54 protein-coding genes and 1 pseudogene (2 of these 55 only partly in view) are annotated in these 55,944 nt (G+C 71.2%); 28 read left to right on the forward strand and 27 right to left on the reverse strand.

Annotated elements, in window-relative coordinates; genetic code table 11:
• From ACFXC1_RS11835 to ACFXC1_RS11845, 3 genes are all read right to left on the reverse strand, one after another.
• On the reverse strand, nt 1-1,916 hold the 5' portion of the coding sequence (locus ACFXC1_RS11835; protein WP_381241927.1) for an ATP-binding protein. It extends 82 nt beyond the left edge of the window; the window shows 1,916 of its 1,998 coding nt (coding positions 1-1,916); it begins with the start codon at nt 1,914-1,916; its stop codon lies beyond the left edge, outside the window.
• An 11-nt stretch (nt 1,917-1,927) separates the two neighbouring features.
• Nucleotides 1,928-2,611 carry a Pvc16 family protein gene (locus tag ACFXC1_RS11840; protein ID WP_381241729.1) on the reverse strand — a complete coding sequence of 228 codons (684 nt, stop codon included), beginning with the start codon at nt 2,609-2,611 and terminating at the stop codon, nt 1,928-1,930.
• 177 nt (nt 2,612-2,788) lie between these two features.
• Nucleotides 2,789-3,457 (reverse strand): helix-turn-helix transcriptional regulator, encoded by a 669-nt coding sequence (locus ACFXC1_RS11845; protein WP_381241730.1) that lies wholly within the window; start codon nt 3,455-3,457, stop codon nt 2,789-2,791.
• A 164-nt stretch (nt 3,458-3,621) separates the two neighbouring features.
• Between ACFXC1_RS11845 and ACFXC1_RS11850 the strand changes: the two genes are divergently transcribed.
• The gene (locus ACFXC1_RS11850; protein WP_381241731.1) at nt 3,622-6,435 is read left to right on the forward strand and encodes an AAA family ATPase; all 2,814 of its coding nucleotides are present in this window, start codon (nt 3,622-3,624) and stop codon (nt 6,433-6,435) included.
• An 8-nt stretch (nt 6,436-6,443) separates the two neighbouring features.
• Here ACFXC1_RS11850 and ACFXC1_RS11855 read toward each other — a convergent pair whose 3' ends face one another.
• Nucleotides 6,444-7,703, reverse strand: a complete 1,260-nt coding sequence (locus ACFXC1_RS11855; RefSeq protein WP_381241733.1) for an alpha/beta hydrolase — start codon at nt 7,701-7,703, stop codon at nt 6,444-6,446.
• A gap of 233 nt (nt 7,704-7,936) precedes the next feature.
• On the opposite strand from ACFXC1_RS11855, the gene ACFXC1_RS11860 reads away from it, so the two are divergent.
• Complete coding sequence (locus tag ACFXC1_RS11860) at nt 7,937-10,015, forward strand: ATP-binding protein (protein ID WP_381241734.1); 2,079 nt, start codon at nt 7,937-7,939, stop codon at nt 10,013-10,015.
• Between the two features lie 15 nt (nt 10,016-10,030).
• On the opposite strand, the gene ACFXC1_RS11865 is transcribed toward ACFXC1_RS11860, so the two are convergent.
• Both ACFXC1_RS11865 and ACFXC1_RS11870 read right to left on the reverse strand, forming a co-directional pair.
• Nucleotides 10,031-11,569, reverse strand: coding sequence for a serine/threonine-protein kinase (locus tag ACFXC1_RS11865; RefSeq protein ID WP_381241736.1), 1,539 nt, complete (start codon nt 11,567-11,569; stop codon nt 10,031-10,033).
• A 94-nt stretch (nt 11,570-11,663) separates the two neighbouring features.
• Nucleotides 11,664-12,218 carry a DUF3455 domain-containing protein gene (locus ACFXC1_RS11870; protein ID WP_381241738.1) on the reverse strand — a complete coding sequence of 185 codons (555 nt, stop codon included), beginning with the start codon at nt 12,216-12,218 and terminating at the stop codon, nt 11,664-11,666.
• 314 nt (nt 12,219-12,532) lie between these two features.
• On the opposite strand from ACFXC1_RS11870, the gene ACFXC1_RS11875 reads away from it, so the two are divergent.
• On the forward strand, nt 12,533-13,537 hold the full coding sequence (locus ACFXC1_RS11875; RefSeq protein WP_381241739.1) for a thaumatin family protein: 1,005 nt from the start codon (nt 12,533-12,535) through the stop codon (nt 13,535-13,537).
• Between the two features lie 21 nt (nt 13,538-13,558).
• On the opposite strand, the gene ACFXC1_RS11880 is transcribed toward ACFXC1_RS11875, so the two are convergent.
• Nucleotides 13,559-15,421, reverse strand: coding sequence for a sigma-70 family RNA polymerase sigma factor (locus ACFXC1_RS11880; RefSeq protein ID WP_381241741.1), 1,863 nt, complete (start codon nt 15,419-15,421; stop codon nt 13,559-13,561).
• A 210-nt stretch (nt 15,422-15,631) separates the two neighbouring features.
• Here ACFXC1_RS11880 and ACFXC1_RS11885 point away from each other — a divergent pair, with 210 nt between their 5' ends.
• A complete protein-coding gene (locus ACFXC1_RS11885; RefSeq protein ID WP_381241742.1) occupies nt 15,632-16,654 on the forward strand; it encodes a thaumatin family protein in 1,023 nt (340 codons plus the stop codon).
• 28 nt (nt 16,655-16,682) lie between these two features.
• On the opposite strand, the gene ACFXC1_RS11890 is transcribed toward ACFXC1_RS11885, so the two are convergent.
• Nucleotides 16,683-16,898, reverse strand: coding sequence for a COG4315 family predicted lipoprotein (locus tag ACFXC1_RS11890; protein WP_381241744.1), 216 nt, complete (start codon nt 16,896-16,898; stop codon nt 16,683-16,685).
• 85 nt (nt 16,899-16,983) lie between these two features.
• Nucleotides 16,984-17,472, reverse strand: a pseudogene (locus ACFXC1_RS11895) (AfsR/SARP family transcriptional regulator); the annotation flags it as partial.
• Between the two features lie 280 nt (nt 17,473-17,752).
• Here ACFXC1_RS11895 and ACFXC1_RS11900 point away from each other — a divergent pair.
• The 5 genes from ACFXC1_RS11900 to ACFXC1_RS11920 all read left to right on the forward strand — a co-directional run bounded on the left by ACFXC1_RS11900 (nt 17,753) and on the right by ACFXC1_RS11920 (nt 20,781).
• Nucleotides 17,753-19,003: an APC family permease gene (locus ACFXC1_RS11900; protein ID WP_381241746.1), complete on the forward strand. Its 1,251-nt coding sequence runs from the start codon at nt 17,753-17,755 to the stop codon at nt 19,001-19,003.
• Nucleotides 19,003-19,293 (forward strand): hypothetical protein, encoded by a 291-nt coding sequence (locus ACFXC1_RS11905; protein WP_381241747.1) that lies wholly within the window; start codon nt 19,003-19,005, stop codon nt 19,291-19,293. Before ACFXC1_RS11900 ends, ACFXC1_RS11905 begins: the two co-directional genes overlap by 1 nt.
• Nucleotides 19,294-19,442: 149 nt before the next feature.
• A complete protein-coding gene (locus ACFXC1_RS11910; protein WP_381241749.1) occupies nt 19,443-19,655 on the forward strand; it encodes an SAM-dependent methyltransferase in 213 nt (70 codons plus the stop codon).
• Nucleotides 19,619-20,254: an SAM-dependent methyltransferase gene (locus ACFXC1_RS11915; RefSeq protein ID WP_381241750.1), complete on the forward strand. Its 636-nt coding sequence runs from the start codon at nt 19,619-19,621 to the stop codon at nt 20,252-20,254. The genes ACFXC1_RS11910 and ACFXC1_RS11915 overlap by 37 nt, the downstream gene beginning before the upstream one ends.
• 62 nt (nt 20,255-20,316) lie before the next feature.
• The gene (locus tag ACFXC1_RS11920) at nt 20,317-20,781 is read left to right on the forward strand and encodes an MEKHLA domain-containing protein (RefSeq protein ID WP_381241752.1); all 465 of its coding nucleotides are present in this window, start codon (nt 20,317-20,319) and stop codon (nt 20,779-20,781) included.
• Nucleotides 20,782-21,119: 338 nt separating this feature from the next.
• Here ACFXC1_RS11920 and msrB read toward each other — a convergent pair whose 3' ends face one another.
• From msrB to ACFXC1_RS11940, 4 genes are all read right to left on the reverse strand, one after another.
• A complete protein-coding gene (gene msrB, locus ACFXC1_RS11925; protein WP_381241754.1) occupies nt 21,120-21,527 on the reverse strand; it encodes a peptide-methionine (R)-S-oxide reductase MsrB in 408 nt (135 codons plus the stop codon).
• 13 nt (nt 21,528-21,540) lie between these two features.
• Complete coding sequence (gene murC, locus ACFXC1_RS11930; RefSeq protein WP_381241756.1) at nt 21,541-22,938, reverse strand: UDP-N-acetylmuramate--L-alanine ligase; 1,398 nt, start codon at nt 22,936-22,938, stop codon at nt 21,541-21,543.
• A 109-nt stretch (nt 22,939-23,047) separates the two neighbouring features.
• Nucleotides 23,048-23,521, reverse strand: a complete 474-nt coding sequence (locus ACFXC1_RS11935) for an indole-3-glycerol phosphate synthase (RefSeq protein ID WP_381241757.1) — start codon at nt 23,519-23,521, stop codon at nt 23,048-23,050.
• 154 nt (nt 23,522-23,675) lie between these two features.
• Nucleotides 23,676-24,470: a pyrimidine reductase family protein gene (locus tag ACFXC1_RS11940; protein WP_381241759.1), complete on the reverse strand. Its 795-nt coding sequence runs from the start codon at nt 24,468-24,470 to the stop codon at nt 23,676-23,678.
• A gap of 37 nt (nt 24,471-24,507) precedes the next feature.
• Here ACFXC1_RS11940 and zapE point away from each other — a divergent pair, with 37 nt between their 5' ends.
• From zapE to ACFXC1_RS11980, 8 genes are all read left to right on the forward strand, one after another.
• Nucleotides 24,508-25,611, forward strand: a complete 1,104-nt coding sequence (zapE, locus tag ACFXC1_RS11945) for a cell division protein ZapE (RefSeq protein ID WP_381241761.1) — start codon at nt 24,508-24,510, stop codon at nt 25,609-25,611.
• A 154-nt stretch (nt 25,612-25,765) separates the two neighbouring features.
• Nucleotides 25,766-26,164, forward strand: a complete 399-nt coding sequence (locus ACFXC1_RS11950; protein WP_381241763.1) for a hypothetical protein — start codon at nt 25,766-25,768, stop codon at nt 26,162-26,164.
• Nucleotides 26,165-26,251: 87 nt separating this feature from the next.
• On the forward strand, nt 26,252-26,830 hold the full coding sequence (locus ACFXC1_RS11955; RefSeq protein ID WP_381241765.1) for a carbonic anhydrase: 579 nt from the start codon (nt 26,252-26,254) through the stop codon (nt 26,828-26,830).
• Nucleotides 26,831-26,838: 8 nt separating this feature from the next.
• Nucleotides 26,839-28,314 (forward strand): SulP family inorganic anion transporter, encoded by a 1,476-nt coding sequence (locus ACFXC1_RS11960; protein WP_381241767.1) that lies wholly within the window; start codon nt 26,839-26,841, stop codon nt 28,312-28,314.
• 99 nt (nt 28,315-28,413) lie between these two features.
• Nucleotides 28,414-29,214 carry a slipin family protein gene (locus ACFXC1_RS11965; protein WP_381241769.1) on the forward strand — a complete coding sequence of 267 codons (801 nt, stop codon included), beginning with the start codon at nt 28,414-28,416 and terminating at the stop codon, nt 29,212-29,214.
• A 9-nt stretch (nt 29,215-29,223) separates the two neighbouring features.
• Entirely contained in the window at nt 29,224-29,778 is a 555-nt protein-coding gene (locus ACFXC1_RS11970; protein ID WP_381241771.1) for a YbhB/YbcL family Raf kinase inhibitor-like protein, read from the forward strand.
• Nucleotides 29,779-29,837: 59 nt separating this feature from the next.
• Nucleotides 29,838-30,713, forward strand: a complete 876-nt coding sequence (locus tag ACFXC1_RS11975; RefSeq protein WP_381241773.1) for a PPK2 family polyphosphate kinase — start codon at nt 29,838-29,840, stop codon at nt 30,711-30,713.
• 56 nt (nt 30,714-30,769) lie between these two features.
• Nucleotides 30,770-31,615 (forward strand): polysaccharide deacetylase family protein, encoded by an 846-nt coding sequence (locus ACFXC1_RS11980; RefSeq protein WP_381241775.1) that lies wholly within the window; start codon nt 30,770-30,772, stop codon nt 31,613-31,615.
• A gap of 165 nt (nt 31,616-31,780) precedes the next feature.
• Here the strand turns inward: ACFXC1_RS11980 and ACFXC1_RS11985 are convergent, their stop codons facing one another.
• A complete protein-coding gene (locus ACFXC1_RS11985; RefSeq protein WP_381241777.1) occupies nt 31,781-32,452 on the reverse strand; it encodes an ABC transporter in 672 nt (223 codons plus the stop codon).
• A 5-nt stretch (nt 32,453-32,457) separates the two neighbouring features.
• The gene (locus ACFXC1_RS11990; RefSeq protein ID WP_381241779.1) at nt 32,458-33,339 is read right to left on the reverse strand and encodes an ABC transporter ATP-binding protein; all 882 of its coding nucleotides are present in this window, start codon (nt 33,337-33,339) and stop codon (nt 32,458-32,460) included.
• A 151-nt stretch (nt 33,340-33,490) separates the two neighbouring features.
• On the opposite strand from ACFXC1_RS11990, the gene ACFXC1_RS11995 reads away from it, so the two are divergent.
• Nucleotides 33,491-34,246, forward strand: coding sequence for a peptidyl-tRNA hydrolase (locus tag ACFXC1_RS11995; RefSeq protein ID WP_381241781.1), 756 nt, complete (start codon nt 33,491-33,493; stop codon nt 34,244-34,246).
• Between the two features lie 49 nt (nt 34,247-34,295).
• Here ACFXC1_RS11995 and ACFXC1_RS12000 read toward each other — a convergent pair whose 3' ends face one another.
• Nucleotides 34,296-34,940: a methyltransferase family protein gene (locus ACFXC1_RS12000; RefSeq protein WP_381241783.1), complete on the reverse strand. Its 645-nt coding sequence runs from the start codon at nt 34,938-34,940 to the stop codon at nt 34,296-34,298.
• A gap of 194 nt (nt 34,941-35,134) precedes the next feature.
• On the opposite strand from ACFXC1_RS12000, the gene ACFXC1_RS12005 reads away from it, so the two are divergent.
• Nucleotides 35,135-36,028, forward strand: coding sequence for a DUF2236 domain-containing protein (locus tag ACFXC1_RS12005; RefSeq protein ID WP_381241785.1), 894 nt, complete (start codon nt 35,135-35,137; stop codon nt 36,026-36,028).
• Here the strand turns inward: ACFXC1_RS12005 and ACFXC1_RS12010 are convergent.
• The 9 genes from ACFXC1_RS12010 to ACFXC1_RS12050 all read right to left on the reverse strand — a co-directional run bounded on the left by ACFXC1_RS12010 (nt 36,009) and on the right by ACFXC1_RS12050 (nt 44,625).
• Nucleotides 36,009-36,575, reverse strand: a complete 567-nt coding sequence (locus ACFXC1_RS12010) for a flavin reductase family protein (RefSeq protein ID WP_381241787.1) — start codon at nt 36,573-36,575, stop codon at nt 36,009-36,011. The two genes, ACFXC1_RS12005 and ACFXC1_RS12010, sit on opposite strands and share 20 nt — an antisense overlap.
• Nucleotides 36,575-37,978, reverse strand: coding sequence for an MFS transporter (locus ACFXC1_RS12015; RefSeq protein ID WP_381241789.1), 1,404 nt, complete (start codon nt 37,976-37,978; stop codon nt 36,575-36,577). Before ACFXC1_RS12015 ends, ACFXC1_RS12010 begins: the two co-directional genes overlap by 1 nt.
• Before the next feature lies 1 nt (nt 37,979).
• Complete coding sequence (locus ACFXC1_RS12020) at nt 37,980-39,314, reverse strand: NtaA/DmoA family FMN-dependent monooxygenase (protein WP_381241791.1); 1,335 nt, start codon at nt 39,312-39,314, stop codon at nt 37,980-37,982.
• On the reverse strand, nt 39,311-39,970 hold the full coding sequence (locus tag ACFXC1_RS12025) for a cysteine hydrolase family protein (protein ID WP_381241793.1): 660 nt from the start codon (nt 39,968-39,970) through the stop codon (nt 39,311-39,313). Before ACFXC1_RS12025 ends, ACFXC1_RS12020 begins: the two co-directional genes overlap by 4 nt.
• Complete coding sequence (locus tag ACFXC1_RS12030; RefSeq protein ID WP_381241795.1) at nt 39,970-41,031, reverse strand: LLM class flavin-dependent oxidoreductase; 1,062 nt, start codon at nt 41,029-41,031, stop codon at nt 39,970-39,972. The genes ACFXC1_RS12025 and ACFXC1_RS12030 overlap by 1 nt, the downstream gene beginning before the upstream one ends.
• A gap of 40 nt (nt 41,032-41,071) precedes the next feature.
• Nucleotides 41,072-42,181 carry an ABC transporter substrate-binding protein gene (locus ACFXC1_RS12035; RefSeq protein WP_381241797.1) on the reverse strand — a complete coding sequence of 370 codons (1,110 nt, stop codon included), beginning with the start codon at nt 42,179-42,181 and terminating at the stop codon, nt 41,072-41,074.
• Nucleotides 42,182-42,331: 150 nt separating this feature from the next.
• A complete protein-coding gene (locus ACFXC1_RS12040; protein ID WP_381241929.1) occupies nt 42,332-43,189 on the reverse strand; it encodes an ABC transporter permease in 858 nt (285 codons plus the stop codon).
• A 17-nt stretch (nt 43,190-43,206) separates the two neighbouring features.
• Nucleotides 43,207-44,028 carry an ABC transporter ATP-binding protein gene (locus tag ACFXC1_RS12045; protein ID WP_381241798.1) on the reverse strand — a complete coding sequence of 274 codons (822 nt, stop codon included), beginning with the start codon at nt 44,026-44,028 and terminating at the stop codon, nt 43,207-43,209.
• A 150-nt stretch (nt 44,029-44,178) separates the two neighbouring features.
• Nucleotides 44,179-44,625 (reverse strand): hypothetical protein, encoded by a 447-nt coding sequence (locus ACFXC1_RS12050; protein ID WP_381241799.1) that lies wholly within the window; start codon nt 44,623-44,625, stop codon nt 44,179-44,181.
• Between the two features lie 86 nt (nt 44,626-44,711).
• Between ACFXC1_RS12050 and ACFXC1_RS12055 the strand changes: the two genes are divergently transcribed.
• The 7 genes from ACFXC1_RS12055 (at nt 44,712) to ACFXC1_RS12085 (ending at nt 51,966) form a co-directional block, all read left to right on the forward strand.
• The gene (locus ACFXC1_RS12055) at nt 44,712-45,350 is read left to right on the forward strand and encodes a TetR/AcrR family transcriptional regulator (protein ID WP_381241801.1); all 639 of its coding nucleotides are present in this window, start codon (nt 44,712-44,714) and stop codon (nt 45,348-45,350) included.
• A gap of 82 nt (nt 45,351-45,432) precedes the next feature.
• Nucleotides 45,433-46,044, forward strand: a complete 612-nt coding sequence (locus ACFXC1_RS12060) for a TIGR03086 family metal-binding protein (protein ID WP_381241802.1) — start codon at nt 45,433-45,435, stop codon at nt 46,042-46,044.
• Nucleotides 46,045-46,177: 133 nt separating this feature from the next.
• Nucleotides 46,178-46,966 carry a DUF4142 domain-containing protein gene (locus ACFXC1_RS12065; protein ID WP_381241804.1) on the forward strand — a complete coding sequence of 263 codons (789 nt, stop codon included), beginning with the start codon at nt 46,178-46,180 and terminating at the stop codon, nt 46,964-46,966.
• A 154-nt stretch (nt 46,967-47,120) separates the two neighbouring features.
• Complete coding sequence (locus ACFXC1_RS12070) at nt 47,121-48,428, forward strand: MbnB/TglH/ChrH family RiPP precursor modification enzyme (RefSeq protein WP_381241806.1); 1,308 nt, start codon at nt 47,121-47,123, stop codon at nt 48,426-48,428.
• A gap of 113 nt (nt 48,429-48,541) precedes the next feature.
• Entirely contained in the window at nt 48,542-49,327 is a 786-nt protein-coding gene (locus ACFXC1_RS12075) for a DUF4142 domain-containing protein (RefSeq protein ID WP_381241807.1), read from the forward strand.
• Between the two features lie 129 nt (nt 49,328-49,456).
• Nucleotides 49,457-50,251 carry a TIGR04222 domain-containing membrane protein gene (locus tag ACFXC1_RS12080; protein ID WP_381241809.1) on the forward strand — a complete coding sequence of 265 codons (795 nt, stop codon included), beginning with the start codon at nt 49,457-49,459 and terminating at the stop codon, nt 50,249-50,251.
• A gap of 134 nt (nt 50,252-50,385) precedes the next feature.
• The gene (locus ACFXC1_RS12085) at nt 50,386-51,966 is read left to right on the forward strand and encodes an alpha/beta hydrolase (RefSeq protein WP_381241810.1); all 1,581 of its coding nucleotides are present in this window, start codon (nt 50,386-50,388) and stop codon (nt 51,964-51,966) included.
• Nucleotides 51,967-52,047: 81 nt separating this feature from the next.
• Here ACFXC1_RS12085 and hemQ read toward each other — a convergent pair whose 3' ends face one another.
• Together hemQ and hemG are read right to left on the reverse strand one after the other, a co-directional pair.
• Nucleotides 52,048-52,779: a hydrogen peroxide-dependent heme synthase gene (gene hemQ / locus ACFXC1_RS12090; protein WP_381241812.1), complete on the reverse strand. Its 732-nt coding sequence runs from the start codon at nt 52,777-52,779 to the stop codon at nt 52,048-52,050.
• A gap of 4 nt (nt 52,780-52,783) precedes the next feature.
• Nucleotides 52,784-54,214, reverse strand: a complete 1,431-nt coding sequence (gene hemG, locus ACFXC1_RS12095) for a protoporphyrinogen oxidase (protein WP_381241814.1) — start codon at nt 54,212-54,214, stop codon at nt 52,784-52,786.
• A 160-nt stretch (nt 54,215-54,374) separates the two neighbouring features.
• Here hemG and ACFXC1_RS12100 point away from each other — a divergent pair, with 160 nt between their 5' ends.
• Complete coding sequence (locus ACFXC1_RS12100; protein ID WP_381241815.1) at nt 54,375-55,337, forward strand: DUF4349 domain-containing protein; 963 nt, start codon at nt 54,375-54,377, stop codon at nt 55,335-55,337.
• 27 nt (nt 55,338-55,364) lie between these two features.
• Nucleotides 55,365-55,944, forward strand: partial view of an FAD-dependent oxidoreductase gene (locus ACFXC1_RS12105; protein ID WP_381241817.1) — the start only. 821 nt of this gene lie beyond the right edge of the window; only the first 580 of its 1,401 coding nucleotides appear in the window; it begins with the start codon at nt 55,365-55,367; the stop codon falls past the right edge of the window.

Consider the following 55,944-nt stretch of genomic DNA (forward strand, 5'->3'; position numbering starts at 1 on the left):
ACCGTGTCACCGCGGCCTGCGGCCAGGTAGGCGGCGGTGACGACCGCACTGCGGATGGAACCGCCCGCCAGCTCGAACTCCTTCGCCAGCGGCACGAGTTCGAGGTCCGGTGCGCTCGGCACATGGGTCAGGCCGTGCCGCCACAGCGCGAGCCGCTGCACCGGGTCGGGGAACGGGAAGTCGACGACCAGATCGAGCCGCCGGGTGAACGCCTCGTCGATGTTGGCGCGCAGGTTGGTGGTGAGCAGCGCGATCCCGTCGAAGGACTCCAGGCGTTGGAGCAGATAGGCGCTCTCCATGTTGGCGTAGCGGTCGTGCGAGTCCTTCACCTCGGACCGCTTGCCGAAGACCGCGTCGGCCTCGTCGAAGAGGAGCACGGCGTCGGTGCGGTCGGCCTCCGTGAAGATCCGTTCGAGGTTCTTCTCGGTCTCGCCGATGTACTTGTCGACGACCGACGACAGCTGAACCACATAGAGATCCAGGCCGAGTTCGGCCGCGACGACCTCCGCCGACAGCGTCTTGCCGGTACCGGACTCACCGGCGAACAGCCCGAGCACGCCCCGCCCCCGGCCGCCGCCCGCGCTGAGCCGCCAGTCGCCGAGGACCCGGTCGCGGTGGCGCGCGCGCAGGGCGAGTTCGTGGAGCTGGGTGAGCGACCGGTCGGGCAGGACCAGGTCCCGCCAGTCGACCGCCGGTTGGATGCGGCGGGCGTGCTGTTCGAGCCCCGACGCCGACTGCTGGCGGGCGGCGAGCCGCAGATGGGCGGCGGACAGCGGGGTGCCGTCGAACGCGGCGAGTCCCCGGGCCGCCCGGGCGGCGCGCGCGATGCGGTCGGCGCCGAGGTGGTACGGCGCGACGGTGGCCCGTACGTCGAAGCCACTGTCCTCGCCGACGGCCTCCGTCCAGGCCCGCACCGCCGCCGCGCGCTGCCGGGGCGCCTCCAGGATCAACGGGTCGCTGTCGCACCACTCCGGGTCGTACGGGCGGGCCCCGGCGAACACCACGGAGACATCGGTGGCAGCCGTCAACGCCCTTACCAACGCGCCGGGTTGGTCGGTCAGACCGCTCACCACGACCGTACGACCGCCCAGCCGCGCCTCGCGCAGCAGCTCCGGCACCCGCTCAGCCGGACCGGAGAAACGGACTGCGGGCACCCCCGCCGCGTCCAGCGCGGCCGACACGCACACCAACCCGTCGCCCTCGTGACGCTCCCTCACATACACGGCGAGCGGCGGCCCACCGGCGAGCAGCACGGCCAGCCGCTCCACGAAGTGGGTGAACTCGTCGTCCCCGCCCGGCTCTTGGCCGTCGTACGGCACTCTCGGCGTCGCCAGTGGGTGGAGGTGGCCGGCGAGGGCCGCGTCCGGGGTGTCGTCGCCGAGCAGATGGGCCACGATGCGGTCCGGTACCCGCAACGAGCGGCTGAGGAGAGGGCGTTCGGGTTCCTCCACGGCGAGGAGGCCGAGGGCGGAGAGCGGGGCCGCGGGATGGAACCGGGCCCGTCCCTCCGCGTCGTGGGCGGGGATGCCGCACAGGTCGAGGGCGAGTCCCACGGTGGCCCGGCGGCGGCCGACGTCGTCGTTGAGGTAGCCGTAGAGGGGCTCGAAGGAACGGTCCAAGTCGGGGGCGAGAGCGATGAGGAGGAGGGCGGTGTCGAGGTCGGTGAGGCGCAGGGCGGCGAGGCGGTCGGGTGCCGACTCCCATACGGGCGGCGCCGGTTCGGGTGATCGCAGGAGCAGGTACTCGACCGCCTCCCCGGAGAGGTAGAGGCCGCGCAGCGGGTCGGCGGCCGTGGGGTCGGTCGCGGAGCGCTGGGCGACGAGCAGGGCGACACGCTCGCGGAGGCGGCCGAGCCGGGCGAGGAGAGCGTCGGCCTCCGACTCGGTGGCAGGAGTCACGCCGAGGGACACGCCCATTTCTTCGACCGTCACGTTCCCGTCCCCGACGTCCTCCTGCGGCGCGCCACCTCTCGGGCCTCCCGCGCCGCCGCCACCTGGCGCGGGCGGTGGGCGCGTTCCTCCGGGCCCGGTGCGGTGCCGTCGAGGCCGTGGACGCGCACGGCGGCGCCCTCGGTGACCGGCGGGCCCGCGTCGTATTCGGGGTAGGCCGGGAAGGGCGCCGTGACGACGAGGTCGAGGGAGGGCTTGAGTTCGCCGCCGAGGGCGGACCAGATCTCCGCGAGTGAGCGTGACTCGGTCTGGATGCCGGCCACCGAGATCGGCACCGACAGGCCCAACTCGGCGAGGGACCCTGGGAGTTCGGCGGGGGCGAGCAGCTCGCGCGGGATCAGGGTGGCCAACACGGCGGACAGCAGGCGGTGTTCGTCCTGCGGCCGTTTCGTCCACGCGGTCACCAGGTACGACAGCCGGAACCAGCGCGGCGGCTGGCGGCGCTTGACGACCACGTCCCGCTCGTCGCGCACGGCGACATGCCCGCGCTGGCGCCGGTGCACGTCCTCCCTGATGTCGTACAAGTAGGTGTTGATCGTGGGGGTGTTGCGGCGGGCCGCCCAGTCGCGGGTCGGTGCGTCGAAGGAGACCTCGATGCCCGAACCGGCCAGTGCGCCGCCGCCGATCAGGTCCTTCAGGACCTCGTCCACCTCGTGGATCACCGCCGTGCTCCCGCCCTGCCGTGCTGTCGTGCCCCGCCGTGCGCGTCGGCGCCCGCTACGCCCCTGTCGGCCGTACTCCGATCGTGCCGTTCCAACCGGCCATGCCCGCAAGCACGTTGGGGACGTATGGAGGGCACGGCAGTTTGCCCGCGTGTCCGGCTTCGAGTGCCCGTTCGGTCAGATGTAGCCTTCCCGGAGGGCATGGGCCACGGCGTGTGCCCGATTGCGCAGATGGAGGCGGGTGGTGAGCCCGTGCATCACGTTTTTGACGGTGCGTTCGGAATAGGAGAGCTTGCTGGCGATCTCTCCGGTGTCGAGTCCCTCGGCGACCAGCCGCAGGACGTCCACCTCACGCGGCACGAGCCCCGCCGTCTGGACTCCGGAGCGGCCCGCCGCGCTGCGGTGCAGCGTCCCGACCTGTTCGACGAGTCGTCCGATCAGATCGGCGGGCAGGTCGCCGTCGCCGCGGGCCGCCGCGATCACGGCCTGCACCAGGCGCTGCGCGGTCGCCTCCTGGCGCCAGACGATGGCGCCGACCCCGCACTCGATCACATCGAGCAACTCCGCCTCGCGCAGGGCCCCTACGACGAGTACGGCCCGCCCGCCCTCGCTCCGCACGAGCCGGCGCAGTTTGGTGAGCGCGGCTTCGTCGAGGGTGTCGGCGATGAGCAGCGCCACCCGGCCGGGGCCAGTGTCGTTCTCCTCGCGGAGGTCGATCTCCGGGTATCTGCGCAGCTGGCTGAGTGCTCCCTCGCGCGAGATCGGGTCCGGGGCGTGGACCGCCACGGGTATCCGGTCGCCGGGGTCGGCCGTACCGGGATGCGCGGTCCGCGATGAGCTGAGCAACGTTCTCCCTCGATCCACATACGTGCCACCCCAGTTGCGCTGGTGGCGGCCGTGTACTCCTCACCCTCGTGGGGCGGGAGGGACGCGCGCAATCGTGGAGCACCACGAGCAGCACCACGAGATCGGACGAACGACGGACCACGACGGAGACGAGGAGGACCGCGATGACGGGGACCGCACCTGACGCCGGAACGTCCGTGATGCCCTGCGAACACCGGGACGCTGCACGGCTGTTGGCGGTGGAGGCCGCGCATGCCCGCGCCGGTTCGGGCCGTCTCGTGCTGCTGCGCGGGGCGACGGGGACGGGCCGTACCACCGTGCTGGAGGCCGCCGCCGAGGACGCGGCGGCGCACGGCATGCGGGTGCTGCGGGCCCGCTGTTCGCCCCGCGACCAGGCGATTCCGTACGCCGCCGTCCTGCAACTGCTGGGCCCGGTACCGGAGTTCGCGGACCTCGCCGTCGACGGGGACGAGCGGGCCAGCGCCGCCCGGCTGTGGCGGGTGCTGCGCTCGTACGCCGACCGGGCACCGCTGCTGATCGCCGTGGACGACGTCCATCTGGCCGACGCCGCCTCGCACCGGTGGCTGGTGGAGTCGGCGCGGCACGTGGACCGATTAAGGATCCTGCTGGTGGCCACCGAGCGCAGCCAGTACGACATCGAGCCGGCCGAGCCGGGCCTGACCCACACCCTGTCGCCCGCGCTGGTCCGCACCCACACCCTGGCCCCGCTGACCGCCAAGTCGGCGGCCGGGCTGGTCCGTTCGGTACGCGCCGACGCGCCCGGGCCCTGGGTGGACGACTGTGTCCGGGCCGGCGCCGGCAACCCCCTGCTGCTGCGCGCCCTGCTCGACGACCTCGGCGCCGACCGGCATCCGAAGGTGCCGGAGACGTCCGCCGCGCTGTATCCGGGGGCGTATCCGGCGGCCGTGTCCTGGTGGCTGGAATGCGCGGGCCCGGCCACCGGTGAGGTCGCGCGGATCCTGGCCGCGCTGGACGAGGGCTGGGCCGGGGACGCTCCCGCGGCGCTACCCGCCGATCGCACCGACCCGGCTCCCGTCGACGAACTGGCCGCCCTGGTGGCCGAGTTGGCGGGTGCCGACCCGGCGCGGGTGGCCGGCTGGCTGACCGCGATGACCGGGCTCGGCGTGTTGCGCCCGGACCCCGACGGGCGCCCGCGCTACGCGCATCCACTCCTGCGCGACGCCGTGCTGACCGGCGTGCCCGCGGCCAGGCGGCGGGCCGCGCACGCGGCGGCGGCCGGGGCGATGCAGCGCCACGGCGGCTCCCCCGACACGGTCGCCCGGCAGCTGCTGCTCGCCGACCCGGTGGGCGCGCCCTGGACGTCGGCCGTGCTCCAGGAGGCGGCCTCGCTCGCGCTGCGGGACGGGCGCGCGGACGACGCCGTCGTCTTTCTGCGCCGGGTCCTGAAGGAGCCGCTGCCGGACGGCCGCAGGCAGCGGCTGCTGACCGAGCTGGGTTCTCTGGAGTACACGCGGACCTCCTCGGCCGGCATCCCCCGGCTGAGCGAGGCGCTACGGCTGTCCGGGGCGCCGCAGGACACGATGCGCGCGGCCGTCGCCCTCGGCACGGCTCTGGCCGGCCGGGGCAGGACCGTGGCCGCCGTGGACGTACTGCGCACGGCGGAGGACGAGTTGACGGACCGTCCGCAACTGGTGCGCACCCTCCAGACCGCTTCGGTGCTGCTGGCCGAGCAGGACCAGTCGGTGCGGCAGGACGTGTACCGGTGGCTCCGCGATGCCGCCGAGGACTCGCCGGAGCTGGTCGGCACGGCCGGTCAGGCACTGGTCGTGCGCCATGCGGCCACGGCCGGTCTGATCTCGGCGGCGGAGGCGATGCGGCGGCTGCGCGCGCTGCTGGCCCAGCCCGCCGACCCGCTGACCGAGCCGTTCCTGCTCGGCACGGCCGCCGCCGTGGCCCAGTGGGCCGACGAACTCCCCGAGGCGGAACGGCTGGTGGAGCGCGGCCTGGTCGGGCAGCGTCCCGACCTGCTGCATCCGATGCACGACGCGCTGACCAACGTACGGGCCGACATCCTGTCCGCCCGGGGCGAGCACGGACGGCTGCTGACGGAGGCGTGGGCGCGGGACTGGGCGCGGAGCACGCCGTCGAACGCGCACGCCACCATCCTGCTGGCGCTGCTGGCGACCGGGCAGGAGGCGCGGGCGCTGCGGCTCGCGGACGGTTTCGACCTGGGGTCGGCGCCCGACTCCTGGGAGTTGAACCGTTTCCTCTACGCGCGGGGTGTGCTGCGCGCGGCCTGCGGCGATCCGGCGGGCGCGCTGCACGACTTCCTGGAGTGCGGGCGCCGGCAGTCTGCCCGTGAGGTGGTGAGCCCGGTCGTCACTCCGTGGCGTTCGGCCGCCGCCGAGTGCCGGCTCGCCCTCGGCCGTCCCCGGGAGGCGATCGCGCTGGCGGAGGAGGAGCTGCGGCTGGCCCGGGTGTGGAACACGCCCCGCACGGTGGGCCGTTCGCTGCGGGTGCTGGCCGCGGCGACCGGTGGACGGCGAGGTCTGGAGCTCGCCCAGGAGGCCGTGGGGCTGTTGCGGGAGGCGCCGGAGGGGACGGAGACCGAGCTGGTGCCGGCGCTGATCGCGCAGGGCCGGGCGCTGACCGCGGCCGGGGACCGGCGGCGGGCCCGCGGTTGCCTGCGCGAGGCCGCGGAGCGTGGCGAGCGGCTGGGCGCGACCCGGCTACAGGCCCTGGCGGAGGGGGCGTTGGGCGAGAGCGGCGCCCGGCGCACGGCCCCGGCCCGCACCGGTTCGGGGTCTCTCACCAACAGTGAGCGCCGGATCGCCGAGCTGGCCGCCGACGGCCGTACGAACACCGAGATCGCCGATCTGCTGCATCTGGCCCGGCGCACGGTGGAGACCCATCTCACCAGTTCCTACCGGAAGTTGGGCATCCAGCGCCGGGGCCAGCTGCCCCGGACGCTGGGACGGGGCGGCCAACGCCCCTGAGGCGGACGCTACTTGTGGGTGCGGGCGGTCGGGGTGGGCTCGGTGCCCTCCGCGCGCACGGTGCTGTGGGTCTTCTTCTTGGGGAGGTGCCGGGGCACGACGTCCTGGGGGAAGGTGAGTTGCTGGTTCATCCACTTCAGGGCGGCGGGCATCTCCCGTACCCAGGTGGGGAAGTTGTGGCTGCCGGACTCGGGCAGGATGGACACGACGCGCATGGGCGCCTTGACGGCCTTGATGAAGGCGAGGGTCTGCGGGTAGCCGCGCTCGCCGTGCTTGCTCTCGGCGACCAGGACGGAGACCTGGGGTGCGGGCAGGTGCTTCAGCCGCCACATCAGGTCGTGTCCGTTGACCCGGTTGACGCGGCCGAGTCCGCTGCCGAAGAGGTTGCCGGTGGTGGGGTCGTCCTTGACCCTGTAGTCGGGCGAGAGCGCTGCGGCCGTGGTGTAGACGTGCGGGTTGCGCATCGTCAGCTGCAAAGCGCAACTGCCGCCGGAGGAGTAGCCCATGACGCCCCAGGCGCTGGCGTCGTGGCCGACCCGGTAGACGGACTTCAGGGCCTGCGGGAGGTCCTTGGCGAGGAAGGTCTCGGTCTGCGGTCCGCCGGGGACGTTGACGCACTCGGTGTCGCGGGGCGGCGCGATGGTGGGCCGGATCATCACCATGACGGTCGGCTGCATCTGGCCGCTCTTCTGCAGCTGGCCTGCGGTCTGCGAGACCCGCAGGTACTGGGCGAGGTTGAAGATGCTGCCGGGGTAGCCGCTGAGCGCGACGACGACCGGGAAGCGCTGCCTGGCGTACGCCTTCTGGAAGTACTGCGGGGGCAGATAGACGAAGGCCGGGTCGACGACGCCGGTGCGGCGGCCGATGACCTTCACTGACTCCACCTTGCCGTTGACCGCGGGATTGCCGGTGGGCAGTCCGCTGACCCGGTTCAGCTGCTCGTCGGAGGCGGGTTGCACCAGCGCGCCCTTGACGGAGATACCGGTCGCGCCGCCGTTGTGGTCGGCCGCCTGGGTCACGCCGACGGGCGCGGTGTCGGTGTTGCCGAAGAGCTCGTCCCACGATCCGAAGAACTGGTACGAGGAGTTCAGCCAGCACGCGAACGCGGCGATGATCGTGACCTGTGTCACTCCGATGGCCGTCAGCCGCCCGAGCACCTGCCGCACCCCGGGCCTGGCGAGCCGCGGCCACAGCCAGACAAGCAGCGCCACGCAGACGACGGCGACGGCCGCCATCACATAAACGGTAGTCTCGCTGGTCAAACCCATGCCACTCAGTCCCCGGTTCCTTGCCTGTGCTCGTTCCTTCACACAGAAGGAGGGCTACGGACCCCTTCGCGTTCCTCAACGAGTGCGAATAGGACAAAGAAGCGGGTCTCTTACCGTTTCCACGCCGAGTCGTCTGTAAGGCCCACATAAGGTCCGGCCGCGTCCCGTCGTCCGGCCCGACCCGGTAGGTTTCGCAGCGGCCCGAAGAGGTCGGCTCCGGGGAAAGGAACGCCATGGCGAAGGAGGACTCCGCCGTGCTGGCCGACAGACTGGCGTCCGCCCGGTTGCAGTACTTCGTCGGCAGACAGCGGGAACTGGCCCTGTTCCGCCGCGCGGCGGCCGGCGAACCGGGTGCCCCGACGGTCGTCGTGCTGCACGGACCGGGCGGCATCGGCAAGACCGCCCTGCTCCAGCGGTTCGCCGCGGAGGCGCGCGCCATGGGCCGGCCGGTCGTGAGCGTCGACGCCCGTACGATCGACCGCTCCCCTTCGGCCTTCGAGGCGGCCACCGCCGAGGTCTTCGTCCAGGACAACGCTGTCCTGCTGGTCGACGACTTCGAGCGCTACCGGGACATGGAGGAGTGGATACGGGAGCGCTTCCTCCCCCGGTTACCGGCCGGTGCCCTGGTCGTCGTCGCCGGCCGGCTCGCCCCCGACCCGCTGTGGAAGGCGGACCTCGGGTGGAGCGAGCTGCTCCAGGTCGTACCACTGCGGGAGTTGGGGCCCGCGGACTCGGCGGCCCTGCTCACCTCGCAGGGCGTCGACCCGGCCTCGCACGCGGCTCTGCTGCGGTTCGCCGCGGGCCATCCCCTCGCCCTGCGACTGGCCGCCGAGGCGGCGACGCACGACAACACGTCGACGGACGAGGTGTTCTGGGCGCCGCTGCGCACGGTCGTCGACCGGCTGCTGACGCACCTGGTCGGCAAGCCGCCGTCGTCCGCGCACCGGCGGGCGCTGGAGGTGTGCGGCCATGTCGCGGACACCACCGAGGAGTTGCTGCGGGTGGCGCTCCCCGACGAGGACGCCACCGAACTCTTCGCCTGGCTGCGGCAGTTGTCCTTCATGAAGTCGGGCCCCTTCGGGGTCCGCCCGTACGACGTGGTCCGGGACGCCCTCGACAGCGACTTCCGCTGGCGCGATCCGGAGCGCTACAAGGCCATGCACCGCACGGTCCGCCGTCACCTGATCGAGCGCGTCCGCGAGGCGCCGGAGAAGGAAGCCCTGCGCGCCGCCCGCGAGTTCAACCACATCGTCTCCAGGGCCCAGTGGCTGCGCGAGTTCCAGGGCGACCGCGCGGAGGGGGCCGTCGACGAGCAGCCGATGCGGCCGGAGGACGCCCCGGCGCTGATCGAGCTGACCCGCAGGGTCGAGGGCGAGCACAACGCCCGTGTCGTCGCCCACTGGTTGACGCGCCAGCCCGAGGCGTTCCACGTCCACCGTCGCTGCGACACCGGCCAACTGCTGGGCTTCATGGCCTGGTTGAGGATCGACGAGCTGGACGACGAGACCCGGGCGGCCGACCCCGTGACGGCCGAGGCCTGGGACCTGGTGTCCGCGATGACACCCCCGCGCCAGGGCGAACACCTCGCTGTGGCCCGGTTCATGGTGCACGAGGAGAACCATCACCGGCCCTCGCGGTCGTGGGACCTGGTGCGCATGCGGATCGTCTTCGAGCTGCTGCGCGCCAAGCACTGCGCCTGGTCCTGTTTCGTCAGCGCCGAACCGAAGTTCTGGGGACCGCTGATGACCTACATGGGCATGTTCCAGCCGCCGCGCCAGGCGGTCCACGCCGATCGCGGGTACGGCCTGTTCTGCCACGACTGGCGGGCGGCGCGGGTGGAGGAGTGGGCCGAGGGCATCGACGCCCGGCTGCTCGGCGGGGCACCGGCGGTGGCCGCCGGAAAGCCCAAGTCCCGTCTGACATCGCTGAGTCGGGAGGAGTCGGACGCCGCGGTCCGCGAGGCGCTGCGCGGCTGGCTCGACCCGGGCGGCCTCGCCGACAACCCGCTGCTGCGCAGCCGGCTGGTGGAGGACCTCAGCGAGGGCGACCCGGTGACCGCGCTGCGCGACCTGATCCACAAGGCCGTACAGCGGCTGAACGCCCATCCCCGCACCCGGCATCTGTACGAGGTGCTGACCGCGACGTACCACTCGACGTCGACGCAGGAGGCCGTGGCGCGGAAGCTGAACCTGGCGTTCAGCACCTACCGCAGACACCTGGCCCGCGCGCTGGACGAGGTGCGCGAGACGGTGTGGGACTGGGAGGTGCACGGCCGGATCAGGGCCGAACAGGAGCCCCCGCAAGGGAGTTGAGCGCCGGCGAGGGGATCAGTGCGTGACACTCACCCGCACCGTCATCGTGCCCTTGTTGTCCGAGGAGCAGGACCCGGCGAGGTCGTTCATGCCCAGTTGGAGGGTGCCGTTCCCGGTCGCGCGGAAGGTGAGTTTCCGGCCCACCGGGTGGACGGGGAAGGTCTGCTTGCCCTTGAGCCGGGCGAGCAGGGTGGCGAAGGGGGCCTTGGCGTCGACCTTGCAGTTGATCGCCCCGTCCAGCAGGTGGTCGGTGGCGGTGTCGTAACCGGCCGGGCCGGCCATGGGCATGTTCCGGTAGTCGGCGGTCCACTGCCCCGAGACGAACCGCACGGTGACCTGGTCGCCGCGCCGGACGGTCACTCCGGTCACCGGCTGCCAGCCGGTCGCCGACTGGACGACCTGACGGGTGGTCGTCGTCCTCGGGCCCGAGGTGAGGGGCAGTGTCCCGGTGAGGAAGAGCCCGCCCACAATTCCCGCCGCCAGTACGGCCGTTCCGGCCAGCGCCCACAGCAGCCGCCGTCCACGGGACGAACGGGCCGGACGAGGGCGGGAGTTGAGTGATGTCGTGTGCCGCTCGGTCGGGGTGAACAGCTCACGGCCGCTCGTCATCGTGTCCGCTTCGTGCGCAGCGGCCGGCGGGGCGGACACCCGCAGGGTCGCCGACGGCAGGTGACCGGCGTCCGGCTCGCCCGCCGCCACGCGCCGTAGCGCGGTCCGCGCGCTCGCCGGTGTGAGGCGCTCGTCCGGGGACTTGCGCAGCAGCGCCTCGACGACCGGGCGCAGCGGGCCGAGCCGCTCGGTCAGGAGGGGTGCCTCGTACGCCACCGCGTGCAGGGTCGCGGGCCGCGCGGGTCTGCGGAACGGGGACTGTCCGCCGCAGACGGTGGCCAGGGTCGCGCCCAGGGACCACAGGTCGGAGGGCGGGCCGACCTCCCAGCCCATCACCCGCTCGGGCGCCATGAACTCCAGCGAGCCGACGAGTTCGCCGGTGGTCGTCAGGAACTCGCCGTCGTCCAGGGCCGCGATGCCGAAGTCGGTGAGGACGGCGCTGCCGTCGGGGCGCAGCAGGACGTTGGCGGGTTTGACGTCCCGGTGCAGGGTGCCGGCCGCGTGCACGGCCTCCAGGGCGTCGAGGAGTTGCAGGCCGAGCGCGGCGGTGTGCTGCGGCGTGAGCAGCCCGGTCCCGGCGATGCTCTGGGCCAGCGAGGGGCCCTGGACGAGTTCCATGACGATCCACAGCCGGTCCTCGTACTCGACCAGGTCGTGCACGCCGACCACATGGGGGTGCGGCACCCGGGCGACCGCGCGGGCCTCACGGATCGCACGGCGTACGCGGATGCGGTGCTCCTCGTCGCCGTGGGTGAGGATGTGGAGTTCCTTGGCGGCGACCGGCCGGTCCAGCAGCTGGTCGTGGGCGCGCCAGACCGTGCCCATGCCGCCTCGGCCGAGGACGTCGTGAAGCTGGTACCGGCCGGCGATCAGCCGCCCCGGTCCGCTTGGTGTCCGGGGCGCCGCCCGGTGATCGCCGTCTTCGGACAACACGGTCTCTCTCACGTTTCCTTCGGGTCGCGGGTGCTGCCGCCTGGGACGCGCACGGCAGCGGCCCCCTTCTTCCGGGAGGCCACTGCCTGCGCGCTGCCTGTCGTTGTTACGCGGCGGGCTTGTAGAACGCGTAGGTGGCGGTGTACTGGACGCTGACCTGGTCCGTGCCCGTGCAGGCACCGGCAGGGGCGACGCCGCCGTGGGTGCCGAGGCGCTGGATGTAGGAGACGCCGCCGAAGACGCCCGTGCCGCGCGTGGCGGTGGACTTCAGCAGCAGCTCCGGAATGGTGCCGGTCTTGGGCGAGTTGGCGATCGCGGAGCCGTTGACCGCGCTGCCGTCCACGGTGGACACCCACACCGGGCCGCGGGAGTGGAGGGCGACGGAGCGGTGCGTGCGGTCGTACTTGGCCCACAGGGTGGCGGCGGGCTCCAGCAGGGTCCAGGCGCCGTTGGTGCAGGTGTAGGTCTGGACGCCGGCGGCGGAGAAGACGCCGGTGAGCTTGTTGCCGTCGGGAACCTTCAGCGCGTCGGGCACGGTGACACCGAGGCGGAGGGGCGGCTTCGGGGTGGCGGCCTGGCCGACGGTCGCGCTCACGAGCGTGCCGGCGGTCACGGCGGCGAGGGCCGCGGTGGTGAGGATGAGACGTCTGGCGATCTTCATCGGTGTGTCTCCAGAGCACTTTCTGAACAGGGTCGCGATTCCTGCGACAAGGTCGCGGGTATCCGGACTTCCGGGCCGATCAGATGATCTTCGGCCCCGCTGCCGCACTGTACGGAGAATCAATCGCGGCCGACTTGCCAACTTCTGATCGACTTATGGCCAGCACTGCTCACCCACGGCGCACTCGTCCGAAACAGGTATCGCCGTCCCGTTTTCCGTTGTCCGGCACGACGGCCGCCGGTCTCCTCTACGGAAGCTCCGTCGGCCGCGTCGCCGCACGGCGGAGACGTGGGCACGGACAGGAGTGTTGAGAGATGCCTCGTAGACAGGCCGCCATGATCGCCGCCGCGGTCCTCACCTGCCTCGCGGTGGTGACCGGCGTACTGCTGGCCCGCGCGCAGACCGGGCCGTCGCCGGAAGGCCGTACCGTCGCGGACCCGTCGTCCACACGCGCCACGGCGACGGCCAACTCCCCGTCCCTCCCCCGCACTTCGCCTACGACGACCTCGTCAGCGCGGACCACGTCCTCGCCCTCGCCCACTCCCCGCGCGCACAAGTCGCCCCACCTCACCGCCTCGCCGTCCCGTACGCCCGCCGCCGGACAGCCGAAGGCCGTCGGCAAGCGGACCGTCACGCTGGTCAACCGGCTCGACCGGACGATCTGGCCGGCGATCGCGGCGGACCCCAAACACCCTGTGGAGGCGACGGGTTGGGTGCTGAAGCCCGGGGCCGGCGTCAGCTTCGCGGTCCCCGACCACTGGGACGTCCGGGTGTGGGCGCGCACCGGCTGCTCCTTCGACGCGGCCGGCGACGGCCACTGCGCGACCGGGGACTGCGGCCACTTCCAGTGCGGGTCGACCTGGGGCGAATTCCCTTCCACCCTGGCCGAGTTCAACCTGAACGCCTGGAACGGCATGGACTTCTACGACGTCAGCCTGGTCGAGGGCAACAACCTGCCGATGTGGATCAACAGTTACGGCGGTTCGTCCAAGGACAAGATCGACGCGAACGGCTGCTCCGCCGCCGGGTGCACCCGGGACGCCAGCGCGACCTGCCCCGCCAAGTTGCAGCGGATCAGGGGCGGTCGCGTCGTCGCGTGCCTCAGCGCCTGCCTGGTCTTCAAGACGGACAAGACCTGCTGCACCGGCGCCTACGCGGCGCGCCCCCAGTGCGTCCCCTCGTCGTGGCCGGTCGACTCGGCCGACGTGTTCAAGAAGGCCGAGCCCTTCGCCTACTCCTACGTCAACGACGACGCGACCAGCGTCCTCACCTGCTCGGGAGAGTGCGGCTACCGCATCACCTGGGGAGTGAGCCCCTGACGGTGCGCACGGCCGGGCCGGTCAGTCCGCGGACTGGAAGGCCCGGCCCGCCGCGGTCGTCTTCGTACCGTTGGTGAAGAGCCCGCTGCTCGGCTTCGACGGGTCCGCGCCCAGCCCGAACCACGCGTAGCGCTGCACGTAGGACAGGCCGTCGAGCGCCTTGGTGGACGCGGTGACGAAGTCCGCCTGCTGCTGCGCGGACGGGAAGCGGGTGCCCTGGGAGAAGTCGATCAGCGCGTACTCGGTGAGCCAGATCGGCTTGTGGTAGCGCGCGTACACGGCCGCCAGGTAGGACTTCAGCTGCTGCACGGCCTGCGGGGTACGGAAGTCGCCGCCGTACCAGTGCAGGGTGATGAAGTCGACGCGGTAGCCCTTCGCCTTCGCCCCGGACATGAAGCGGTCCAGCCAGCCGCCCGCCGTGTCCCCGCCGTAGGCGACCGCGGGGCTGCCCAGGATCTTGCCCGCCGCCATGAGTTTCGGCCACAGCTCCAACGCCTGCTCGACCGTCATGTTCGACTGCTGCGCCATGTCCGGTTCGTTGAACCCCAGCAGATACGGGCCGTACAACCGGGCCTGGGCCAGCGAGGCGTCGGTGACGGACTTCGCGCCCCAGATCATCGGCACGAAGGAGCCCGAGGAGGGTGTCGTGATGCCGGAGTGCTGGGTGTTCCAGGTGTAGTACCAGCTCGCCCCGCTCGCGGCGAGCGCCTGGCTCACCCCGCCGAACGTCCATACCCCGACACCCTTCTTGGCTCCGGAGGCTATGTGCACGGGGGCGGCGGGGGTGTGCTTCGAGGGCGAGGGACTCGGCTTGGCCTTCGGCTTCGGGGACGGGCTCGGAGAGGCCGAGGGTGAGGGGGTGGGGCTCGGCGTGACACTGACCACCGGAGTGGGGGACGGCGACGCCACCGCCGTCGTAGGGGAGGAACCGCCCGTCAGCCGGGGCGCGACCAGTGCGGCCACCACGGCGACGGCGACCGCCGCCGAACCGCCCACGACCTGTTTGCCGCCGATACGGGCGGACCGGCTCCCGTGCCGTCCGCGTGCGCCACCGTGCCCTGAGGGAGCGGGAGTTGAGGCCGCGTCCAGCAGCCGGGACACGTCGAACCGGGCCGGCACCGCGACCAGCGGCAGCCCGCTGAGCAGCCGGTCCATCGGGAGCAGGCCCTCGTCCAGCCCCTGGCAGACCCCGCAGCCACGGATGTGCCGGGCAAACCGCTTGCGCCACAGGGCACTTGGCGTGCCGTCCCAGGTCGAGGCCGTCTCGTCCAGTTCCGCGCAGCGCGGTGCGGCGACCAGCGCCCGCACCACGACCCGGGAGACCTCCATCTGCTTCTTCATGCGCTGCACGCGGACGGAGGCGTGCCGGTCGGAGAGCCCCAACGCACCGGCGAGGTCGGCGCGTTCGAGGTCGCCGGTCTCCTCCAGCCACCACAGGGAGAGCAGTTCCTGGTCGTCCGGATCGAGCCAGCGGGTGGCCTCGACGACCTCACGGCGCTGCTCGGTCAGCCCCAGCCGCAGGATGGTCAGCCCGGCGAAGTCGAGCGCGGGGTCGGTGATCGCCTCCGCGTCCTCCAGATGCGCCCTGCGGTCGCGGTCCGTGGCCCGCGCCTGCTCACGGTCCCGTACCTGTCGGATCGTGATGGCCACCAGCCAGGACCGGAACGCGGAGGGATCCCGCAGCTTCGGCAGCCCCCGCACCATGCGCAACAGCGTCTCCTGTACGACGTCATCGACATCGGCGTGACCGTTCAGGGCCCGGCCGACGATGTTGTAGACCAGCGGCAGGCACTGCGTCAGCAGGTGATCCAGGGCCTGCCGGTCGCCCGCGCACGCGGCCGTCACCACGCCCGCGTCGGGGCCACTCCTGGGCTTCTTGCGCATCTGGGTTCGTTCCTCCGCGTGTGGTCCGGCCGTGGCATCTCTCTGCTTCGGAGACCGCCGACGCGCGCAAGGACTACAGAAAACGCGACAACAAAAGAAATCAGCCGGTCGGGTCCGAATTTATGTTGTCGAGCCGCCGCCGAGAAGGTCACCGATAGGCAGGAGCGCAGCTGGACCGCATCCGAAGAGCACCAGGAAGGCCCGAGGACGATGGCAAGAGGACGCAGAAGACACAGCGCGAGCCCACGGCGGGACGGCCGCCGCTGGTGGTACGTCGCGGCAGCCGCCTTCGCCACGGCCGCCACCGTGCTGATCGCCTACAGCGTGTGGACACCGTCCGGAACGGGCGGCACGCGTACGACGGCCCACCAGGACTCGACCCCGCGCCCGGCCGTGTCCCGCAGCGCCTCGCCGTCCCCCTCGGCGACCAACAGCACCTCGGCCTCCCCGTCGCCTTCGGCCTCCTCCTCCCCCAAGGCCGGCGCGTCGAAGAAGAGCACGCCCAAACCGACCGCCAAGGCGAACGCACCCGCAGCGAACCAGCCTTCGACCGCCCCCGCCGGCAAGCGCCTCATCACGGTCGTCAACCGCACCCCGAAGACGGTATGGGCGATCGTCACCAACACCGCCATCTATCCGAAGGGGCGCGAACTCGCCCCGGGCCAGGGCCTGTCGGTGACCGTGGCCAACAACTGGGGCGGCCGGATCTGGGGTCGGACAGGGTGCGCCTCGACGGCGGCCGGTCACTGTGCGACCGGCGACTGCACCAGCGTGTGCGAGGGCGCCAACCCGCCCACCACACTGGGTGAGTTCACGTTCGACGCGTACGCGGCGATGGACTTCTACGACGTGAGCATGGTCGACGGTTCGAACCTGCCGATGTGGATCAACATCTCGCACACCACGACCACCGACCCGGTCAGCGCCGGCGGCTGTTACAAGGGCGTCTGCACCCCGGACGTCAACTGCCCCACCGCGATGCGGGCGGTGTCGGGCGGGCAGATCGTCGGCTGCAAGCCGCCCTGCGCGGCGTTCGGCGGTGACACGTACTGCTGTCGTGGTGCCTGGGCCGGGCGCGAGAACTGCGTCCCGTCGAAGTGGCCGGTCGACTACACCCAGGTCTTCAAGCGGGCGGCCCCCTATGCCTATTCGTACGCCTTCGACGACGGGGCGACGATGCCGTGCAAGGGGGCCTGCTACTACAGGATCACGTTCGGGACGACCGGCACATAGGTCCAACTGGTGTGCTCGGCCGGGGAGTTCAGTTCGTCGCCTTGTGGCCGGTCGGGCCCACCGCGAACCAAGTCCCGCCGACACCCTGGCCGTTGAGGTCGCCCGGCCTGCTGTCGCCGGAGAAGCGGTAGACGGGCCGGCCGCCGACGGCGATCTGGACCTGGCCGTCCGTGCGGCGGATGGCCCCGACCTCCTTCGGGTTCACGCCCGCCAGGTAGACGTTGCCGCCCTCCTCGATGGTCACCGGCGGCCACTTCACCGCGCAGGCGTCGTCGCAGTTGTTCGGCGGCCTCCTTGACCGCGGCCAGGTGTTCGCCGTCGAGGGCGGTGAAGGCCGGGTGGGACCGCACCTCGGGCGCGATCCCGGAGGCCGCCGGTCCTCGCCACAGGGCCGGCGCCTCGATCAACAGCCCGGTGGCGGTGGGAGGTCGGCCGTCCTGCGCGGCCTGCTGCCGCAGGGCCCGGAAGCGCAGCAGGTCGAGATCGTCGGGGCCGACTTCGAGGCGGTGGCCGCCCGAGCCGCGCAGCAGCCACCGTGACTGGTCCCCGGCCGGGAGTTCGGGTTCGAGCAGCCGTCGCAGTGCTCCCACGTGCCGCTGGACGACGTTGACGGCGCTGTCCGGCGGGTCCTGTCCCCACAGGGCGTCGACGATCTCGTGGACGGCGACCGGATGCCCCGCCTCGGTCAGCAGCAGCGCGAGCAGAGCGCGCCGCTTGGGGGCCCAGCGCCAGTTCCGTGTCGCCGCGCCAGGCCCTGACCGGTCCGAGAACGGCAAAACGTGTACGCACCGAGTCTCCTGTGCCGACTGTGACAACATCCGCGGCCGGTCCGCCCCGCCGTCGGGGCGCTCGGCCGCGACCGAGCACAAAGTCCGCGGGAACCCGGCGGCGAGGGGTTGCCCGGCCACGGAGCGTCGTCGGGCGTCAGCCGCGACGGGCGGGACCGCCGGCCGCGCTGGAGGCGGACGACCGCCTCGGAGACGGACAGTCCTGTCAGGAGGCACCCGGCGGCAGCCCTCCCTTCCTCGGCTACCGTGCGCCGAGAACAAGGAGGCGAGGACGATGCACGCGGAGAGAGCCCCCACGGGCACAGGTGGGATGAAACGGCGTCTGGGCCTTTCCGACGCCGTGGTGATCGGCCTGGGGTCGATGATCGGCGCCGGGATCTTCGCCGCCCTCGGCCCGGCGGCCGACGCGGCCGGTTCCGGACTGCTGCTCGCTCTGGCCCTGGCCGCCCTCGTGGCCTACTGCAACGCGACGTCCTCGGCACGACTGGCCGCCCTGTACCCACAGTCCGGCGGCACCTACGTCTACGGCCGCGAACGCCTCGGCGCCTTCTGGGGCTACCTGGCCGGCTGGGCGTTCGTCGTCGGCAAGACGGCCTCCTGCGCGGCCATGGCCCTCACCGTCGGCGCCTATCTCTGGCCCGGCCAGACCCACGCGGTGGCCGTGGCCGCCGTAGTGGCGCTGACCGCGGTGAACTACACCGGCGTGCAGAAGTCCGCGCTCCTCACCCGCGCCGTCGTCGCCGTCGTCCTCGCCGTGCTCTGCGCCGTGATCGTCACCGCCCTGACCTCCGCCCACGCGGACACCGCACGGCTGGCCATCGGCGCGGACACCACCGTCGGCGGACTGCTCCGGGCAGCAGGTCTGCTCTTCTTCGCCTTCGCCGGCTACGCCCGCATCGCCACCCTCGGCGAGGAGGTCCGTGACCCCGCCCGCACCATCCCGCGCGCGATTCCGGTCGCCCTCGGGATCACCCTCGCCGTCTACGCCCTCGTCGCCGTCGCCGCCCTGACGCTGCTGGGCCCGCGCGGCCTGGCGCACGCCACCGCCCCGCTGTCGGACGTCGCTCGCGCGGCGGACGCCGACTGGCTGGTACCGGCCGTCCGTATCGCCGGCGCCGTCGCCGCGCTCGGCTCACTGCTCGCGCTGATCCTCGGGGTCTCCCGCACCACCCTCGCCATGGCCCGGGACCGCCATCTGCCGCACGCCCTGGCCTCCGTCCACCCGCGCTTCGGCGTTCCCCACCGCGCCGAACTCGCGGTCGGCGCGGTGGTCGCCGTCCTCGCCGCGACCACGGACGTACGCGGCGCGATCGGCTTCTCCTCCTTCGGCGTCCTGGCCTACTACGCCATCGCCAACGCCTCCGCCCGGACCCTCACGGAGGAAGAAGGCCGACCCGGCCGCCTCGTCCCCGTCATCGGCCTCGCGGGCTGTGCGACTCTCGCCTTCGCCCTGCCCGCGAGCACCGTCGTCGCGGGCACCGCGGTGCTCGTCCTCGGGGCGGCCCTCTACGGACTGCGCAAGGTCTCCCGTACGACCAACTCCGAGGATTCACGCAGCTGATGAACGGTTACGCGGACGACGACATCCACGCGGTGGTCGCCGCCCTGAAGCGACGAGCCGCGGCCCGGGGAGAGCAGGTCCTGGCCCTCGATTCAGTCCTCCACCTGGTCGCCAACGACGAAGCGGAGATCGCGATCGACGACCTCATCCACACGGCCAACGCCTTCCGGCTCCCCTTGCGGCAGGACGAGTACGACCGGCTCCTGGCGGCGGCCTCCCGACTGGACTGCGCGGACGGCGTGACCGCCATCGATCCCGACCTGCTCCGCCCGGACTCCGAGGACATCTGAGGATGTGGCTCAGGTTCGGGTGTGACCGGTGGCTGCCTTCCCCGCCCCGGACGACTGGACGGAAGATGGTGTCCTGCCAAGTCGTGCCCTCGCGCAACTCCTCGCGGGGCCAGGCTCGTTGGAGCTCGTTGAGCGAAAGGTGACTCCGCATGGCCGACGAGCCGACCCCGCCAGGGACCATCCCGGCCGGCATCGAACCCGACGTGCCCAACGTGGCCCGGATCTACGACTACTTCCTCGGCGGAAACACCAACTACCCCGCCGACCGCGCGGCCGCCCGACGCATCACCGCCGCCAACGCCCAGGCCCCCTGCTGGCCCGCGCCATGCGCCGCTGGCTCGTACGGGTCGTGGCCGCCATGACCGCCGAGGGCATCACCCAGTTCCTCGACCTCGGCGCGGGCCTGCCCACCCAGGACAAAGTCCACGAGGTCGCCGCCCGCCACCGCCCCGACACCACGGTCGTCTACGTCGACAACGACCCCACCGTCCTCGCCCACGGCAGACCCCTGCTGCACCCGGGACGGTCCCTCCTGCTCCTGGGCGACGTACAGGACATGGCCTCCGTCCTCGACCACCCCGAGCTGCCCACCCTGATCGACCTCACCGCCCCGCTCGGCGTCATCATCTCCGGCGTCGTCCACTTCCTGCCCGAATCACCCGCCACCACAGCCCAGTTCACCGTGCTGCGGCACCGACTGGCCCCCGGCAGCGCCCTCGCCCTCAACTCCCTTGTCTCCGACGCCGATCCCACCGGCGCCCCCACACTGTTCCGCCTCTACCAGGGCGAAACCGGCCGCGGCCAACTCCGCACGGCCGGCCAACTCCGCCAGTTCTACGGCGACTTCGACCTCCAGCAGCCGGGCCTCGTCCCCCTCGACGACTGGCGCCCCGACCTCCCCGTCCCACTGTCCGATCTCCCCAGACCGTTGATCTGGGGCGGCATGGCCCGCAAGCGGTGAGCCCCACCGCCGACCACTCCCCCAACTCCTGCGTCACAGCGGCAAGAAACGGATCGAGCGCCATGACCACCCCCCAGCCCCTCAGCCGACAGTTCAGCGCCCTCCTCCTCGACAGCCACCACCGCCTGACGGGAAAGGAGTTGGGCCCACCGCCCCTCACCTCCGCGGACGCGGCGGCCCAATGGCTCTACGAGGACGCCCCCTTCGGCCTCCTCGCCCACGACACCGCGGACGACCCGACCTTCATCTACGCCAACCGGACCGCCCAGAGGTGCTTCGAGTACACCTGGGACGAGTTCGTCGGCCTCCCCTCCCGCCTCTCCGCCGCTCCCGACGCCCAGCCGAACCGCGACGCCTTCATACGGTCCGTCACACGCGACGGCTACGCCACCGGCTACCGCGGCATCCGCATCGCCAAGTCCGGCCGCAGGTTCTGGATAACGGACGTCACGATGTGGGACCTGATCGACACCGAGGGCACCCACCACGGCCAGGCCGCCGTCTTCCCGGCCTGGTCCGACCTCTAGCCGGAATCGGTACGGCGGTGAACGTACCCCTCCCCCGTCCTACGGCGGCTGCCGTACGGCCCAGTGACGATGCCCGGGGGACGTCGCGATCGGGCAGGGAACCGTTTCTGAGCCCCGGTACATGGTCGACGCGACGCCACAGCACCCGCATGGTGTCGGACAGGTCGTCCTCGACCATGTCAGGGGCCGCTCCTCGCGCCACATACCGGTGACCGGTGCAGGGAGGCTTTGCCCGGGTCGGCCGGTGACGCACATGCCAGTGCCCGTCCACCGTTACCCACGGTGGACGGGCACTGACCTGCTCACCCGTGCTCACGGCACTGTCGCGTCCGGAGCGCTCAGCCCGCTTCCGGCGTCAGCCGCAGCGAGATGCTGTTGATGCAGTACCGCTGATCCGTAGGCGTCGCATACCCCTCGCCCTCGAAAACGTGCCCAAGGTGCGACCCACACCGGGCGCAGCGCACCTCCGTGCGCACCATCCCGTGCGAGCGGTCCTGGATCAGTTCGACCGCGTCGGTGTCCTTCGGGTCGTAGAAGCTCGGCCAGCCGCAGTGGGACTCGAACTTCTCGTTGGAGGTGAAGAGTTCGGCGCCACAGGCGCGACAGGAGTAGACGCCCTTCGTCTTGGTGTCGGTGTACTCACCGACGAAGGCGGGCTCCGTGCCTGCCTGCCGCAGCACCGCGTACTCGGCCGGGTTCAGCTCCGCGCGCCATTCCTCGTCCGGCTTTTCGACGTCGTACGACATGAAGCTCAGCCCCTTACTTCGCGAGACGGTCCAGGATCCGCGGGCCGAGGTCTGTCACATCGCCCGCTCCCATGGTGAGAACCAGATCACCGGGCTTCGCCATTCCCGCGACGGCCTCGGGGACGTCCGCCTTGTCGTGGACCGGGGTCACGTCGGCGCCCGCCGCGCGCGCGGCCTCGATGATCAGCTCGCTGGTGACGCCCGGGATCGGGTCCTCGCGGGCCGGGTAGATGTCCAGGACCAGCGAGGCGTCCGCGAGGGCCAGGGACTGGCCCATCTCCTTGCCGAGCTCCTGGGTGCGGGAGAACAGGTGCGGCTGGAAGACGACCAGCAGGCGCGAGGTGGAGGCCGCCGCGCGCATCGCCTCCAGGTCCGCCGTCATCTCCGTGGGGTGGTGGGCGTAGGAGTCGATCACCTGGACGCCGGCCGCCTCGCCCTTGAGCTGGAGGCGCCGCTTCACGCCCGTGTAGGCGGCCAGCGCGGGCGCCAGTTCCGCCGCCGGGATGCCGAGAGCGGCGCCCGCGGCGAGGGCGGCGACCGCGTTGCTCGCGTAGTGGCGGCCGGGGACCGAGACGGTGAAGGTGAGTTCCTCGCCGCCCAGGACCACCGTCACCTCGCTCTTCAGGCCCTGAGCGACCACGGAGAGGATGCGTACGTCGGCGTCCTCCGCCTCGCCGTACGTCACCGTCTTCACCTTCTTCGCCGAGTCGGACACCCGGCGCGTCAGCTCGCGCGCGCCCTCGTGGTCCGCCGAGATCACCAGCGTGCCGCCGGGCACGATCCGGTCGGCGAAGGTCTGGAAGGAGTCGTAGATCTCTTCCATGGACGCGTAGTTGGCGTGGTGGTCGAGCTCCACGTTGAGGACGATCGCGGCCTCGGGGGCGTACTTGTGGAAGCTGCGGTCGGATTCGTCGGCCTCGGCGACGAAGATCTCGCCGTCGCCGTGCAGCGCGTTCGAACCGGGGGCGTCCAGGTCGCCGCCGATCGCGTAGGAGGGCTTCAGGCCCAGCTCGGTCAGCGAGACCGCGAGCATCGACGTCGTGGTCGTCTTGCCGTGCGTGCCGGCCACGGCGATCGGGCGCAGGCCGTCCATCAGGCGGGCCAGGGCGTCCGAGCGGTGGACGACGGGAATGCCCAGCTCGGCCGCGCGGGCCAGCTCGGGGTTGTCCTTGCGGATCGCCGACGACACGACCACGCAGGTGGCGTCGTCGGCGAGGTGTTCCGCCGCGTGTCCGATGTGCACGGTGGCGCCGAGGGCGCGCAGCGCGTCGGCGGTCGCGGAGTCCTTGGCGTCGCTGCCCGCGACCTTCGCGCCGCGCTGCGCGAGGATCTTGGCGATCCCCGACATTCCGGCCCCGCCGATGCCGATGAAGTGCGGTCGGTCCATGGCGGTGGGAAGGCCGGGTGCCATGTGTGTCTCCCTGTGCGTGCTGGTTCCGTACGGATACGGCGGACGTTCGGCGGCCAGCCTATTCGGTGCCACCGACAATCACGGACACCCGCCCGCCGCTCCCCGCCCGCTAATCCTTGCTGTGCGAGAACAGCTTCAGCACCGGTACGCCGACCTTGTGACGGGCCCGCGAGGCCCAGTCCCGGTGGAAGAACTCCTCCACGTAGTGGGGGTCGGTCAGCACGATGACCTCGTCGGCGCCGATCTCGTCCACCAGGGTCTTGAGGGCGTCCAGCGGGTGGTCCTCGATGAGGCGCCCCTCCGCCGCGCTGCCGGCGGCGTGCAGGGCCTCCAGGGACACCGACAGGGCCTGCGCGCCGAGTTCCGCCGCGTCCTTGCCCTCGGGGGTCTCCCGCTCGTGCGCCGCCTCGTCGAGTTCGCCGAGGGCGACGTCGTCGATGGCCCGCAGCAGGCGGTCCGCCTGGTCGCCGCGGGGCTGAAGCAATACGTGGAAGGAGACGGTCTCGTCACCGTGCAAGGTGGTGACGAACTCCACGTCGGCGGACGTAAGGGCCTTCTCGATCATCAGTACGCTTGTGAACACCAGGCGCCCCTTCTCCTTCGAGGACCCTCGGGCCCTCTCTCCTCCGTGGGCCTGCCAGGCCCTGCGGAAACCATCCTGCCCCGTGATCGCACGGGTACTGCCGGATTTAGTGTGCCCGCCGAAAGACAAACGGAACGGATCATTCCGCCCGTTTTCAGGTCCGGCGGTAGCGACCGAACAGGAACCCGGCCTCTTCCAGCAGGGACACCAGTTCGAAGCGCTGAGGAACCTTAACCGACGGCCCCCCGGCGATCCGCTGCGCCTCCCCCGCCACGAGCATCGGCGAGAGGGCCAGACACAGTTCGTCGAGCACCCCGGCGGCCACGAACTGCCCCAGCAGCCGCGGCCCGCCCTCGGTCAGCAGCCGGGTGTGCCCCAGGTCCGCGAGCGCCTGTACGGCCCGTGCGGGGTCCACGCCGGCGCCGTCACCGGCGACCACCACCCGGGCGCCCGCCTCCTCCGCCGCCGCGACCCGATCCGGTGCGGCCGCGGCGCCCGTCAGGATCAGCGTCGGCACCAGAGGCGAGACGAAAAGCGGAAGCGAGAAGTCCAGGTCGAGGCTCGCGGTGACGACGGCGATCACGGGGGCGGGCCCCTGCCCGGCCGCCGCCCGTGCCGCCGCGAACTCCTCACGCGCGCGTGCGGGCCGATAACCCTCCTGGCGTACCGTTTCCGCACCGACGACCACGACATCCGCCAGCGCCCGCAGGGTGCCGAAGATCCGCATGTCGGCGGGCCCGGAGATGGGCTGCGAACGGCCCTCGTGCTGACCGGCCCCGTCGAGCGTGGACACCATGTTGGCGCGCAGCCAGGGGCCCTCCCCTACGGGGTAGGCGTACGCCTCCGCGAGTTCCGGAAGCCCCCACTCCCGGTCCGTCCCACGCGCATCAGGGGCCCCGTCCGAGGCCTGGGCTGCTGTTTCGTCGGTCACAGGGAACAGGCGTCGCATGTCGTGCAGTGTGGCACGGCCTTTAGAGTGGTGAACCGTGTCGTCCTCCTCCGCCGCCTCCGGGATCAGCCCGATAGCAGACGCGGCCCCGCTGTCCCTGTGCGCCCGTGAGCCGTTCGTCCCCGCGGACCGGCTGGTCGCCGAGATGGTGCCGCCGCCGCGCTTCGACTCGGTGCGCTTCGCCACGTACATCCCGGACCCGAACCAGCCGAGCCAGACCGCGGCGGTCGGCGTCCTGGAGACCTTCGCCGCCGGACTCGGCGGGGCGCACGCCGCCACCGCGAAGCGCGGCTTCCTCGGCTTCGGCAAGGGGAAGGCGGCCAAGACCCCGGCGGGCCCCCGTGGTGTCTACCTGGACGGCGGCTACGGCGTCGGCAAGACCCACCTGCTGGCCTCCCTGTGGCACGCGACCCCGGCCGAGCCCGCGCTCAAGGCCTTCGGCACCTTCGTGGAGCTGACGAACCTGGTCGGCGCGCTCGGCTTCCAGAAGACGGTCCAGACGCTCTCCGGCCACCGCCTGCTGTGCATAGACGAGTTCGAACTCGACGACCCGGGCGACACGGTCCTGGTGTCGACCCTGCTCGGCAGGCTGGTCGACGCGGGCGTGGCGCTCGCCGCCACCTCCAACACCCTGCCGGGCAAGCTCGGCGAGGGCCGGTTCGCGTCGGTCGACTTCCTGCGCGAGATCCAGGGCCTGTCCGCGCACTTCCGCTCGCTGCGCATCGACGGCGACGACTACCGCCACCGCGGGCTGCCCGAGGCCCCGAAGCCGTTCACCGACGAGCAGGTCACGAAGGCCGCGTACGCGACCGCCGACGCCTCCCTCGACGACTTCCCGCACCTGCTCGCCCACCTCGCCAAGGTCCACCCCAGCCGCTACGGCGCCCTGACCGACGGCCTCAGGGCGGTCTGCCTCACCGACGTCCAGCCGATACCCGACCAGTCGACCGCGCTACGGCTCGTCGTCCTCGCGGACCGGCTCTACGACCGCGAAGTGCCCGTCCTGGCCTCGGGGTTGCCCTTCGACCGGCTGTTCAGCGAGGAGATGCTGAACGGCGGCTACCGCAAGAAGTACTTCCGCGCGATCTCCCGCCTCACCGCGCTCGCCCGGGACGCCAAGAGCCTCGTCGAAACCGCCTAGTTCACGCCAGGCCAGGCACGCTTTTCACGCTCTCTTTCATCGGAAACGCTCCGTTAACCCTGCAAACAACTTCACTGGGCTACCGTTCTTCTTGACCAGCCGTTGACCTGGCCTTGGTCTGCACGAGAAGCACGGACCAGCGGGAGGGGGGCGTATGTTCCGAGGTAAGACAGCTCGGACCGTCGTGACGCTCCTCACTGCCGTCCTGCTCGCCCTGCCGTTCTTCGCACCCATGGAATCCTTCGCACCCGCGCACACAGCGCGCCATGCGGAGGCCAAGGCCCAGCCCGGGCTCAAGCTCAGCGGCAAGGCCCTGCGCGCCGAGACCATCACGTTCCGCGACTGCGGCGCCTCCGGGACCCCCACCGTCCCGCTGCGGCTGCGCGACCGGTTCCGCACCGTCGACTGCGGGCCCGAGACGCCCGAACGCCCCCTGCTGACGCAGGACCCGGCGGCCACAGGCACACAGGTGGCGCCCGGCGCGGCGCACCATCGCACTTCGAGATCCTCAACAGCGCACTCTCCGGCGGCACTTCAGGTCTTCCGCTGCTGAGAGCCGAGCAGGCAGTCATTTCCCCCACGCACACTGTCATGCAAGCCCGACGCGCCCAGAGGGCGCGCCAGGAGGAGTACTCACGCCATGCAGCCCCTCATCGACAACGCCCGTACGTTCGGACAACGCCCTGAGGAGTTCGCCAAACTCGCCGAAGGCCAGTCCCCGCAGGTGCTGTTCATCACCTGCTCCGACTCCAGGGTCGTCCCGGCCCTGATCACGGGCGCCCGCCCCGGCCAGCTCTTCGAGCTGCGCACCGCCGGCAACATCGTTCCGCCGTACGCCTCCCAGCACCCCACGAGCGAGGCGTGCACCATCGAGTACGCCGTCGAAGTCCTCGGCGTCTCCGACATCGTGGTCTGCGGCCACTCGCACTGCGGCGCGGTCGGCGCCCTGGTGCGCGGCGACGACCTGACCGCCGTACCGGCCGTGCGCGACTGGCTCACGCACGCGACCCCGAAGCCGGAGGGGACGGTCGACGACCCGGCCGTGTCCGAAGGCGTGCAGAGCCATGTGCTGACGCAGCTGCTGCGGCTGCGCTCGTACCCGTACATCGAGAAGAAGCTGAAGGACCGTCAACTCACCCTGCACGCCTGGTTCTACGAGGTCCACACCGGTGCGGTCCTGGTGCACGACCCGGCCGCCGACGCCTTCAAGTCCCTGTGAGTTCGCGGATGATGACCAAATTCCCCCATCTGCGGGAGGACTTCGCCGCCTCCCTCGTCGTGTTCCTGGTCGCGCTCCCGCTCTGCGTGGGCGTGGCCGTCGCCTCCGGTGTGCCGGCCGAACTCGGCCTGGTCACCGGCATCGTGGGCGGGATCGTCACCGGACTCATGCGGGGCAGCAGCCTCCAGGTGTCCGGTCCCGCCGCAGGTCTGACCGTGCTGGTCTTCGAGGCGGTGCGGGAGTACGGGCTGCCCGCCCTCGGGGTGATCGTGCTCGCGACCGGTGTGCTCCAAGTCCTCATGGGCGTCCTGAAGTTGGGGCGCTACTTCCGGGCCATCTCGGTCTCGGTCGTCGAGGGCATGCTGGCCGGTATCGGACTGGTGCTGATCGCCGGGCAGCTGTACTCGGTGGCGGGGGCGAAGGCCCCCGCCACGGGGCTGGACAAGATAGCCGATCTGCCCGGCGCGCTCGTCGACGCCGCCGGGAACACGAAGGCGCTGGCCTCGCTCGCGCTCGGCGCCGCCACCATCGCCGTCCTGGTGCTGTGGAAGCGGCTGCCGGCCAGGGTCCGTACGGTGCCGGGACCGCTGGCCGCCGTAGGACTGGCCACGCTCGCCGCGCTCGCATTCGGGCTGCCGGTGGCGACCGTGGAGGTGCAGGGACTGCTCGGGTCGCTGCAGCCGCCGCCACTCGGCGAGTTCGGCGAGCTGGCACAGGTCGGGCTCCTTGGCACGGTGGTCGCGTTCACGCTGATCGCGTCCGCGGAGTCGCTGTTCAGCGCGGCGGCGGTGGACCGGCTGCACTCCGGGCCGCGCACCGAGTACGACAAGGAGCTGGTGGCGCAGGGCGCGGGCAACGCGATCTGCGGGCTGCTCGGCGCGCTGCCGATGACCGCGGTGATCGTACGCAGCGCGGCCAACGTGCAGGCGGGCGCGCGGACGAAGGCGTCCCGGGTGATGCACGGCGTCTGGCTGCTACTGTTCGCGGCGCTGCTGCCGGACGTCCTCGCGTACATCCCGATCCCGGCCCTGGCGGGCATCCTGGTGCACGCGGGCGCCAAGCTGATCCCCGTCCGGGAGATCGTGTCGCTGTGGCGCGAGCACCGGGGCGAGGCGCTGATCCTGGTCGTCACGGCGCTGTCGATCGTCGCGGTCAGCATGTTCGAGGGTGTGCTCATCGGGCTCGCGCTGGCCATCGGCAAGACGGCGTGGGAGGCCTCGCACATCAAGCTGGAGGTCGTCGACAAGGGCGCGGGCCCGGTGCAGGCGTACCTCTCCGGCAACGCGACCTTCCTGCGGCTGCCGAAGATCCTCGACAGCCTGGAGGCGCTCCCCCAGGACCGGCCGGTCGAACTGCACCTCTCCGGCCTGCACCACCTGGACCACGCCTGCCGTACAGCCCTGGAGAACTGGGCCGAGCGGCACAGCGCGGCCGGCACCGAGCCGGTGAAGATGACGCCGGTGGAGGTCACGGCGGTGAAGTAGCGGAGCCCGTGCCTGCTCCGGGTTGATCGTGGCCCCGGAGCAGGCACCGGGCATACCCTTGCAGGAGCAGACAGAAGGCCTCTCCGGTAGGGGGTCAGGATGCTCCAGGAACTGCTGGTGGCGGGCGTGGCGGTAGGTTCCGCGTGCGCGGTCTACGCCGCCGCGGCGGCCAGGGTCGTCAAGCAGTACGAGCGCGGGGTGGTCTTCCGCCTCGGGCGGGTGGTCGGCGAGGTGCGGGGGCCGGGCTTCACCACGGTCGTCCCGTTCGTGGACAAACTCCTCAAGGTCAACATGCAGATCGTCACGATGCCCGTGCCCGCGCAGGAGGGGATCACCCGCGACAACGTCACCGTGCGCGTGGACGCGGTCGTCTACTTCAAGGTCGTCGACGCGGCCGACGCGATCATCAAGGTCGAGGACTACCGCTTCGCCGTCTCGCAGATGGCGCAGACGTCCCTGCGCTCGATCATCGGCAAGAGCGACCTCGACGACCTCCTCTCCAACCGCGAAAAACTCAACCAGGGACTGGAGTTGATGATCGACAGCCCCTCCATCGGCTGGGGCGTCCAGATCGACCGGGTCGAGATCAAGGACGTCTCCCTGCCCGAGACGATGAAGCGCTCGATGGCCCGCCAGGCCGAGGCCGACCGCGAACGCCGGGCCCGGATCATCAACGCGGACGCCGAGTTGCAGGCCTCCAAGAAACTCGCCGAGGCCGCCGAGCAGATGTCCGAACAGCCCGCGGCACTCCAACTCCGGCTGCTGCAAACGGTAGTTGCGGTCGCGGCCGAGAAGAACTCGACACTGGTACTCCCCTTCCCGGTCGAACTGCTGCGCTTCCTGGAGCGGGCGCAGCCGCAACCGCCGCAGCCCCCTCCCCCGCCCGCCGTGGAGCAGTAGCGTGGCGGCATGCGCCCGAGGATCGTGATCGTCGCGGTGGCCGCCGTACTGGGGAGCGTCGCAGGCTGCGGGGGCGGCGGAGGCGGCCCGTCCGCGCCCACGCCCAGCGCCTCGCAGCGGATCGCGGTCACGAGTACGGCGTTCACCGAGAACGGCACCGTCCCGCGCCGCTACACCTGTGACGGCGAGGACGTGTCGCCACCCCTGGCCTTCGCGGGTGTCCCGGCCGCCGCGGCCGAACTGGTCGTAGTCCTGGAGGACCCGATGGCCCCGCACGGCACGTTCACGCACTGGCTGATGTGGGGAGTGCCCCCGCAGGTGACCCGCCTGGCGGCCGGGGAGTCGCCGCAGGACGCGGTCCAGAGCCGCAACGACTTCAAGAAGACCGGCTACGGCGGCCCGTGCCCGCCCAAGGGAGCCGCGCCCCACCGCTACGTCCTCTCGGTGTACGCCGCCGACAGGAAGCTCTCCCTCGCCGCCGACGCCTCACCCGACGACGTACGAGGCGCCCTGACCGGCCACACCCTGGCCTCGGGCACGCTGACCGGCCGTTACGGGCGCTGACTGGCGGCCCCCGCCCCCACCCCGCAGGATCGAGAGAGCCGACCGGAAGGGGTGCCCCCATGACCAAGAAGGGCACGAAGCGCGAGAACGGAAAGAAGGCCCTCACGGACCTGATGCGCGTCCCCGCCGACAGCCCGGTAGACCTCTCCTCCTACGACGCCGCAGGCACCCCCGGCGGCCCCGCCGACAAGGCCGCCGGTCTCAAGGACACCGCCCGGATGGGCGAACACCTGGCCGACCTGCAGGAACGTCTGTGGGCTGCGAGCACGGCCGGTGACCGGCGCCGTCTGCTCCTGGTCCTCCAGGGCATGGACACCAGCGGCAAGGGCGGCACGGTCAAGCACGTCATCGGCCTGTTCAACCCCTCCGGCTGCCGCATCCGCGCCTTCAAGGCCCCCACACCGGAGGAGCGGAAGCACGACTTCCTCTGGCGCATCAAACGTGCCCTCCCCGAGCCCGGCGAGATCGGCATCTTCGACCGCTCGCACTACGAGGACGTCCTCATCGCCCGCGTCCGCGAACTCGCCCCGCACCGCGAGATCAACGACCGCTACGGCCGCATCAACCGCTTCGAGAAGTCCCTGGCCGACGACGGCGTGACGGTCGTCAAGTGCTTCCTCCACATCTCCTACGACCAACAGCGCCGCCGCCTGGTCGAACGCCTCGACAACCCGGACAAGCACTGGAAGTTCAACCCGGGCGACATCGAGGAACGCGCCCTGTGGCCCGCCTACCGGCAGGTCTACGAAACCGCCCTCACCCGCTGCTCGACCCCGGAGGCCCCCTGGTACCTGGTCCCCGCCGACCGCAAGTGGTACCGCAACTGGGCGATCAGCCGCCTGCTCCTGGAACATCTGACGGCACTGGATCCGCAGTACCCGGAGGCGGACTTCGACGTGGCGGCATGTCGGGAACGGCTGCTGGCGGCCGACTGACCGTGCACTCCGTGTCGATAGCCGATTAACACCTTTTCGCACCATATCTTCCTACGGTGACCATTCGAGTACGACGAGTCGCCGCCGCCTGTGCACTCGGCGCCGCGCTCACCGCCTGCGGGGCCCCTTCCGCACCCCACGCCAGCCGCCCGGCGCCCTCCGCGCCCACCGCCGCAGCCTCCTCGCGGCCCCCCACCCTCGCGCCCGGCCCCGCCGGACTCACCCCCGTCTTCAAGAACGGTCCGCGCGTGGACGGCAAGACCGTCGCGCTGACCTTCGACGCCGACATGACCGCCGATCAGGGGCCGCGCGCGGCGGCCGGTGAGCACTTCGACAATCCGCAGCTCATCGCGACGCTGCGGGCGCTGAAGGTGCCGGCGACCGTGTTCATGACCGGCCGGTGGGCCGACGAGTATCCGGCCGAGGCACGTGACATCGGGCGGGACCCGCAGTTTGAGATCGCCAACCACTCCTACAGCCACTACGCCTTCACCGGGGACTGCTACGGCCTGCCGACCGTGTCCCGGGACCGGATGAAGGCCGATGTGGAACGGGCGTACACGGCGTTCAAGAAGGCGGGCGTACCGAACGCGATGCCGTACTTCCGCTTCCCCGGCGGGTGTTACGACCGCCAGGCACTGAAGACGCTGAGCGCCGTCGGTGTCACGGCGGTGCAGTGGGACGTGGTGAGCGGGGACGCCTTCGCGACGGACTCCGATGCCGTGGCCCAGCAGGTGCTGGAGGGTGTGAAGCCAGGGTCGGTCGTCGTCATGCACTGCACCCGCAGCGCGGCCCCGGCGACCGAGAAGGCCGTCCGCATGATCGTGCCCGAGCTGCGGAAGAAGGGGTACCGGTTCGTGAAGGTCTCCGAGCTGATCGGGGCGGCGGACCGGCACCGCTGAGGCTTCCGCACTCCTCGTACGCTGGGTCGTATGAGTGATGAAGAACCGGCGTCGGCGTACGCGGAGTGTGTGCTGTGCCGGGAACCCACCGAGTACCCGGCGTCGCAGAAGGGGATCACGCTGTGCCCCGTGTGCGAGTGGCAGGAAGCGCAACGGACCGCCTGTTCAGGGTGAGCGGCGGGAGGTGAGGGCGCAGGTCGCGGCGGTCACGGCCGCCGTGACCAGGGCCGCCCCGGCCAGGGGGAGCAGCGGGACCGGGACCGTGCCCGACTGCGAGCCGGTCACCAGGCCGCTGACCGCCGCCTGCGCCGGGGAACCGGTCACCACCACCGACAGCAGCGCCGCCAGCAGCATCGCGGGCACCGCCCGGCCGGGCGAGCGCAGCAGCGGCCAGTTGGTGAGGGCGCCGACCGCCGTGCCGAGCAGGGCGCAGACCAGGACCGCGAGCAGGCCCGCCGTCCCGGCGGCGAGGAGCGGTATCCGGGTGCGGTGATCGGCGCTCGCCGGGTCGCTGATCAGCGTGACGACGAGGGTGGCCGCCGTGCCGAACGCCGCCGCGGTGCCCAGCGCGACCAGCAGACAGGCGAGATGCGCCCGCGCGGGCCCGACCGCCGCCGCGACACAACTCCGCGCCGCAGGGGGCTCGTTGGTCGTGCAGATCCGCACCAGCCAGGCGGCGACCGGCAGCAGGGCCGCGGCCGTGTAGCCGAGCGAGTCGAGCACCGGCTGCCCGGCCTGGACCCCGATGCCCAGGAACGCGGCGTACAGGATGACCGGCGGCAGCCAGCGTTGCGAGCGCAGGAGAAGGGCGGCCTGATAGCGCAGAACGGCCGTCATCGCGGTCACCCGGAGCTCTCGCTTTCGTCGTCAAGGGGAAGGTCCTCGCGCCGGTTCACGCTCACCACGTGCCAGGGCGGGCGGGCCGTCAGCAGGGCACGGAGCAGAACGTCCGAGTGGGAGGCGGGGACGGTGAGGCGGTGGGTACCGGGGGCGAGTTGCCTCGACGCGGTGAGGAACTGGCTTGCTTCTGACGGGAGTTGCCCTCCCGGCGGCCCCTGGACGTCCACCGAGGCCTGCGGTCCGGACGGTGAAGTCGCCTCATCCGTACGGTGGTTGAGGGCTCCCTCGGCAACCGTGTACGTCGCGTCGGGCGCCCCGGCGAGGCGGCTCGGGTCGTGGTCCACGAAGACGACCGCTCCGCCGGCCGCCGTACGTTCCGCCACGGCTCGCTCCAACTCCGCCCCGGCGTCGGAGTCCAGGCCGGTCCATGCCTCGTCGAGGACCAGCAGGTCCGGCTCGGCGAGCAGGGCCTGTGCCACGGCGACCTTCTGGCTGCTGCCCTTCGAGAGCCGGGTCATGAGGGTGTCCGCGTGGGCGGTGGCCCCGAAGCGGTCGAGCCACTCGCCTGCGGCACGGGTCGCTGCGGCGCGGGAGAGGCCGTGGACCGTGCCGAGGTGGGTGAGGTAGCCCCCGGCGGTGAAGGGGAGCGCCTGGGGGAAGCGCTCGGGAACGTAGGCGGTGCGGGGGCGGCCGGTTACGCGGCCTTCGGTGGGAGCGTCGATGCCTGCGAGGAGTCGGAGCAGGGTGGATTTTCCGGTGCCGTTGGAGCCCTCGATGCGGGTGAGGGTGTGGGGCGCCAGCGTGAGAGTCACGCCGCGGAGGATCCAGGGGCCGCGAAATCCGTAGCGGCGGCCGACGTTGTCCAGCTGTAGATCGCGTCGCATCGGGGCATTCTTTCGCAGGAGGGGTGGGGCGGGTCTTTCGTTTGGCGGGTGCGGGTGCGTGGGGGCTGGCTGCGCAGTTCCCCGCGCCCCTGAGGGAGTCCACTCAACGGTGTTTCCAAGGACCGCTCCCTCTCCTGGCAGACTGGGCGGTGTGACCAGTGATTCCACCGTTCCCGGCGGCGATGTCGACCCCTTTCGTAATGAGCGCACCTCGCGCGACGAGGCTCCGCAGTTTGTGTTGCCCCTGGTTGTGCGGATCGAGCGGGATGCTCCGCCGGCGCGGACGGACGCGTTGGAGACGGCGGCCCGGGCCGTGCTGACGATCCTGAGCGACGAGCGGGCCCTGGGTGACGGGGAGTGGGCGCAGGCCATGCGGGACTGGCAGGACGCACGCATCCGGAAGGTGGTGCGGCGGGCGCGCGGGGCCGAGTGGCGGCGGGCCGAGGCGCTGCCGGGCATCACGGTGACCGGGAAGTCGGCGGAGGTACGGGTCTTCCCGCCCGTCCCGCTCGACGGCTGGCCCAAGGATCTGGCCCGGCTCCAGGTGTCCGGCACCGACCTCGACGACCCCGAACCGCCGGCCGACGCGGACCCGACGGCGCCGGTGCTCTGGCTGAACCCCGAACTCGACATGTCCGCCGGCAAGACGATGGCCCAGACGGGTCACGGCGCCCAACTCGCCTGGTGGGAGCTGTCGGACGAGGAGCGGACCGCCTGGCGTCAGGCCGGCTTCCCGCTCTCCGTGCGCACCGCCGCCCCCGCCCAGTGGGCCGAACTCACCAGCAGCGAGCGGCCGTTGGTCCGGGACGCCGGCTTCACGGAGATCGCCCCCGGACTGACCGTCGCGGTCGAGGGACACCACCGGGTCGGCGAGCTGGGCGACGAGGGGCGGGGACCGATCGGCTGAGGTCGCGGGCTCCCGTCCCCGTCAGCCGCCCCTGCCAGTCCCCCTCCCTCTACGCCTGCCGACTGCCGCCAGCCCCGGGGCCGACCCGTGCAGGTCGGGTCCACGGGATCAGGGCCGGAACGCGGGCGCGGTAGGCCTCGTAGGACGCACCGAACCGGTCGGCCATCATGCCGTCCTCGACCCGGACCCGGCGCAGCAGCCAGGGGACGGCGACGGCGAGGAGCACGATCCAGACGCCGAAGCCACAGGCCGGCATTCCGCCGAGGACCAGGCCGAGAAGGCCGGTGTAGATGGGGTGCCGCACTATTCGGTACGGGCCCTCGGTGCGCAGTTCATGGTGTTCGTGGACCAGCGGGATGCTGGCCCACATGACGCCCAGCACCCAACGGGCCCAGAGCAGCAGAGCCGTGGAGGCGACGGCGATCAGGGCGCCGAGGAGGGCGAGTGCGGGCTGCCAGTACTGGAGGTGGTGCCAGAAGGAGTCCGGGGTGTCCCTGATGAGCAGGGAGAACGCGTAGGCGCCCACGATCAGGAGAAGCCGCCGGGGCAGGGTGCGGCGCAGGCCGCGTGCCCAGCCGCCGAGGCCGGCCTCGCTCTTCACGCCGAAGTACACCGCGCCCGCGATCCACGCCACGACGAAGATCGCGACACAGACGCCGGTGAGAGCGACGAGTGCGGAATGTAGTGGTCCCATGGCACAAGGCTGCGCTCTGACCTGCGTAGTTCACCACCACCCACGGGCTGATTCAGCGGCTCCACCCTCGGGTGGAGATCCGTCACTGATCCCTTACTCTCGGTCGAGGTGACGCAGATCACGACGGATCGGGGCATCGGCCGCCACGTCCCGCAGCGTCCCCCCTCTGAAAGTTCGAGTGGGGGGAACAGACCGTGCGCCGTGGCTACAAGTGGGTCGACCGCGAACTGGCCCGGATGGATCCGGACACCGACTGGGAGCGCATGATCTCGCTCTACGTCGGCCACCGCGTCCCCGAGTTCGCGCTGGCGATGATGGTCTATCCGGGCACGATGCGCATGATGCAGCCGGGCTTCGGAGCCGCCACCCTCGCCCACACCGGGAAGCTGGAGAAGCGGCCCCGGCGGCGTTTCGAGGACGGCAACACGTTCCTGATGGCGTGGATGGTGGACGGACTGTCCAGCCCGCCGGGCCGCGCCGCCGCCGAGCGGCTCAACCGCATCCACCTTTCCATCGCCCGCGCGACCCCTCAACTGCCCGGCAACTTCGACGACATCGACGACTTCGTCTATCCCCTGGTCCTGCTTGCCACGTTCGCCGACCGGCTCCAGACCTCTCTCGGGCTGCCCGGTACCAGCGAGAGCATGAAGGTCGCCTGGCATCGCTGGGCGCGGACCCTCTTCCGGCTCCTGCAACGCGAGTCCGGGCCGCTGGCCGACGAGGCGTTCCCCGAGGACTGGGACGCGATGACAGAGTTCGCCGAGAAGTTCGAGGCGCGGCCGTACGAGGGGACGGAGTCCGGTCATCGGGTGGCGACCGCGATGATGGAGTTCTTCGCCGAGCGCTGGTTCCCGGCCCCCTTACGGGCGTTCGGCAGAGACCTGACCCGGTATCTCGCCGGTGAGCGGGTCTGCCGGCTGCACCGGATCGGCACGCTCACCCCGCGCCGCGAGCGTGCCGTGCGTCTGTTCCTGAAGTCCGCGTTCCTCGCCCAACGCCTGCTCCCCGACTACCGAAGACCGCTTCCCGAGCGCCTGCGGCAGACCCGGCGCCGCACCGGCCAGGCGCTCAACTCCCCAGCATCTTGAGGGTCCTTCGGTGCCACACCAGCGGACTCCGCTCGTCGTCGGACCTCATGGCCAGCACGCGCAGCACGATGATGTCGTGGTCGCCGGCCGGATAACTGTGCTCGACCGTGCACTCCAGCCACACCGGCGCACCGTCGAGGAAGATCGCACCGGATTCCGCCTCCACCGTGGGCAGGTCGGCGAACCGGGATTCCCTGCTGCGGGACGCGAGTTGGCGGGCCTTGTCGCTGTGGCCCTCGCCCAGGACGGAGATCCCGATCGCCCGCGCGCGGGACAGTACCGGCCAGGTCGTCGAGGTGTGCTGTGCGGCGAAGGAGACCATGGGCGGGTTGTGGGAGACGCCGACCGCGAACGACGAGACGATCATGACGGTCGGGTCGCCGTGGACGCGCGCGGAGAGGGCCGCGACCCCCGCCGGGAACCCGGAGAACGCCCTCGTCATCTCCCCGGGGTCGGAGGTTATGCCCGCCAGATTCCGCAGGCCTTCCATGCCTTCCGTGCCTTCCCCTGCCGTCATCGTGAGACCCCCGTCTGCGTCAGGCTTCATCAGGTGACTCCTGTGGGTAGCTGTGGCGCGGCAGGCGCGATCGGACGTCCGCTCCCCGGAGGCTCGGTCCCCAGCAGCGCCGATGCGAGGAGACACAGCGCCCCGACCGCCGCGAGCCCGCCGAGCGTGACCGCGTAGCCGTGACCGGCCAGCAGAACGGCGCAGACCGCGCTGCCCAGTACGGCGCCGAGTTGCTTCATCGCGTTGAAGGTTCCGGAGGCCGCCCCGACCTCGTCCGGGCCGACCGAGGTCACCGCCGCGATCGAAAGGGGCGACCAGACAAAGGAGTTGGCGACCCCGTACACCGCGAACGTGGCCGTCAGCGCGGTGATCGGGGCGTCGGTCGCGACGAGCACCGCCGAGGTGCCGATGGACAGGACGAGCGCGCCCGAGCCGATGACGGCGACCGCGCGGGAACCGATTCCGTTGTTGAGCCGGGCCGACACCGGCGCCCCCAACAGGCAGACCACGCCCATCGGTACGAGGGTGAGGGCCGCCGCGCCCGCGTCGAGACCGCGCTCCCGCTGGAGGTACAGCATCAGCGGGATCATGGCCGAGCCCGAGCAGAAGGCGGCGGCTGCACCGGCCCAGGCCGCGACGACGAACCCTCGGCTGCGCAGCAACCCGACCGGTACGAGGGCGCGCTGGCCGTCCCGGCGCTGGAGCCACACGACAGCCACCACGACCAGCACGCCCACGGCTACGAGCAACCACCTTGGGACGCCCAGCACTTCCGCGCTCGCGCCGTCCGTGCCCTGGATGCCGATCACCAGCGCACCCAGGCCAGCCGCGTTCGCACAGATCGCCCACACCGGGATGCGCGCCGACTGTCGTGGGAGGACCGGCACGAACACGGCCACGGCGACCAACGCGGCGACTCCGACCGGCACGTTGACCCAGAACACCGCGGGCCAACCCCCGGCGGCCACAAGGAAACCTCCCAGCAGGGGCCCGACAGCCACCGCCGCTCCACCGACCGCGCCCCAGACCCCGAGCGCGACGGCGAGACGCGGTGGCCGGAACAGCGCCTTGATGAGGGTCAGGCACTGCGGGGTCATCAGTGCGGCGCCGATGCCCTGTGCCACCCGCCAGGCGACAAGGGCCGTGATGGTGGCGGCGGTTGCGCACAGCAGCGACCCGAGCGTGAACGCGGCCAGCCCGACCAGATGGACGCGTCGATGGCCGTAGCGATCGCCGAGCCGTCCCGCGACGACCAACGGCACCGCGTACGCGATGAGGTAGCCGCTGTTGACCCACATGGCGGCGGTCTCACTCGCGTGCAACCCGCTGATCAGTGAGGGCAGCGCGACCGAGGTGATGGTGCTGTCCAGCAGCAGCATGAAGAACCCGGTGCACAGACTGCCGAGAGCGAACCAGTCGCGCTGCGTGCTCTCAACCCTCACCTCAAACTGCCAGGTTCTCGCGGAGAGTTGAACCGGGGTACGCCGGTGCGAGCGCGCCGCGGCGGCGCAGTTCGGGCAGCAGCAGTTCACTGATCGCGGAGAAGCCGGCGGGCATGGCCAGCGGGCTGGAGAACATGAAGCCGCCGCGTGCTCCGGTGGCGGCGAAGTTCTCCTCCAACGCGTCGGCCACGGCGGCCGGATCGCCGACGAGGCTGTGGTCCAGGCCCGTCGCCCGCCCTCTGCCGTGCGCGAAGAACTCGGTACGGCTCATGGTGTGGTCCGCGCCGAACTCCGCGACGAGGGAGCCGACGAGGCCCGCCGGACTCGCGTTGGCGGCCGCCAACTCGTCGCGCAGCTCGCCCAGTTGGAAGGAGGCCGGGAGCGTCGAGAAGTCGTAGCCGGCGTTGTGCGAGAGGTAGGTGGCGACCGCCTCCTCGTTCCAGAACTCGTGCACCGCCTCGCAGCGCGCCTGTGCCTCGGCCTTCGTGCGGCCGACGATTACCTGGGTGGCCCAGAGGATGCCCACGTGTTCCGGGTCCCGGCCCTCGGCGAGCAACGCCTCGTCGAGCAGCTTGCGATGGCGCTGCTGGCTCGCCAGATGGCCGCCGAAGCCGAAGACGAGGTCGGCGAAGCGGGCCGAAGCGGCAATGCCCCGGGGGGAGTTGCCCGCCTGGACGATGAGCGGGTGGTACTGCGGGCCGGGTACGGACGCGAGCGGTCCCTTGACGGTGAAGAAGCGCCCTTCGTGGTCGATGGGGTGGACCTTCTCGGGGTCGGCGAACCGGCCCGTGCTCCGGTCGCGGACGATGGCGTCCGGCGCGACGGAGTCCCACAACGCCCGGCAGACGTCGACGAATTCCTCCATCCGCTCGTAGCGCAGATCGTGGTCCATCAGCTCGGCGAACCCGTAGTTGGCCGCGTCGGCGCCGCGCGTCGAGGCGACCACGTTGAAGGCGATACGGCCGCCGGTCACATGGTCGAGCGAGTTCAACAGCCGGGCGACATAGAAGGGATGCATGAACGTCGAGGAGTACGTCAGCCCGAAGCCGACCTTCTCCGTCACCGTGGACATCGCGGCGATGACCGGTGCCATGTCGTGGCGCGGCCATTGGATGCCCCACTCGACGGCCGGTGCGATGCTGCCGCGCCAGGTGCTGGGGATGCCGCTGCCGTCGCCGAAGAACAGCAGGCCCACGCCCGCGCGTTCGGCGGTCTGCGCGAGCTCCATGAACATCCGGACGTCGGGGAAGTCCCGCCCGATCCACGAGCCCTGGCGTGCCCAGGCGCCCTCGGTGTGGGTGAAGGAGAGGTCGTAGCCGATGTGCATTCCGGTCATCGCGCGGCCTTCTTCCACAGCTCGACGACCTCGTCGGCATCGCTCAACACGGCCACGTTCAGACCCAGTTGGAAGAGAGCGGCGGCGTTGACGTGGTGGTCGTAGGCGGTCGTCGTGTCCTGCGGTACGACGACGGGCCAGTCGAGCTGGACGGCGTCCTGGGCGGTCGCGTACACACAGCACTCGCTCGTCAGGCCGACGACGGTGAGCCAGTCGTAGCCGGCCGCACGCAACCGGGCGTCGAGCTCGGTGCCGAGGAAGCCGCTGTAACCGCGCTTGGCCACCCGCAACTCCCCTTCACCGGGCTCCATTCGGTACCACTCGGCGCCGGGCGTCCCGATCCGGCACGGCTCGTCCGGGCTCATGGGTGCGTCGTAGTCGCCCTCGCGCAGCCAGTTGCTCGACCGCCACGGCCGTGCCGGGTCGCTGCCCAACTCGACCCATACGACGGGTACTTCGGCGGCGCGCGCCGCGTCGACCAGCTCGGCGATACGAGTGACCGTCCGGTCAAGTTCCGCCAGCGCCTCGTCCGTCAGGCCGTACGCCCCGAGCCGGTCCGGGTCGGCGAAGTCCCGCTGTACGTCGACCACGACGAGCGCGGGCCTGCTCTCCGGCCGGGCGAGGCGGGCGAGTTGTCTGTCGCGCAGGTCGGACATCAGGCCGCCACCTCGTCGCGGGCGCGCAGCGCGGGCAGCACGGTGTCGCCGAACAGCAGCATGTCCTCGTCGTACTCCGGGAAGATCAGCATGAGTCCGTCGAGGTCGGCCTCCCGCACGATGTACTCGATGTGCTCGGTGACCGTACGGGCGCTGCCGGCGACGTACGGCGTCTGGAAGGCGGCCTCCCCGTCGGCGCCGGCGGCCCAGGCGCGGGCCTGGTCCTCGGGCACTCCCCAGGTGTGCCGCATATGGGCGAGGGCCTCGCGGTCGACGCCGACGCCCCACTCCTTGACCTTCTTGACGGCCAGTTCGTCGGTGTCGTCCTGGACGACGGTGAGCATCGAATAGGTCTTGCAGACACGGCCGTTGGCCTTCGCGCGGGCGTGCACGTCGGCGGAGAGCGACCGCATGTCGTCAAGGCTGTCGGCGGCGAGGAACGCGCCGTCGGCGTACTTGGCCTGGAAGCGGCGGGCGTCCTCGGAGCGGCCCGCGCTGATGACGGTCGGCCGGGTCGCCGGGTGCGGGCGGGACTCGCAGTCGACGAGGTCGAAGTACGGGGTGCGCAGCGTGACCGAGTCCTCGGTCCACAGCCGGGTGACGGCCTCTGTCCACAACTCCGTCATCCGGTAGCGGTCCGCGTGGCTCAACTCCGGGTCCCAGTCGCCGAATTGCTCGAACTCCCCCGCGTACGAGCCGTTGACGATGTTCATCCCGGCCCGGCCGCCGGAGATGTCCTGGAGGGTGGTGAGCATCTTCGCCGCGACGGCCGGGTTGTGGATGTTGGCGTGCAGGGTCGCCCAGATCCTGACCCGGCTGGTCGCCTCGGCGAGCGCCGCCATCATCGTCATCGACTCCAGCGAGCGGCCCCAGTGGTCCGTACTCCCGCCGAAACCACGCCACTTGGCCATCGACATCACGAAGTCGAGACCGATGTTCTCCGCGTGCACGGCGGCACGCCTGTTGTACGCGTAGGTCGCCTCGGGATGCGGCGCGGTGGTGGACAGCATCCAGCCGCCGTTCCCAATGGGAAGGAAGATTCCGTACTCTTTCGCGGGCACGTCACGGGCCTTTCTACGGCTCTGCGGGTTTCTGGCGTTCTTACGGCGCGGGCCAGACGAGCTTGTCGCCGCTGTAGATGTCCTTGACGAACGAGGTGTCGAACCACGCCTGGGCCTCGGCGGCGGTCACACTGCTCGGCACGATCTTGAACTGGTGCAGCATGGCGACGAGTTGGGTGACGTTGCCGGTGTCGATGCCGCCCAGAGGCTGCCCGGGCGTCGGGTTCTCCTTGACGACCTGTGTCTCGGTCTTCCAGATCGTCGCGTTGAGCTTCTTGTCGTAGGTCGGGCCGGACAACTTGGCCGCGTAGCCGACGCATTCGGTGATGTGCGCCTCGCTGGAGGAGCAGTACGAGTACGCGTGCAGGGCGGCCCGCAGAATGTCCTCGACGGCGTGCGGGTGCGCCTTGGCGAACGCCGGGTTGACCGCCATCGCGCCGATGGAACTGGGGATCTTGTAATCGACCGGCTTCCACACGGTGACGTCCTTGCCGGCCGCCTTGAGCTGGTTCGGCTCGTTCGAGATGAACCCGGTGAGCGCTTCGAGGCCGCCCTGCTTGCGGGGCAGTACGGAGGGGTCGTAGCCCTCCTTGACCAGCTTGAGCGAGTCCCACTTCACACCGGCCTTGACCAGCATCGCCTCGACGGCGGCGGGCACATAGCCCTTGTGTCCGACGACCTTGCCGTCGAGCTGGGTCAGATCGGTGATGTCCTTGTTGGTCATCAGGATGTCGAGCCCGGCGTTCGAGTACGAGGAAATCCCCTTGATGTCGATGCCGTTGGCCTGCGCCTGGATCAGGTCCTGCTCGGAGATCGCGGACACGGTCGCCTGTCCGCCCGCGAGCAGTTTGGTGTTCTGCGCGGTGTCACCGCTGCCGGGCTTGAGGTCGACGGTGAGGCAAAGGTCCTTGAAATAGCCCAACTTGGCGGCGGCGATGTATTCGAGGATCGAGACGGAGGACTGGAACTGGTACCCGGAGAGATACGTGATCTTCCCGGCGGCCTTGTTCTCGGCACACCGCTTGGCGGATATCGCGGAACCGGCAGCACCGGCGGAGGTGCTGTCGCTCGAGCCGGAACCACATCCGGCGACTGCGAGGGTCAGTACGGTGGCGACGACGGCGGATCTGGTGAAGCGATGAATAGGCATGGACAACTCCAAACTGACTGTATTGCCGGTGAGTTGATGAGTGCGGGGGCATGTAGCGCCCCGATAGGGGCGCGGGACTGTGTCGAAATGCGGCTCCGCCGCGTGGGCGCGACCAGCCCCCACCGGCCCGCGGACAAAAAGAACCGCGCCTCAGTTCACGCTGTCGTGCCAATGCAGCACGCGACGTTCAACGACAGTCACGGCCAGCAGCAACAACACGCCCATCACCGCGAGGACGAGAATCGAGGCGTAAACAACAGGTAGTTGGTTCATGGAGGAGGCCACACTGATCGCGGTCCCCAGACCTCCCGTGGATCCGGACGCCGACATCTCGGCGACGACCGCCCCGATGATCGACAGCGGAAACACGATCCGCAGCGCGGCGAAGAGATACGGCAGCGCGTTGGGCACCCGCACATGCCACAGCAGTTCGACCCGGCTCGCGTCCATCGTCCGGTAGACCTGCAACACCTGCTGCGGCACGGACCGCAGCCCCGTGGCCGTGTTGATGAGGATCGGGAAGAAACAGATCAGCCCGGTGATGATGAGTTTGGGCATCGGCCCGAACCCGAAGGCGACAACCAGGGCCGGGGCGACAGCCACCAGCGGTGTGACGTTGAGGACGACCGCGACCGGCATCACCGCCCGTCGCACCAGGGGGAGTTCACTGGTCAGCACGGCGAGGACGAACGCCCCGACGAACCCCATCCCCAGGCCGGCCGTCGCCTCACCGAGCGTGACAAGGGCGTTGTGGACGTAGTAGCCGAAATTCCCGGAGAGCGAGCTGCCGACCTCGGACAACGGCGGTAGCAGATAAGGAAGTTGCCGCGCACCCCACTGCCACAGCCCGGCGAGGATCCCCAGCATCACGACGAGGGGCAGCCAGACTGCCGGACGGATCCAGCCGATCCGGGACCTCGGGTGCTTGAGGCTGAAGCGGGAAGGTTCGGTGGGCGGCCTGTTCTCGGCCGGTGCCGGTGCGGTGGTGCGTTCGTCGGCTACGGTCATGTCGTTCACGCCCCCACTCACGCGGCTTCGCTGTGCCAGGCGCGCCGCAGCCGCTCTCTGACCAGGTCCTCGTACTCGTGGAACCGCCGTTCCCCGAAGAGCCGTTCACCGCGCGGCCGGGGCAGGTCGATGTCGATGCTCTCGACGACGCGGCCGGGGTTCGGCGCCATGACGACGACGGTGTCGGAGAGCCGTACGGCCTCGGACACGGAGTGCGTGACGAACAGGACGGTGGTCCGCAACTCCTCCCAGAGGTCGAGGAGTTGGTCCTGAAGGCTTTCGCGGGTGAACTCGTCGAGCGCCGAGAAGGGTTCGTCCATCACGAGCACGTCGGGCTGCAGGCCGAACGCCCGGACGATCGCGGCGCGTTGACGCATCCCCCCGGAGAGCTGGGCCGGGAGCTTGTGCAGGGCGTCGCCGAGGCCGGCCTTGACGAGAAGTTCCTTCATATCGGGGGCCGTTCGGCGTTCGGCGAAGTCGGCGATGCGTTCCCGGCGACCGGCCGCGCCCCGGTTGATCTTCTGGGGCAGCGTGACGTTCCGCAGGACGGAGAGCCAGGGCAGCAGTGCGGGACTCTGCGGTACGAGTCCGATCAGCTTGGCCGCGCAGGCCTGTGCCGGTGTCACACCGTGCACCGACACCTCGCCGCCGTCCGGCTGTTCAAGGCCCGCGACGAGCCGCAGCAGCGTCGACTTTCCGCAGCCGCTGGGGCCGATGAGACTGACGAAACGGCCCGACTGCACGGTCAGGTCGACGTCGTCGAGGGCCGTGGTCGCGGCGGACCCGAAGCCGTAGACCCTTCGTACCGACCGCAGTTGGAGTGCTGGCGTACCAGTCACCTTCACGCTCCCATCCATGTCGCGGGCACAAGTGCCCGATCCTGGAAGTCGGAGAGCGTGCGTAGCGAGTGCGACTGACTGCCACGCGGAAATCCGCTTAGGTGCCCCCGACCGTAGGAAGATTGTGTTTCGGTACGGCGCAGTCGACTGTTACGGGCGTTTTACGTCTGGCCGCGACAAAGGCCGCAGTGGCGCGACCGCGCTGCCGTCGAACACGTGGATCTCGATCCCGAGGTCCCCCGCCGCGCGCGCCACCCAGCCGCCGAGGGCTTGCACGATCAGCTCGCTGACCAGCAGAATCGCCCGCTCGGCGGTCGGTACGGACTCGCGCAGCCAGAGCAGTTTGAACATGTCCGCCATGACCTTGTTGCGGTATGCGGGCTTGTAGGCGCCCTGGTTGCCGACAAGTTGGACGAGGACGCGGCAGGCGGGGTCGATCCCCTCGACCTCGACGCGGCTGCCGTCGGGCAGCATCAGCGGTTTGGGGCGCAGCGGGGTGCCGAGCAGGTCGCCGAGCGCGAGCAGCATGCGGCGTTCGACGGAACCCTCGGCGAAGCGGCTCCACTCGGTGGGGGCGTCAAGGACGGTCAGGTGCACCCGCCGAATCCTAGGAAGTGTCCGTTTCCCCCGTGTTGCTTAGGGTGGAGCACCATGAGAGCCAGCGCAGCGACGAGGAACCGGCCATGACCCGTCTCGACGGCCGGGTCGAGCGGGGCAACCGCACCCGGCAACTGGTCCTGCGCCGCACCGTCGACATCGCCTCCGTCGAAGGCCTGGAGGCACTCTCCGTGGGCCGCCTCGCCACCGACCTGCACCTCAGCAAGAGCGGGGTCTTCGCACTCTTCGGCTCCAAGCAGGAGCTGCAGCTGGCCACCGTGCGCGAGGCGGCCCGCATCTACACCGACAAGGTGATCAGGCCCGCCGGCGAAGTCCCGGCCGGGGTGGGCCGGTTGTGGCGGCTGTGCGACCTGTGGCTGGAGTACTCGCGGGGGCGGGTCTTCCCGGGCGGCTGTTTCTTCTACGGGGTCATCGCCGAGTTCGACGCCCGGTCCGGGCCGCTGCACGACGCGATGGCCGGCGCACAGCGGGACTGGACGGCCCTGGTGGAGCGGACGATCGCCGAGGCCCGGGACGCGGGCGAGCTGCGCACCGACACCGACATACCCCAACTCGCCTTCGAACTGGTCGCGTTGATGGAGACGTCCAACGCGGTCTCGGTCCTGCACGGCGAGGAGACGGCGTACCGCCGGGCGCGCGTCGGCATAGCGGCGCGACTGCGGGGAGCGGCCACGGATCCTTCAAGGGTTCCGCAAGTTCCTTAACCCTCACGGCACTTCAGTCCCTGTACACTTCGGCCGAAAAACAAGTAGCACGATCGTTCGCACAGTTTTAGTGTCAGGTCCCATGAATGCCAGCGGAACGGACATCGTCGAACTGGACCGGATCGCCGTGTACGAGGCCCTGCGCGTAGTGGAGTTGGCGCAGGAGGAGGACTGGGAGCGGGACACCCCCTGCGCGGGGTGGGACCTGCGGCGGCTCGTGGCGCACATGGCCGCGCAGCATCACGGGTTCGCGGCCGCCGCGCGCGGCGCGGGTCGCGACAGGGCGTACTGGCGGGAGCCGGAGGACATGGGCGAGCCGGCCCGGACCCACCGCGCGGCGGCCACTGCCGTCCTCGCCGCGTTCGCCGAACCCGGCGCCACGGAGCGGGAGTTCGCCCTGCCCGAGCTGGGTGCGAGCTTCCCCGGCCGGACCGCCATCGGGTTCCACTTCATCGACTACGTCGTCCACGCCTGGGACGTGGCCGCCACACTCGGCACCGCACTGGACCTGTCGGACGACGTCCTGGACATCGCGCTGGTCGTGGCCCGGCTGGTGCCCGCCGACCCGGCCGGACGCGGCCCGGGGTTCGCCTTCGCCCCGGCGCTCGACGTACCGCAGGACGCCGGCCCGCTCGACGAGGCGCTACGGCTGCTGGGCCGGACGCCGGAGCACTGGCCCGTCAAGAGCCGCTGAACTCGCCTCCTTTGCCTGCCCTTTGAGAAAAGCAGCCCTCCCCTTGAACAAGGCGCCTGCCCCGCGCGTACCTCCAGGCACTGGCCACGCGTCAACTTCTCCAACGACCAGTTGGTTTCCCCGGGAGGCTCCCTTGCGTCGTATCAACGGCACGACCGTGCTCATCGCGGCTATCTTCGCCACCACCGGCGCACTCGTCTTTCCCGTGTGGTCGTACGCCGACCGCACGGGCACCGGTCAGGCGAACGTGGCGGCGGGCACGGTGAACACCCAGTGGGGGCCGCTGACGGCCGCCGACCGGGATCTGATCGTGCGGGTGCGGCTGGCCGGGCTGTGGGAGCTGCCGGCCGGGCAGCAGGCGGTCGAGCGGGCACCCAGCCAGGCGATCAAGGAGGCCGGGGACCATCTCATCGTCGGCCACACCGACCTCGACAAGCGGGTGCGGATCGTCGCCGCCCAGCTCAATGTCGCGCTGCCCAACGTGCCGAACGAGCAACAGCAGGGCTGGCTGCGGGAGATGAGCGCGGCGACCGGCGCGGAGTACGAGTACAAGTTCGTCAATCTGCTGCGGGCCGCGCACGGCAAGATCTTCCCGGCGATCGGCGCCGTACGGAACAGCACGCGCAACAGCCTGGTGCGGCAGTTGGCCTCGGACACCAACCAGACCGTGCTCGACCACATCACCGTGCTGGAGAAGACCGGGCGGGTCGACTTCGACGCCATCGCCAACGGGGTCGCGAACGCCTCCACCGCCAGCCCGACCGGCCCCGCAGCGCCCGTACCCGGTCAGGTGGTGCCCTCGGCACCGGCAGCCGCGGCCAGCCCGAACGTCGGGACCACCTCACGGCCGTCCCCCGGCGCGCCGGGCACGGTCAACACCGGGCGACCGGATCCGGTCGACTCGAACGGTGTGCTGGGGTAGCGGACCGGACCCCGCCCCGAACCTCAAATGTTGCTCTGAAGGTGACACGGCCGGGGTTCGGGGCCCGGCCCGGGGGCGATACCTCCGTCACACCGAACAGCGGTCTTGTGGAGTGGATGGATTTCGGCGAGGACATCGAGGACGGGGACGGGCGATGGAACGACTGGGGACGGGCATCGGATGGCGGCCGGAGACAGCGGACGCCGTGGAGCACCTGCCGGGCATCGACTGGGTCGAGGCCGTGGCCGAGAACCTCTGCCCCGGCCACCTCCCCGACTCGCTGCTACGGCTGCGCGAGCGCGGCGTTACCGTGATCCCGCACGGCGTCTCCCTGGGCCTCGGCGGCGCCGACCGGCCCGACCCGGACCGGCTGACGGCCCTCGCCGAGCGGGCCGAGGCCCTCGGCTCACCACTGGTCACCGAGCACATCGCGTTCGTCCGCGCGGGCGGCCCGCTGACCGCCTCCCCCCTCCTCGAAGCCGGCCACCTGCTGCCCGTGCCGCGTACCCGGGACGCCCTCGACGTGCTCTGCGAGAACATCCGCATCGCCCAGGACGCACTGCCCGTACCGCTCGCGGTCGAGAACATCGCCGCACTGCTCGCCTGGCCGGGCGAGGAGATGACCGAGGGCCAGTTCCTGTACGAACTGGCCGACCGCACTGGCGTACGCCTCCTCATCGACGTCGCCAACCTGCACACCAACCACGTCAACCGCGGCGAGGACCCGGCCAAGGCCCTCGCCGAACTCCCCGTCGAGGCCATCGCCTACGTCCATGTCGCGGGCGGCGTCGAACGCGACGGCGTCTGGCACGACAGCCACGCCCACCCCGTCCCGGCCCCGGTTCTCGACATCCTCACCGACCTGGCGTCCCGCGTCTCCCCGCCGGGGGTGCTGCTGGAGCGCGACGACAACTTCCCCGAAGCGGCCGAACTGGAACGGGAGTTGATGTCGATCCGCGGGGCGCTCTACAAGGGGCGGGCGCGCGCGACCGGTGAGGGACAGCGGACGCCGGCCACAACCCCGGCAGCCATACCGCAGGCTCCCGCTCCCGCCCGCCAGCGTCTCGCCCTCGCCCAGGCCGCCCTGCTCTCCGCGCTGGTCGCCGGTACCCCGGTGCCCGAAGGGTTCGACCGGGTGCGGCTCGGGGTGCAGGCGCGGGCGCTCGGGGCGAAGCGGGCCGACGTTGTGGCGAAGGCTGCTCCCGAACTGCCGGAGATCCTCGGTCCGGCATACCGGTCGGCCTTCCTCGCGTACGCGCACACGCACCCGATGACCGGCGGCTACCGCCGGGACGCGCTGGACTTCGCCGGGCAGCTGCTGCTCTCCGGCGGGCCCGAGAACGCCGAGGTCAGGCGGGAGCTGCGGGCCTGGTGGCTGGAGCGCTCGGGCCCAACCCCGCGTTCGACGCGGCCCGCGGTCCGGCTCGCCCGTGCCACCCGGCGGGTGCTGCTGCGCCGCTGACGGGTCGCGGAAGGGCCGGGAGGGGCCTTGGAAGGTGAGAGTGACTCCACAGTAATATTGCGGTTCCGCACGAGAAGCGCACTCACGTGCGGTGCCGTCACAGGAGGCACCCCATGCGACCGCGACCCCCCGTAAAGGGCCGAGGCATATTCAGTGGTACCGGCGTCATCGTCGTGGGTCTGACCGCGACCCTGGCGGCGCTGGTCTTTCCGGTCTGGTCCTACGCCGACCGGTCCGGGACGACCGCTGCCAACGTGCTCAGCGACCAGACCGTGGCGACGCAGTACGGGCCGCTGTCCGCGCTGGACAAGGACTTCGTCACGCGGGTGCGGCTGGCCGGGCTGTGGGAGCTGCCGGCCGGGCAGCAGGCCGAGGAGAAGGGCACCACAGCGGCCGTACGGACGGCGGGGCAGCATCTGATCGACGGCCACACGTTTCTCGACGAGCGGGTGCGCGATGTCGCCGCGCGGCTCGGGCTGCCGCTGCCGAACCAGCCCAACGCGCAGCAACAGCAGTGGCTGGCCACCCTCAACGCGGCGTCTGGCGTGGACTTCGACCGCAAGTTCGCCAACATCCTGCGCCTCGCGCACGGCAAGGTCTTCACGGTGGTCGCCCAGGTCCGCGCCACCACCCAGAACTCCCTGGTCCGCGCCCTCGCCGACGACGCCAACACGACCGTCCTGGACCACATAAAGGTCCTGGAGGCCACCGGCTACGTCGACTTCGCCGCGCTGGCCCGGGACATGGCCGCGAGCAGCACGCCCGCGCCCACCAGCTCCCCCGCCGCGTCCGCGCCCTTCGCCGACCCCGGCCAGGTCGTCCCGCTGACCCCGTCGGCCTCGCCGACCTACTCACTGCCGCCGCCCGCCTCCAGCCCGCCTCCGTCGACGCAGCCGTAGCCATCACCGTAGAACTGTTTCGGCCGTGGGCTTTTTTCGGACAAGCGGAACGTCACAGGCAGACAACGCTCCGTCCGGATTGTGAACAAGGCATGGCGTCCCGCTGGGCCTTTGGCATAGAAACTTGGCATGTTCTGGGTCCTTCTCCTGCTCATGGCCTGGGCCGTCGCCGGCACGGCGTGCACCCGGCTGTGCCTGGCCGCCGTCAGAGCGGCGGCCGTCGACGGGGACGACGCGGGCAAGGGACACGATCTGACGCTCTACGAGGCGGCGTTCCTGTCCGGCGGTCCCGCGCGGGTCGCCGATCTGACGCTGGTCTCCATGGCGCGCCAGCACCGGCTGCTGCTCGCCCACACCGGCTGGGCGACCGTCGTCGACCCGCGCGGCCGGGACCCCATCGAGCGGTCGGTGATAGGCGCCATCGGGCCCGAGGGGCAGTCCCGGATCGCCCCGGTGCGGGCCACCGCGGCGGCCACGGACGCGGTGCGCGACGTCGCGGACCGGCTCGTCGACGCGGGTCTCGCCGTACCGGACGGGACCCGTACGACGGTCGCCTCCGGGGTACGGCAGGTGCGGGCCGCCGCGCTCGTCGTGCTGGTGCTGGGCGCGACCGCGCTGCTGACGCCGGGGGCCGAGATGCCGCGCGGGCTGGTCGCGCTCTGGTTCGCGCTGCCGCTCGCCCTCACGCTGAGCTGTCTGGCCATCGCCCGGGTCGAGGTGCACCCGTACTCGCACTGGGCCTCCCCGGCCGGCCAGCAGCTGCTCGGCACGCTGGCCCGGCACGCGGGCGGCGGCGCCGACGACCGTACGTATCTCACCTCCGTCGCCGTACGCGGCATCCGCGCGGTAGGCGAACCGGATCTGCGGGCGGCCTTCGCGCACCGCGAGCAGTACCGCGAGCACTTCGACGAGTGGCGGCGCTGACCTCGGCGTGAGAGCGCGCCCAGGGGGCGCACAGGGGTCATTGGGGCCGACACCGCCCGACGGTGCTTGCCTTCGCCAACAAGCGAACGAAACATCCCTTTTGTTGCAGCCGTGCTCCGAAGGGATACGCCACCATGCGAGCCGCCGCCCTGTACTCGGCCGCCGGGTCCTTGCTCCTGTCCGGCCTCGCCGCCGCCCCGGCCACCGGTGCCCCGGGCGCCGTCGAATCGGCCGGCACCGCGCTCGCCGCCGCGCACGCCCGCGCGCGGGGCATCGACTTCGGGAAGTGCGCGGACGCGCAGGACATGCCCGGCACCATGGAGTGCGGCACGGTCTCCGTCCCGCTCGACTACGCGCACCCCGACGGCAAGCAGATCAGACTGACCGTCAGCCGGGCCGTCGCCACCCACAAGGACCCGCACAACAGCAAGCGCAGAGTCCCCCGGCAGGGCTCCCTGGTCTACAACCCGGGCGGCCCCGGCGCCTCCGGCCTCTACTTCCCGCTGATCGGCATGCTCCCCGAGTGGAAGCGCATCGCGTCGGCCTACGACCTCGTCGGCTACGCCCCGCGCGGCGTCGACAAGTCGGCACCACTGTCCTGCGAGGACCCCAAGCACTTCTTCAAGGCGCCCTCGCAGTCGCCGACGTACCCCTCGGAGTCGTACAAGAAGGAGCGCATCGCGGAGGCCAAGGCCTACGCGCGCGGCTGCGCCAAGCGCTCCGGCGGCAAGCTCCGCTTCTACAACTCCCTCAACAACGCCCGCGACCTGGACGTCCTGCGCGCCGCCCTCGGCGAGGACAGGCTGACGTTCATGGGCGCGTCCTACGGGACCTACTTCGGGGCGCTGTACGCGACGCTGTTCCCCTCGCACGTACGGCGGATGGTGTTCGACTCGGCGGTGAACCCGGACCCCGAGCAGGTCTGGTACCGCAACAACCTCGACCAGTCGGCCGCGTTCGAGGGCCGCTGGGCGGACTTCCGGGAGTGGATCGCCGAACACGACGACGTGTACGGGCTCGGCGACACGGCCGCGAAGGTGCTGCGCAGCTACGAGAAGGCTTCCGCGCGGCTCGCCGAGAAGCCGGCGGGCGGCAAGGTGGGGCCCGCGCAGTTGCAGGGCGCGATCCTGTCGGCCGGGTACTACGACGACTACTGGCCGCACACCGCGGCGGCGCTGTCGGCCTACCTGAAGGGCAGCCCCAAGCTGCTGGTCCAGCAGGCCGGGCCGACGCCGGGGGCCGCCGTCGAGGCGGAGAACGGCAACGCGGTGTACACGGCCGTCGAGTGCAACGACGCGGCCTGGCCCACCGAGTGGAGCGTCTGGGACCGGGACAACACGCGGCTCGCGCGGGTGGCGCCGTTCGAGACGTGGGACAACGTGTGGATGAACCTGCCGTGCGCGTACTGGCCCGCGCCGCGTCAGCAGCCCCTTGATGTGCGGACCGGGCCCGGGGAGTTGCCGCCGGTGCTGATCATGGCCGCCGAGCGGGATGCTGCTACGCCTTATGACGGTGCGCTTGAGTTGCAGCGGCGGTTGTCCGACTCGGTGTTGGTGACCGAGCGGGATGCCGGGACTCATGGGATCGCGGGCGGGGCCAACAAGTGTGTGAACGGGTATCTGGACGCGTACTTGTTGGAGGGGCGCTTGCCCGAGCGGCATGCTGCTTGTGCGCCGCATGCCGAGCCGAAGGCTGCGCGACCGGGCCGTGATTAGTCCGCCGGCCGGTGGGGGCTGGTCGCGCCCACGCGGCGGAGCCGCATATCGACACAGCCCCGCGCCCCTATAAGCAAGAAACTAGGCCAGGCCCGCTACCAAGTCGCCGATGTCCTTGCGGCGGCCCGTGTAGAACGGGACCTCCTCGCGGACGTGCATGCGGGCCTCCGACGCGCGCAGGTGGCGCATGAGGTCGACGATTCGGTAGAGCTCGTCGGCCTCGAAGGCCAGGAGCCATTCGTAGTCGCCGAGGGAGAAGGAGGCGACCGTGTTGGCGCGGACGTCCGCGTAGCCGCGGGCCATCTTGCCGTGGTCGGCGAGCATGCGGCGGCGGTCCTCGTCGGGGAGCAGGTACCAGTCGTAGGAGCGCACGAACGGGTACACGCTGACGTAGTTGCGCGGGGTCTCGTCGGCCAGGAAGGCCGGGATGTGCGAGCGGTTGAACTCGGCGGGGCGGTGCAGCGCCATGTTCGACCAGACGGGCTCCAGGGCGCGGCCCAGCTTGGTGCGGCGGAAGAGGTTGTACGCCTCCTGGAGCTGGTCGGCGGTCTCGGCGTGCCACCAGATCATGAGGTCGGCGTCGGCACGCAGGCCCGACACGTCGTACGTGCCGCGCACCGTCACGTCCTTCGCGGCGAGCTGGTCGAACAGCTCCTGGACCTCGTCGGCGTATCCGGCGCGGTCCTCGGGCAGTACGTCCTTCAGCTTGAAGACGGACCACAGGGTGTAGCGGATGACCTCGTTGAGGTCCTTGGCCAGCTTGCCCTTGTTCGGGATACGGCCGGACTCGGTGGTGGGGGCGTCGTCGCTCATGGGGCTATTCTCCCGCTCCGCCGGACGCGCTCGGCACCGGGTCGCCGGTCAGCCGCTCGACGGCCGCGTAGGCGCTCGCGATGGTCGCCGGGATGCCGACTCCGTCGTAGGCCGCGCCGCACACGGCGAGACCGGGCAGCTTGGCGACGTGTTCACGGACGCGGGCCACGCGCGCGTGGTGGCCGACCGGGTACTGGGGCAGGCCGTCGGTCCAGCGGGTGACGCGGGTCTCCATGGGGGTGGCGTCGAGGCCGGTGGCCTCGCGCAGGTCGTGGCGTGAGACGTCGACCAGGCCGGTGTCGTCCCGGTCCAGGATCGCCGTCTCGCCGTAGCGGCCCACCGAGGTGCGCAGGACCAGTACGTCCGGGTTCTCGTCGGCGATCCAGCCCCACTTCTGGGAGGCGAAGGTGGACGCCTTGATGGTGCGGCCGTCGACGGGGGGCACCAAGAAGCCGCTGCCTTCCGGAAGTTCGGCGTCCGCGCGGCGGTAGGCGAGGGTGACCAGGGCCATCGAGGCGTACTCGACCGCGGCCAACTCGGCGGCGGCGCCGGGCACTTCGGCCCGCAGCAGCCGGGCGGCGACCGGTGCGGGTACGGCGACGATCACGCCGTCGGCGTCCAGGACGCGGCCTCCGGCGACGACCCGCCAGCCCGCCGCTCCGCTCCGGCGCAGCTCGGTGACCGGTGTCCCGGTGAGGATCTCGGCGCCCCGCGCGCGGACCGACTCCGCGACGGCGAGCGGGAGTTGGCCCACTCCGCCCTCGATGCCCATGAAGACCGGGCCGGTCTGCTGTGCGGCGGCGGCGCGCTCCTGGATGCCGCGGACGGCCTCGGTGAGGGAGTCGTGGGTCTTCGCTGCCTGGAAGAGCTGGGGGACGGCCGAGCGCATCGAGATGCGGTACGCGTCGCCCGCGTAGACCCCGCCCAGGAGGGGTTCGACGAGGCGGTCGACGACCTCGCGGCCGAGGCGGGCCGCCACGTACTCCCCGACCGCCACGTCGTCGCCGACCTCCGTGCGGGGCAGGTCCGCGTCGCGCTCGATGCGGTGCAGGCCCTCGTCCGAGAGGACCCCGGAGAGGGCGGAGGCGGTGCCGGGGACGCCCATGACGTGGCCCTTGGGCATCGGGCGCAGGGCACCCCGGGTCCACAGCGAGGCGGTGGCGGTGGCGGGAGCCTGGAGGCGGTGGGTGAGCCCTGCCTCGCGGGCCAGTGCGACGGCCTCGGGGCGGCGGGCCAGCATCGACTCGGCGCCGAGGTCCACGCGGGCGCCGGCGATCTCGCCGGGCAGCAGCTTGCCGCCGACCCGGTCCGACGCCTCTACGACCGTCACGCGCACACCTCTGTCCAGCAGCCGGTGTGCGGCGGCCAGCCCGCCGATCCCGGCGCCGATGACGACGACATGCCCTGTGCCCGTACGAGTCTCCACTTCGCGCATGCCCCCAGCCTCTCAGACCCCACTGACAGTCCGAATCCGGGCCGGTGCCCGGCACGAGTCCCGACCGTGACCTCATCGGAACCGTTTCCCGCCAACGTCCCGCCCGGTCCCGGCGTCGAAGGTGCGTCAGTCGTCACGACGAACCTCGGGGGTACCGACCATGCGCACACGACACTCCGTCCGGCCCGTCCAGGCCCTGGCCGGGATCCTGCTGGCCTCGGCGCTCGCGCTGACAGGGTGCAGCGGCAGCGAGGACAAAGCGACCTCCGCCAGCGACGCCGGCGCGGGCGCCAAGGCCGCGGTTCCCGGCACCGCCCAGCAGGAGGGCGCGTCGGGCAGCGGCAACGCCCGGAACACCAAGTCCGTGCCCAAGCTCACCGCGAGCAGCATCATCCGTACGGCCTCGCTGTCCGTGCGGGTCAAGGACGTACCGAAGGCACTCGACGAGGCCCGCACCACGACCGAGAACGCGGGCGGGTTCGTCGGCAACGAGACGACCACCCGAGACGGACAGGGTCATGAGCGCACCCGGGTGGTCCTGCGGGTACCCACCGCCAAGTACGACGAGGTCCTCGCCGACCTGGAGGGCGCGGGCAAGCTGCTCGACCGGACCGCGAAGGCGCAGGACGTCACCGACCAGGTCGTGGACGTGGAGAGCCGCATCACCTCGCAGCGGGCCAGCGTGGCACGCGTGCGTGAACTGATGGACCGGGCCACCAAGTTGAGCGACGTGGTGGAGCTGGAGGGCGAGCTGAGCACCCGCGAGTCCGACCTGGAGGCGCTGCTCGCCCAGCAGTCCTCCCTGAAGGACCGCACCAGCCTGGCCACCATCACCCTGTCCCTGTCGCAGACCCCGGCGGCGAAGGCCGCCGCGAAGGACGACTCCCCCGGCTTCGTGGACGCGGTGGCGGGCGGCTGGCACGTCTTCGTCACAATGCTGCGCTGGATCGCCCTGGCGCTGGGCGCGGTGCTGCCGTTCGCTGCGGTGGCGGCGCTGCTGGTCGTCCTGTGGCTCCGTCTCGTACGGCCGCGCCGCGCGGCGACCGTCCCTGCGGCCACCGCGGTGGGACCGCTGCCGCCGACCCCGCCGGTGCGCGAGGAGGAGCAGGGCGGACAGGACTGAAATCATCGGCCCCCGTAGCGTGTTCGCATGGACATGAGCCGTGCGAGGGGTACCCGGGAACGACTGGTCGTCATCGGAGGCGACGCCGCGGGCATGTCCGCGGCGTCGCAGGCACGCCGCCTCAAGGGGCCGGACGAGCTGGAGATCGTGGCGTTCGAGCGGGGGCACTTCACCTCGTACTCGGCGTGCGGCATCCCCTACTGGGTGGGCGGCGATGTCTCCACACCGGAGAAGTTGATTGCCCGTACCCCGGAGGAGCACCGGGCCCGGGACATCGACCTGCGGATGCGTACCGAGGTGGTGGAGCTCGACGTCGCGGGCGGGCGGGTACGCGCGCGGGACGTCGATTCCGGGGCCGAGTCCTGGACGTCGTACGACAAGCTCGTGATCGGGACCGGGGCGCGGCCGATCCGTCCGGACATGCCCGGGGTCGACGCGCCCGGAGTGCACGGGGTGCAGACGCTCGACGACGGGCAGGCGCTGCTCGACTCGCTGGCACGCACGCGTGGCCGTCGCGCCGTGGTGGTCGGAGCCGGGTACATCGGGGTCGAGATGGCGGAGGCGTTCGTCAACCGCGGGTATGACGTCACCGTCGTCAACAGGGGCA

The sequence above is a fragment of the Streptomyces hokutonensis genome (genome assembly GCF_042751305.1).
Taxonomy (GTDB): Bacteria; Actinomycetota; Actinomycetes; order Streptomycetales; family Streptomycetaceae; genus Streptomyces; species Streptomyces hokutonensis_A.

Bases quoted from the DNA above. Each gene is read 5' to 3' on its own strand.
- ACFXC1_RS11850 (WP_381241731.1), top strand. From the start codon at position 3,622: ATGACGGGGACCGCACCTGACGCCGGAACGTCCGTGATGCCCTGCGAA.
- ACFXC1_RS11855 (WP_381241733.1), bottom strand. From the start codon at position 7,703: ATGGGTTTGACCAGCGAGACTACCGTTTATGTGATGGCGGCCGTCGCC.
- ACFXC1_RS11860 (WP_381241734.1), top strand. From the start codon at position 7,937: ATGGCGAAGGAGGACTCCGCCGTGCTGGCCGACAGACTGGCGTCCGCC.
- ACFXC1_RS11870 (WP_381241738.1), bottom strand. From the start codon at position 12,218: ATGAAGATCGCCAGACGTCTCATCCTCACCACCGCGGCCCTCGCCGCC.
- ACFXC1_RS11875 (WP_381241739.1), top strand. From the start codon at position 12,533: ATGCCTCGTAGACAGGCCGCCATGATCGCCGCCGCGGTCCTCACCTGC.
- ACFXC1_RS11880 (WP_381241741.1), bottom strand. From the start codon at position 15,421: ATGCGCAAGAAGCCCAGGAGTGGCCCCGACGCGGGCGTGGTGACGGCC.
- ACFXC1_RS11885 (WP_381241742.1), top strand. From the start codon at position 15,632: ATGGCAAGAGGACGCAGAAGACACAGCGCGAGCCCACGGCGGGACGGC.
- ACFXC1_RS11900 (WP_381241746.1), top strand. From the start codon at position 17,753: ATGAAACGGCGTCTGGGCCTTTCCGACGCCGTGGTGATCGGCCTGGGG.
- ACFXC1_RS11905 (WP_381241747.1), top strand. From the start codon at position 19,003: ATGAACGGTTACGCGGACGACGACATCCACGCGGTGGTCGCCGCCCTG.
- ACFXC1_RS11910 (WP_381241749.1), top strand. From the start codon at position 19,443: ATGGCCGACGAGCCGACCCCGCCAGGGACCATCCCGGCCGGCATCGAA.
- ACFXC1_RS11915 (WP_381241750.1), top strand. From the start codon at position 19,619: ATGCGCCGCTGGCTCGTACGGGTCGTGGCCGCCATGACCGCCGAGGGC.
- ACFXC1_RS11920 (WP_381241752.1), top strand. From the start codon at position 20,317: ATGACCACCCCCCAGCCCCTCAGCCGACAGTTCAGCGCCCTCCTCCTC.
- msrB (WP_381241754.1), bottom strand. From the start codon at position 21,527: ATGTCGTACGACGTCGAAAAGCCGGACGAGGAATGGCGCGCGGAGCTG.
- murC (WP_381241756.1), bottom strand. From the start codon at position 22,938: ATGGCACCCGGCCTTCCCACCGCCATGGACCGACCGCACTTCATCGGC.
- ACFXC1_RS11940 (WP_381241759.1), bottom strand. From the start codon at position 24,470: ATGCGACGCCTGTTCCCTGTGACCGACGAAACAGCAGCCCAGGCCTCG.
- ACFXC1_RS11950 (WP_381241763.1), top strand. From the start codon at position 25,766: ATGTTCCGAGGTAAGACAGCTCGGACCGTCGTGACGCTCCTCACTGCC.
- ACFXC1_RS11955 (WP_381241765.1), top strand. From the start codon at position 26,252: ATGCAGCCCCTCATCGACAACGCCCGTACGTTCGGACAACGCCCTGAG.
- ACFXC1_RS11960 (WP_381241767.1), top strand. From the start codon at position 26,839: ATGATGACCAAATTCCCCCATCTGCGGGAGGACTTCGCCGCCTCCCTC.
- ACFXC1_RS11965 (WP_381241769.1), top strand. From the start codon at position 28,414: ATGCTCCAGGAACTGCTGGTGGCGGGCGTGGCGGTAGGTTCCGCGTGC.
- ACFXC1_RS11970 (WP_381241771.1), top strand. From the start codon at position 29,224: ATGCGCCCGAGGATCGTGATCGTCGCGGTGGCCGCCGTACTGGGGAGC.
- ACFXC1_RS11975 (WP_381241773.1), top strand. From the start codon at position 29,838: ATGACCAAGAAGGGCACGAAGCGCGAGAACGGAAAGAAGGCCCTCACG.
- ACFXC1_RS11985 (WP_381241777.1), bottom strand. From the start codon at position 32,452: ATGACGGCCGTTCTGCGCTATCAGGCCGCCCTTCTCCTGCGCTCGCAA.
- ACFXC1_RS11990 (WP_381241779.1), bottom strand. From the start codon at position 33,339: ATGCGACGCGATCTACAGCTGGACAACGTCGGCCGCCGCTACGGATTT.
- ACFXC1_RS12000 (WP_381241783.1), bottom strand. From the start codon at position 34,940: ATGGGACCACTACATTCCGCACTCGTCGCTCTCACCGGCGTCTGTGTC.
- ACFXC1_RS12010 (WP_381241787.1), bottom strand. From the start codon at position 36,575: ATGAAGCCTGACGCAGACGGGGGTCTCACGATGACGGCAGGGGAAGGC.
- ACFXC1_RS12020 (WP_381241791.1), bottom strand. From the start codon at position 39,314: ATGACCGGAATGCACATCGGCTACGACCTCTCCTTCACCCACACCGAG.
- ACFXC1_RS12025 (WP_381241793.1), bottom strand. From the start codon at position 39,970: ATGTCCGACCTGCGCGACAGACAACTCGCCCGCCTCGCCCGGCCGGAG.
- ACFXC1_RS12035 (WP_381241797.1), bottom strand. From the start codon at position 42,181: ATGCCTATTCATCGCTTCACCAGATCCGCCGTCGTCGCCACCGTACTG.
- ACFXC1_RS12040 (WP_381241929.1), bottom strand. From the start codon at position 43,189: ATGACCGTAGCCGACGAACGCACCACCGCACCGGCACCGGCCGAGAAC.
- ACFXC1_RS12055 (WP_381241801.1), top strand. From the start codon at position 44,712: ATGACCCGTCTCGACGGCCGGGTCGAGCGGGGCAACCGCACCCGGCAA.
- ACFXC1_RS12060 (WP_381241802.1), top strand. From the start codon at position 45,433: ATGAATGCCAGCGGAACGGACATCGTCGAACTGGACCGGATCGCCGTG.
- ACFXC1_RS12070 (WP_381241806.1), top strand. From the start codon at position 47,121: ATGGAACGACTGGGGACGGGCATCGGATGGCGGCCGGAGACAGCGGAC.
- ACFXC1_RS12075 (WP_381241807.1), top strand. From the start codon at position 48,542: ATGCGACCGCGACCCCCCGTAAAGGGCCGAGGCATATTCAGTGGTACC.
- ACFXC1_RS12080 (WP_381241809.1), top strand. From the start codon at position 49,457: ATGTTCTGGGTCCTTCTCCTGCTCATGGCCTGGGCCGTCGCCGGCACG.
- ACFXC1_RS12085 (WP_381241810.1), top strand. From the start codon at position 50,386: ATGCGAGCCGCCGCCCTGTACTCGGCCGCCGGGTCCTTGCTCCTGTCC.
- hemQ (WP_381241812.1), bottom strand. From the start codon at position 52,779: ATGAGCGACGACGCCCCCACCACCGAGTCCGGCCGTATCCCGAACAAG.
- hemG (WP_381241814.1), bottom strand. From the start codon at position 54,214: ATGCGCGAAGTGGAGACTCGTACGGGCACAGGGCATGTCGTCGTCATC.
- ACFXC1_RS12100 (WP_381241815.1), top strand. From the start codon at position 54,375: ATGCGCACACGACACTCCGTCCGGCCCGTCCAGGCCCTGGCCGGGATC.